At 42.2% G+C, this 57,671-nt stretch carries 43 protein-coding genes and 1 pseudogene (1 of these 44 running past the window's edge); 20 read left to right on the forward strand and 24 right to left on the reverse strand.

Going from position 1 to position 57,671, the window contains the following annotated elements; genetic code table 11:
- The 3 genes from PI95_RS02655 to PI95_RS02665 all read right to left on the reverse strand — a co-directional run.
- Positions 1-129 carry the 5' portion of a caspase family protein gene (locus PI95_RS02655; RefSeq protein WP_052324744.1) on the reverse strand. 1,215 nt of this gene lie to the left of the window's left edge, so 129 of the gene's 1,344 nt are visible here — the first part of the coding sequence; its start codon is at positions 127-129; its stop codon lies beyond the left edge, outside the window.
- A 245-nt stretch (positions 130-374) separates the two neighbouring features.
- A complete protein-coding gene (locus tag PI95_RS02660) occupies positions 375-1,115 on the reverse strand; it encodes a hypothetical protein (RefSeq protein WP_052324816.1) in 741 nt (246 codons plus the stop codon).
- A 211-nt stretch (positions 1,116-1,326) separates the two neighbouring features.
- Positions 1,327-2,793: a DUF1565 domain-containing protein gene (locus PI95_RS02665; RefSeq protein ID WP_039738897.1), complete on the reverse strand. Its 1,467-nt coding sequence runs from the start codon at positions 2,791-2,793 to the stop codon at positions 1,327-1,329.
- Between the two features lie 808 nt (positions 2,794-3,601).
- Between PI95_RS02665 and PI95_RS02670 the strand changes: the two genes are divergently transcribed.
- The 4 genes from PI95_RS02670 (at position 3,602) to PI95_RS02685 (ending at position 8,024) form a co-directional block, all read left to right on the forward strand.
- Positions 3,602-4,609 carry an ABC transporter ATP-binding protein gene (locus PI95_RS02670; protein ID WP_039740384.1) on the forward strand — a complete coding sequence of 336 codons (1,008 nt, stop codon included), beginning with the start codon at positions 3,602-3,604 and terminating at the stop codon, positions 4,607-4,609.
- Positions 4,610-5,422, forward strand: a complete 813-nt coding sequence (locus PI95_RS02675; protein WP_039738900.1) for an ABC transporter permease — start codon at positions 4,610-4,612, stop codon at positions 5,420-5,422.
- 195 nt (positions 5,423-5,617) lie between these two features.
- Positions 5,618-7,276 (forward strand): GldG family protein, encoded by a 1,659-nt coding sequence (locus PI95_RS02680; protein ID WP_039738901.1) that lies wholly within the window; start codon positions 5,618-5,620, stop codon positions 7,274-7,276.
- Between the two features lie 127 nt (positions 7,277-7,403).
- On the forward strand, positions 7,404-8,024 hold the full coding sequence (locus PI95_RS02685) for a DUF4340 domain-containing protein (RefSeq protein WP_039738903.1): 621 nt from the start codon (positions 7,404-7,406) through the stop codon (positions 8,022-8,024).
- Positions 8,025-8,168: 144 nt separating this feature from the next.
- Here the strand turns inward: PI95_RS02685 and PI95_RS02690 are convergent, their stop codons facing one another.
- Positions 8,169-8,441, reverse strand: a complete 273-nt coding sequence (locus PI95_RS02690) for a hypothetical protein (RefSeq protein WP_039740387.1) — start codon at positions 8,439-8,441, stop codon at positions 8,169-8,171.
- Between the two features lie 872 nt (positions 8,442-9,313).
- Here PI95_RS02690 and purU point away from each other — a divergent pair.
- Positions 9,314-10,168 (forward strand): formyltetrahydrofolate deformylase, encoded by an 855-nt coding sequence (gene purU / locus PI95_RS02695; protein ID WP_039738905.1) that lies wholly within the window; start codon positions 9,314-9,316, stop codon positions 10,166-10,168.
- 122 nt (positions 10,169-10,290) lie between these two features.
- Here the strand turns inward: purU and PI95_RS02700 are convergent, their stop codons facing one another.
- Both PI95_RS02700 and PI95_RS02705 read right to left on the reverse strand, forming a co-directional pair.
- Positions 10,291-10,848 (reverse strand): group I truncated hemoglobin, encoded by a 558-nt coding sequence (locus PI95_RS02700; RefSeq protein WP_039738907.1) that lies wholly within the window; start codon positions 10,846-10,848, stop codon positions 10,291-10,293.
- A 407-nt stretch (positions 10,849-11,255) separates the two neighbouring features.
- Complete coding sequence (locus tag PI95_RS02705) at positions 11,256-12,059, reverse strand: ABC transporter permease (protein WP_336507017.1); 804 nt, start codon at positions 12,057-12,059, stop codon at positions 11,256-11,258.
- A gap of 803 nt (positions 12,060-12,862) precedes the next feature.
- Here PI95_RS02705 and PI95_RS02710 point away from each other — a divergent pair.
- Both PI95_RS02710 and PI95_RS02715 read left to right on the forward strand, forming a co-directional pair.
- Positions 12,863-13,951 (forward strand): glycosyltransferase family 4 protein, encoded by a 1,089-nt coding sequence (locus PI95_RS02710; RefSeq protein ID WP_039738909.1) that lies wholly within the window; start codon positions 12,863-12,865, stop codon positions 13,949-13,951.
- Positions 13,952-14,209: 258 nt separating this feature from the next.
- Positions 14,210-14,851: a phosphoribosyltransferase gene (locus PI95_RS02715; RefSeq protein ID WP_039738910.1), complete on the forward strand. Its 642-nt coding sequence runs from the start codon at positions 14,210-14,212 to the stop codon at positions 14,849-14,851.
- 375 nt (positions 14,852-15,226) lie between these two features.
- On the opposite strand, the gene PI95_RS02720 is transcribed toward PI95_RS02715, so the two are convergent.
- The 3 genes from PI95_RS02720 to PI95_RS02730 form a co-directional block, all read right to left on the reverse strand.
- Positions 15,227-15,733 (reverse strand): pyridoxamine 5'-phosphate oxidase family protein, encoded by a 507-nt coding sequence (locus PI95_RS02720; RefSeq protein ID WP_039738911.1) that lies wholly within the window; start codon positions 15,731-15,733, stop codon positions 15,227-15,229.
- A gap of 316 nt (positions 15,734-16,049) precedes the next feature.
- The gene (locus PI95_RS02725; RefSeq protein ID WP_052324746.1) at positions 16,050-19,403 is read right to left on the reverse strand and encodes an ATP-binding protein; all 3,354 of its coding nucleotides are present in this window, start codon (positions 19,401-19,403) and stop codon (positions 16,050-16,052) included.
- Positions 19,400-19,603 (reverse strand): hypothetical protein, encoded by a 204-nt coding sequence (locus PI95_RS02730; protein WP_039738912.1) that lies wholly within the window; start codon positions 19,601-19,603, stop codon positions 19,400-19,402. Before PI95_RS02730 ends, PI95_RS02725 begins: the two co-directional genes overlap by 4 nt.
- A 63-nt stretch (positions 19,604-19,666) precedes the next feature.
- Between PI95_RS02730 and PI95_RS02735 the strand changes: the two genes are divergently transcribed.
- The 6 genes from PI95_RS02735 to PI95_RS02760 all read left to right on the forward strand — a co-directional run bounded on the left by PI95_RS02735 (position 19,667) and on the right by PI95_RS02760 (position 25,919).
- A complete protein-coding gene (locus PI95_RS02735; RefSeq protein ID WP_163518530.1) occupies positions 19,667-19,918 on the forward strand; it encodes a hypothetical protein in 252 nt (83 codons plus the stop codon).
- Positions 19,919-20,086: 168 nt separating this feature from the next.
- Positions 20,087-22,972 carry a PAS domain-containing protein gene (locus tag PI95_RS02740; protein WP_039738914.1) on the forward strand — a complete coding sequence of 962 codons (2,886 nt, stop codon included), beginning with the start codon at positions 20,087-20,089 and terminating at the stop codon, positions 22,970-22,972.
- 115 nt (positions 22,973-23,087) lie between these two features.
- On the forward strand, positions 23,088-23,723 hold the full coding sequence (gene tmk, locus PI95_RS02745; protein WP_039740396.1) for a dTMP kinase: 636 nt from the start codon (positions 23,088-23,090) through the stop codon (positions 23,721-23,723).
- A gap of 89 nt (positions 23,724-23,812) precedes the next feature.
- A complete protein-coding gene (gene pepE, locus PI95_RS02750) occupies positions 23,813-24,529 on the forward strand; it encodes a dipeptidase PepE (protein ID WP_039738915.1) in 717 nt (238 codons plus the stop codon).
- A 24-nt stretch (positions 24,530-24,553) separates the two neighbouring features.
- Positions 24,554-25,474, forward strand: a complete 921-nt coding sequence (locus PI95_RS02755; protein ID WP_039738917.1) for a DNA polymerase III subunit delta' — start codon at positions 24,554-24,556, stop codon at positions 25,472-25,474.
- Positions 25,475-25,508: 34 nt separating this feature from the next.
- Positions 25,509-25,919: an ester cyclase gene (locus tag PI95_RS02760; RefSeq protein WP_039738918.1), complete on the forward strand. Its 411-nt coding sequence runs from the start codon at positions 25,509-25,511 to the stop codon at positions 25,917-25,919.
- A gap of 229 nt (positions 25,920-26,148) precedes the next feature.
- Here the strand turns inward: PI95_RS02760 and PI95_RS02765 are convergent.
- The 4 genes and pseudogenes from PI95_RS02765 to PI95_RS02780 all read right to left on the reverse strand — a co-directional run.
- Positions 26,149-26,364, reverse strand: a pseudogene (locus PI95_RS02765) (KGG domain-containing protein); the annotation flags it as partial.
- 299 nt (positions 26,365-26,663) lie between these two features.
- Positions 26,664-29,690 (reverse strand): beta-phosphoglucomutase, encoded by a 3,027-nt coding sequence (gene pgmB / locus PI95_RS02770; RefSeq protein ID WP_039738921.1) that lies wholly within the window; start codon positions 29,688-29,690, stop codon positions 26,664-26,666.
- Between the two features lie 198 nt (positions 29,691-29,888).
- Entirely contained in the window at positions 29,889-32,297 is a 2,409-nt protein-coding gene (locus PI95_RS02775) for a sucrose synthase (protein ID WP_039738922.1), read from the reverse strand.
- A 564-nt stretch (positions 32,298-32,861) separates the two neighbouring features.
- Positions 32,862-33,173, reverse strand: a complete 312-nt coding sequence (locus PI95_RS02780; protein ID WP_039738923.1) for a hypothetical protein — start codon at positions 33,171-33,173, stop codon at positions 32,862-32,864.
- Between the two features lie 517 nt (positions 33,174-33,690).
- On the opposite strand from PI95_RS02780, the gene PI95_RS02785 reads away from it, so the two are divergent.
- Both PI95_RS02785 and PI95_RS02790 read left to right on the forward strand, forming a co-directional pair.
- Entirely contained in the window at positions 33,691-33,951 is a 261-nt protein-coding gene (locus PI95_RS02785; protein ID WP_163518532.1) for a GNAT family N-acetyltransferase, read from the forward strand.
- Between the two features lie 36 nt (positions 33,952-33,987).
- Positions 33,988-34,194 carry a hypothetical protein gene (locus PI95_RS02790; protein ID WP_163518533.1) on the forward strand — a complete coding sequence of 69 codons (207 nt, stop codon included), beginning with the start codon at positions 33,988-33,990 and terminating at the stop codon, positions 34,192-34,194.
- Positions 34,195-34,263: 69 nt separating this feature from the next.
- On the opposite strand, the gene PI95_RS02795 is transcribed toward PI95_RS02790, so the two are convergent.
- The 5 genes from PI95_RS02795 to psaA all read right to left on the reverse strand — a co-directional run bounded on the left by PI95_RS02795 (position 34,264) and on the right by psaA (position 42,782).
- The gene (locus PI95_RS02795) at positions 34,264-35,442 is read right to left on the reverse strand and encodes a GAF domain-containing protein (RefSeq protein ID WP_039738924.1); all 1,179 of its coding nucleotides are present in this window, start codon (positions 35,440-35,442) and stop codon (positions 34,264-34,266) included.
- A gap of 76 nt (positions 35,443-35,518) precedes the next feature.
- On the reverse strand, positions 35,519-35,722 hold the full coding sequence (locus tag PI95_RS02800) for a hypothetical protein (protein ID WP_163518535.1): 204 nt from the start codon (positions 35,720-35,722) through the stop codon (positions 35,519-35,521).
- A 280-nt stretch (positions 35,723-36,002) separates the two neighbouring features.
- On the reverse strand, positions 36,003-37,712 hold the full coding sequence (locus PI95_RS02805; RefSeq protein WP_039738925.1) for a GMC oxidoreductase: 1,710 nt from the start codon (positions 37,710-37,712) through the stop codon (positions 36,003-36,005).
- 426 nt (positions 37,713-38,138) lie between these two features.
- Positions 38,139-40,352: a photosystem I core protein PsaB gene (psaB, locus tag PI95_RS02810; protein WP_039738926.1), complete on the reverse strand. Its 2,214-nt coding sequence runs from the start codon at positions 40,350-40,352 to the stop codon at positions 38,139-38,141.
- A gap of 171 nt (positions 40,353-40,523) precedes the next feature.
- Positions 40,524-42,782 (reverse strand): photosystem I core protein PsaA, encoded by a 2,259-nt coding sequence (psaA, locus tag PI95_RS02815; RefSeq protein ID WP_039738927.1) that lies wholly within the window; start codon positions 42,780-42,782, stop codon positions 40,524-40,526.
- Between the two features lie 582 nt (positions 42,783-43,364).
- Here psaA and PI95_RS02820 point away from each other — a divergent pair.
- Positions 43,365-45,089 (forward strand): hypothetical protein, encoded by a 1,725-nt coding sequence (locus tag PI95_RS02820; protein WP_052324749.1) that lies wholly within the window; start codon positions 43,365-43,367, stop codon positions 45,087-45,089.
- A gap of 46 nt (positions 45,090-45,135) precedes the next feature.
- On the opposite strand, the gene glsA is transcribed toward PI95_RS02820, so the two are convergent.
- On the reverse strand, positions 45,136-46,044 hold the full coding sequence (gene glsA / locus PI95_RS02825) for a glutaminase A (protein ID WP_039738928.1): 909 nt from the start codon (positions 46,042-46,044) through the stop codon (positions 45,136-45,138).
- Between the two features lie 122 nt (positions 46,045-46,166).
- On the opposite strand from glsA, the gene PI95_RS02830 reads away from it, so the two are divergent.
- The 3 genes from PI95_RS02830 (at position 46,167) to PI95_RS02840 (ending at position 49,742) form a co-directional block, all read left to right on the forward strand.
- Positions 46,167-47,678, forward strand: coding sequence for a thioredoxin-like domain-containing protein (locus PI95_RS02830; protein ID WP_039738929.1), 1,512 nt, complete (start codon positions 46,167-46,169; stop codon positions 47,676-47,678).
- Positions 47,679-47,804: 126 nt separating this feature from the next.
- Positions 47,805-48,818, forward strand: coding sequence for an NAD(P)/FAD-dependent oxidoreductase (locus tag PI95_RS02835; protein ID WP_039738931.1), 1,014 nt, complete (start codon positions 47,805-47,807; stop codon positions 48,816-48,818).
- 549 nt (positions 48,819-49,367) lie between these two features.
- A complete protein-coding gene (locus PI95_RS02840; RefSeq protein ID WP_039738933.1) occupies positions 49,368-49,742 on the forward strand; it encodes a hypothetical protein in 375 nt (124 codons plus the stop codon).
- A gap of 44 nt (positions 49,743-49,786) precedes the next feature.
- Here the strand turns inward: PI95_RS02840 and PI95_RS02845 are convergent, their stop codons facing one another.
- Positions 49,787-50,125 (reverse strand): DUF3140 domain-containing protein, encoded by a 339-nt coding sequence (locus tag PI95_RS02845; RefSeq protein ID WP_039738935.1) that lies wholly within the window; start codon positions 50,123-50,125, stop codon positions 49,787-49,789.
- Between the two features lie 9 nt (positions 50,126-50,134).
- Positions 50,135-50,350 carry an HVA1 family protein gene (locus PI95_RS02850; RefSeq protein ID WP_039738937.1) on the reverse strand — a complete coding sequence of 72 codons (216 nt, stop codon included), beginning with the start codon at positions 50,348-50,350 and terminating at the stop codon, positions 50,135-50,137.
- Between the two features lie 427 nt (positions 50,351-50,777).
- Here PI95_RS02850 and dpdE point away from each other — a divergent pair, with 427 nt between their 5' ends.
- Positions 50,778-54,071, forward strand: a complete 3,294-nt coding sequence (gene dpdE / locus PI95_RS02855) for a protein DpdE (protein ID WP_039738939.1) — start codon at positions 50,778-50,780, stop codon at positions 54,069-54,071.
- Between the two features lie 252 nt (positions 54,072-54,323).
- Here the strand turns inward: dpdE and PI95_RS02860 are convergent, their stop codons facing one another.
- The 3 genes from PI95_RS02860 to PI95_RS02870 form a co-directional block, all read right to left on the reverse strand.
- Positions 54,324-54,659: a ribulose bisphosphate carboxylase small subunit gene (locus tag PI95_RS02860; RefSeq protein WP_039738942.1), complete on the reverse strand. Its 336-nt coding sequence runs from the start codon at positions 54,657-54,659 to the stop codon at positions 54,324-54,326.
- A gap of 72 nt (positions 54,660-54,731) precedes the next feature.
- Positions 54,732-55,136: a RuBisCO chaperone RbcX gene (rcbX, locus tag PI95_RS02865; RefSeq protein ID WP_039738943.1), complete on the reverse strand. Its 405-nt coding sequence runs from the start codon at positions 55,134-55,136 to the stop codon at positions 54,732-54,734.
- A 100-nt stretch (positions 55,137-55,236) separates the two neighbouring features.
- Entirely contained in the window at positions 55,237-56,667 is a 1,431-nt protein-coding gene (locus tag PI95_RS02870) for a form I ribulose bisphosphate carboxylase large subunit (RefSeq protein ID WP_039738946.1), read from the reverse strand.
- Positions 56,668-57,671 lie beyond the last annotated feature (1,004 nt).

Genomic DNA, 57,671 nt, shown 5'->3' on the forward strand with positions numbered 1-57,671 from the left:
AGCTAGTAATTTTTGAGCAGGAGGGAGAATTTGAGATTGCGCTTGGTTAGTTGGTACAAAGAATATATAAAAGGTTAATGGTGTTAGTATAATAGCGCCGATGGGTAAAAGCGATTTATAAGAAAACATAGAGTAACTGTGTATAAATCGTAAATTAATTTAAATGAGCTAGATAACAAGTATTTTAGTATGCTATCCGCTTGTTTAACTAATGAAACACCAGAATAGGGTCTCTGTCTGTTTCTACATAGACATGATACTTGAGGGCATCAAAAAACTAATCGACGCACTTCGGGGCAACCTTAAGAGGATTAAAGGCTATTCTAGAATTAGTTTTTTAATTGATAAGATATAAAGACTTTCTTTAAATATTTTCAACCCTCCGTTTCTTGTTGGTTGTAACGGTGTAGCGGCTTTTCACTCCTGATTGCTTTGAGTTTTGATGTGAACAACTCAGAGCGATCGCTTTTTTCTGGGGTGAATTGTCCAATTGGTGGATGATTGGCAGCAGGTAAACACAATGTCTGTTGGTTCAAAGAAGATGTTTGGCTTGAAGCATAAGATGCCTGATGCCCAAGCGAATATTTAGACACTCCTGTTGTGGAAGATGGCAAAAGGTTCTTATCTTTTGTACTTCCGAATGTTTGTTCTTGTAATAACTTTTCTTCACCGATCGCTTGTATAGACTTATTGTTGCGTTTATACCCATTATTGACGCTTGCAGCAGTCGCTGAATTGTCAGTTAGAGAATTTGCGGTTGGTGGTAATTTAGGAGTATTTTCTTTAGTCTCAGATATAAACGGTGAAGTTAGGGAAGTTAAGCTTTCCGGAAATTTGCTGCAAATCAAACGTTCAAATTCCATGTTGAAATGAAAAATCGCCTGCCCGCGTCGCTGCCAAAATGTTAAGATTTGCTGAACTGAAAACGCTTTATAACGACCTTGATACAGTGCTTCAATCACTGCTAAGTGTAGCCAATTAACTGGGTACTGACTTTGCCAACGGTTAACTAACTCACTGGCATTGTACCCACTGAGGTCAAAACTATAGTGAATTAATAAAGCGGCTGCCAAGTCGAGCCACTCGTGTGCTGGGGTTTGGGAGTCACCCTTCATATACTCCCCCTCAAAGGGTTGAGCGCTGTGCCGCCCGGTTGAGTGATGTGGTGTGGCAGAGGTGTCCAGGGTTGGTGTGAGCATCTGGCTATCAGCTTCTGGCAAGAGGTATAAAGTTTCAACCCATGCATATAGCCTCGAAGTGCTTTTAGCTACAGGGTAAGTTAACAAGTGCTTTTAAGTTTGTAGGAAGTGTTTTTTATTCTACTTGTCAACTGCTTTCATTTGAAACGATATACGGTGATTTTATCGGAGAATATTTTTTGATAGCGACTAATGCTTGGTAAACCATTGCTGCTACTTCGGCGCGTGTGGCAAAGCGAGAAGGCTCGATTTGCTTGGGGTTTGGGTAATTAACTACGATTTTTTGTTGTGTGGCAGTTGCAACTGCTGTACGGGCATAATCAAGAATGGTATTACGGTCACTGTAGCAGAGTAAGGCATCTTTATCAGCCGGTGGCAGCTTCAGTCCGTTAACTAGAGAGACAATCACTTGTAGTCGCTGGACATTTTGATGCGGACCGAAAGTGCGATCGCTTTTTCCACCAACAAAACCACCCATAGCCGCGATTTGAATCGCATTATAAGCCCAAAAATCCTTGGGTACGTCAATAAAATCCGGTGCTGGGCGTCTGGGTACGGGATTAAATGCTGCCGCTACTAAAGCTGCATAATCGGCGCGAGTCATCGGCTTATCTGGGGCAAAAGTCCCATCACTCAAGCTGTTAATCAAATTCTTGCTTGCCAATGCTTCGACAAAATCCGCTGCCCAATGTCCAGCCAAATCGGAAATAAGAGCGATAAACTCGACTGATCCCTTCACCTGTGCCGGATTCAACTGATTACCTACTAATACTAGTTTTTGTGAGGTGGCATTATTTAAATCAAATTGACCGTTATCGCGAAAAATATTTTCGCCATTGTCTTGTTTATTACCGAAATTTGGATTTGCATTACCGTTGACTAACACTCCACCTTGGGTATTATTGGCAATTAGATTCTGACGCAGCACCGGTTGCGCTTGTCGAGAAAGAGCGATCGCTGTCCGATTTTCTATGAGTTTGTTCTTTACAAGCATTGGGGCAGCAGAATCACTAATCGCGATGCCAATAACATTTTTCTGAAAAATATTCCGCAGCACTTCCCCTTTGCTATTACCAGCCATCACCAAGCCACTGACAGCGTTTTTCACAAACACATTATCTAGAATTGCTGGTTTGGCACTCCCCGTCACAAACAAAGCTTCCCGACCGCATTTGGCAAAAGTATTATTAACCAAAGAGGGTGCCGTCGATTCAATCCAAACACCAGTGCCTTTTGCGCTTAAATTCGCCACAGTCACACCCATGACAGTAGCCTCACCTAGCAATAGCAGCGTGATATTTTGCCATCCAAAGCTTTGGCTTTGATATGCACCACTCCCCTCAATTACAATTCCTCGACCTTTAGTGCCTTCGTTACCCACCACCAGCACCCCATCGGGGATCAATAGCGGAAACACCTCTCCAGTCAGAGAATTGTAGTTTCCCGGAGCCAGTTGAATAATTGTAGATTTTGTGCTTACTTTTAAAGCACGGCTAATGGTTTTAAACGGACTGAACTTGGAGTCACCTGGATTTTTATCATTCCCAGTTGCAGGATTAACGTAAAGTGTTTTAACAACAGTCGAGTTCACCATATAGTTATACCGTTTCGCTTTAAGGTTGATACAAATAGACCGCAGGGGGCAGGGGGCAGAAAGCAGGGGAAAAGAGAATGATTTGTATCATACTTGAGCGTGAAATGGTGTTAGTAGTCAAGGGTCAAAAGTCAACAGTCAACAGTTAAGCTTGAAGTTTCGTGTTCTGAACTCGGAGTTTCATGTTCTGAACTCGAAGTTTCGTGTTCAGAACTCGAAGTTTCGTGTTCGGAACTCGGAGTTTCATGTTCTGAACTCGAAGTTTCATGTTCTGAACTCGAAGTTTCATGTTCGGAACTCGGAGTTTCATGTTCTGAACTCGAAGTTTCGTGTTCTGAACTCGAAGTTTCATGTTCGGAACTCGGAGTTTCATGTTCTGAACTCGAAGTTTCGTGTTCAGAACTCGGAGTTTCATGTTCTGAACTCGAAGTTTCATGTTCAGAACTCGGAGTTTCATGTTCTGAACTCGAAGTTTCACGTTCTGAACTCGAAGTTTCATGTTCGGAACTCGAAGTTTGGTGCTACTCCCTTCCCGCTACAAAATTACCTATCTTCTTTTTCTTCCTCCTTCTCCTTCGGAGACGCTACGCGAACGCGTCCTTCGCGTCTTTGCGGTTCGTTAAATAGGTATTCTTCAAGCGGGAAGGGAGTAATAAAGCTCAAATTCTCCTTTCATCCCCCACTTCCCCACTCCCCACTCCCCACTCCCCCACTCCCCCACCTCCCAATCTCTGTAAATTCGTTGCATTTTGAAAATATTGAATTAATATCTTTTAATGTCCAATTCAGCAATCAGGCGATTTTAACGATGATTGAAGTTGATGGTCTGAGTAAAATATACGGCTCAACGACAGCAATAAGTAATGTTAGTTTTAACGTAGAACAAGGGGAGATTTTAGGGTTCTTGGGACCCAATGGTGCTGGTAAAACTACAACCATGCGAATTTTAGCTGGTTATTTACCCGCGACGAGTGGGACAGTGAGAATTGCTGGCTACGATGTCCATGAAAATTCTCTCTTAGTACGGCAACGAATTGGCTATTTACCGGAAACACCACCGTTATATCCAGAAATGACGGTTGAAGGCTTTTTGTATTTTGTGACGCGGATTAAAGGAGTACCGGCAGGCGATCGCACTACCAAGGTTAGAGCAGCAATCGAACGCTGTAACTTAGAAGATAAGCGTAATGTAATTATTCGCAAACTTTCTAAGGGATATCGTCAAAGAGTTGGCATTGCTCAGGCGATCGTTCACGATCCACCAGCTATCATTCTAGATGAACCTACTGTTGGTCTCGATCCCCGGCAAATCATTGATGTGCGGAATTTAATTAAAAGTCTCGCAGGTACTCACACCATTATTCTCTCTACGCACATTTTGCCAGAAGTGAGCATGACCTGTAACCGCGTAGCCATCATTAATCGCGGGAAAGTAGTAGCAACTAATACCCCAGAAAATCTGATGACGCAGTTGACAGGTGGTTCTGGATATGAATTGGAAATTGCTGGAGAACCTGCCTTAGCCAAACAGGTATTGCAAAACTTAGCTGGTGTAAGTTTGGTAGAATCAATGCCGAGCGGAATGCACGGTCATACCCCAATTGCGGATAATCGAGGTTATTTGCGGGTAATATCGCAACCAGGCAGCGAACCAGGACATGAAATTGTCATGGCACTGGTGCGTGCGGGATTCGGTTTATATGAAATGCGACGTGTTAGCGCTACTTTAGAAGATGTGTTCTTGCAACTGACTACAGAAGAAAGAAATTTGCCATCTGAGGTAGAGGATGAAGCCAAAGAAGGAGAAGCAGCGTAAATGGGTGTAGTGCTGAGTAATATTATTGCCATTTATCGCCGCGAGTTACAAAGTTATTTTGTATCGCCTTTAGCTTATGCGATCGCCAGTATTTTTTGGCTGTTGTCTGGATTGTTCTTAATCTTGATTTTGCTAGGACCCGAAGGTATCTTACCAACAGTTGCCGCCTTAGATTTACAAGGGCAACAAATCGGGGTGCCAGTACCACCAATTGATGTACCCTACGAATTTGTCAGGGCATTTTTAGATCGTATGGGGTGGCTGTTGCTGTTCGTGCTGCCAATTCTTTCAATGGGACTCTATGCCGAAGAACGCAAACGCGGCACTTTGGAACTTTTAGCGACATCACCAATAACTAATTGGGCAGTAGCTGTAGGTAAGTTATTGGGGGTGTTGACATTTTTTACAACAATGGTAGCACCACTACTGGTGTTTGAAGCGATCGCCTTAAGTGGATCGACTCCACCAATTTCGCCAACAATTCCATTATTAGGTCATCTAGCATTAATCTTACTAGCAGCGGCAATATTATCTATAGGGATGTTTATTTCCTCTTTAACAGACAGCACAATTCTATCTGCCGTCCTCACATTCGCAGTGATTTTATTGCTGTTGTTTGTAGATTTAATCGCCAAAAATATTGGCGGTTTCGCGGGAGAAGCTTTAAGTCATCTCTCCTTACTCAAACATTACAACACCCTAGTACAAGGAATCTTCGACACCAGCAGCTTGATATTATTTGCTAGTTACATTATCTTAGGCATCTTCCTCACAGCACAATCAATTGATGCATTGCGATTTCAGCGTCAATAGTCAATAGTCAAAAGTCCAGAGTCAAGAGTCAAAAGTCAAAAAGTCCATAGTCTAAAGTCCACAGTCAAAAAGTCCATAGTCCAAAGATACCTTGACCATTGACCATTGACCGTTAACCATTGACCATTGACCATTGACCATTGACCATTGACCATTGACCATTGACTTTTGACTTTTGACCCTTGACTAATAATTATGAAAAACATCGCAAAACGAAGACTTTGGAAATATCTATTTTGGTTCGGTCCATTTTTACTTGTTGCCGGCTTAACAGCGGGGTTAGTATCGCAAAAGTGGGGAGTGATTCCATTAGCATTTTTGATTCCGGGAATTGTCATCATCGGCTTTTGGTTAATCTGGCAAACTCAACGAACTAACTGGTGGGGACGTCGATCTACCCAAGCTGGTACAAATGCTTTAGTTGCGACTCTTGCAGTATTGGCGATTTTGGGTTTAATTAATTTCATAGGCACTCGCTACCACCTGCGGACAGATTTAACTGATACTCAGTTATTTACCCTTGCGCCACAATCACGAGAATTGGTACAGTCTTTACAAAAGCCTGCAAAAGTATGGGTGTTTGATGTGAATCGAAATCCCCAAGATTTGGAATTACTGGAAAATTATCGTAGGCTTAGTTCCAAATTTAAGTTTGAATTTGTCGATCCACAAGCAAGACCAGGATTAGCAGATAAATTTGGCGTCAAAGATTATGGAGAAGTTTATCTAGAATCTGAAAATAAACGACAGTTAGTGCAGATGGTGAATCAAAATGAACGTCTGTCAGAAATTCGCTTAACTAATCGCTTACAACAAATTACCAGCACCACCACAGCTAAAGTTTACTTGCTTCAAGGTCACGGAGAACGTCAACTTGCAGCCGGTGAAGGTGCAATTTCCCAAGCAGTTCAAGCATTAAGTGACAAAAATTTCACCACATCAGCGCTAAATTTAGCAGAAAAGTCAGCAGTTCCTGATGATGCAGCTGTCGTAATCGTCGCAGGTGCGAAAAAAGCTTTGTTTGACAATGAAGTAAAAGCTTTGCAAACCTATCTCAATCGAGGTGGTAACTTGCTATTGGCGATCGATCCAAATACTGACCCCAAACTTAATAGTTTACTACAACAGTGGGGTGTGCGCCTTGATAATCGTTTAGCAGTCGATGTTTCTAACAACGTGGGGATTGGTCCTGCGGTTGCTTTAGTGACAGAATACGGACAACATCCAATTACTAAAGATTTCGGTAATGGCATTTCGCTTTATCCGCTTGCCCGTCCTTTAGAAGTTACCCCAGTCCCAGGTGTCGAGTCTACCACATTGATAGTAACCAAACCTTACCCCAGCAGTTGGGCAGAAAGCGACTTGCAAAGCGAAAATTTGCAGTTTAATCAAGGAAGCGATCGCAAAGGTCCATTAACTTTAGGTGTAGCATTAAAACGCAAACTATCAGCCAAACCTCAACCTCAACCTACCCCCACTCCCAACCCTTCACCATTACCATCACCAACCACTCAAAGTAAAGCTTCCCCCTCTCCCACTCCCCCACTCCCCCCCTCCCCCACTACGGAACTCTCCCCAACTTCCACCGAATCACGCTTAGTAGTGTTAGGAAATTCCGATTTCGCTACCGATGGTTTGTTTCAACAACAGTTAAACGGAGACGTGTTCCTCAACTCAGTTACTTGGTTGAGTCAGCAAGATCAGCAACCTCTTTCAATTCGTCCCAAAGAAGTCAAAAACCGTCGCATTAACATTACAGGGACGCAGGCAAATCTTTTAGCATTATCATCTCTGGTAATATTACCCCTGATTGGGTTAGCAGGAGCAGCTGTTCTCTGGTGGAAGCGACGATAAGGAGATGGGGAGACAGGGGGACAAGGGGACAAGGGGACAAGGGGAAAGGGAAAAGGGGAAAAAACTATTACCCAATTACCAATTACCAATTACCAATTACCAATTACCAATTACCAATGACTATCACATGAAATTGCCACGAACAACTTTAATTTTGATATTGCTTGCGCTGGGTTTGGGTACTTTTGTTTATTTTTATGAAATTAAAGGTGCATCTGTGCGAGAGGAAGTAAAGGAGAAAAAACAGCAAATTTTCTCTTTTGCAGCAGATGATGTGCAGTCTTTGACGGTAAAGACGGAAAATGTGACTTTAAATCTGGAACGTAATAATAATGCTGGCGATACAAAATGGTTGATAAAATCTCCTACAGTTAGTCCAGCAAACGATCCGATTGTTTCTTATTTGATGGATTTGCTGGTGAAGGGTAAGAGCGATCGCATTTTATCAATTCCAGCTAACCAGCTTGCAGATTTTGGTTTAAATCCACCCCAAGCAACTATCAATATAAACCTGAAAAATCAGAAAACTCATCAATTAACTTTAGGTAAACCTGATTTTAACCGCCGTTTTTTGTATGCTCAAGCTGACCCCACTCCTCAACCAGATGGTAATATTAATGTGCTATTGGTATCCACTGATTTTGAAAATGCAGTCAAGCGGGAGCTTTCAGAGTGGCAACAACCTGGAGATAATAATATCAAAAATTTGCCTAGCCCCGTTCAACCCAATCCAGCAAAGACCAAATAAATGAAAAAGAGGGGGAAAGGGAAACCCCATAAATTGCAGGAGCTTTCTTTCAGTAACTGTCTATTAATCAAATAGACAAGAGTTAAATAAAAAATAAATGTTAAAATTCCGCCTTGCAGGAGTTAATAACTTTGATGTCAATCATCAATCATCATAAAGTTTGCTGTTTGACTGATTAATTAGTAAATCAATAACTTCTTTGTGTTTTTTATGAAACTTTAATAGTTCCAAATAAGCAAATGGCACTACTACTATCCATAAAATACTAGCTATTACCAAAATTACACCAGAAAATAAGCGCTGCTCTAAATTCATTTGTTCATCTTGTAAAAAAAAATGCAGCCATTCTGCAAAGAAACAGTAAGCCATCACCAGGTAAAGAATAATTGCCAAATAAATAAGAAGTGTTTGCAGCATATTGCTTCCATAAGTTACTAGTAAATGAACCATTTGTATCGGAGTTTCGTTTTTCTCAGGTGGCAGCAATTACCTAATTAGTGGGTAATAACCATTTTTTGTTTTATTTTATACTAAAAATTATAAATAAATTTGATTGTATGCCTAAACCCTTACTTGATTTGTGGAACAGAATTTAAGCATAAACCAGTTTTCTTTATATATTTAGAATGGGTGTAAACACCATCAAATTATGCAGTTTTGCAATATAAATGGAAAAAATTGCCAGTATTCTGGTCAGTTCAACCAAGAAGACTGAGTATAGTGTCGCTAATGCACGTAAGTGTCTATTTGTAAAGTGCGTAAGTCCTAAAATCACCACGATTTTTTGCTCGCAATATTAAATTATATTTTATACCAATTGAAATCATGTCGAATTTTTATCCTCTTTGTTCCTGTGTACACTGATGTATATAGGTGAAAAGTTTCTCAAAGAAAAAGTTAAATAATTGGTAACTAAAGATACCAATTATCATTGATGATGCCAATCTTCATACTGTACATTTTTACGGTTTCCGGCTTGCACGTTCAAGTGAAAAGGCACAGTACGAGGTAAAGAAAGCACACCATAATAGTATTTTTCTCTAGAATTTTCTCCGAAAAAAGAGTTATTATTTACCCACAGATTACCTTGGCTGAAGTTTATTTAAGTAATATTTTTTTAAACTCAAATAAAAATTAAATTAAATAAACATAATTTAATTGTTTTCCGACAATGCTTTAAATCAGATTAAAATGAATTCGCCCACGGAAAAGCTGTATAAAATTACTTTACTTATGGTAATTTTACTTAAAGGTTATCTGTGTTCCGAAGCTAGTCTCTCTATATTATTATGACAAGTCCGACAGCAACATTGTTAATTTCCTGCCCTGATCGACGGGGACTTGTAGCGAAAATTGCCAACTTCATCTATGCTAATGGTGGGAATATCATCCACGCAGACCAGCATACAGACTTTGCGGCTGGTTTATTTCTCACCCGGATTGAATGGCAGTTGGATGGATTTAATTTGCCGCGAGAATTTATTGCACCAGCATTTAAGGCGATCGCCCAACCTTTAAGCGCAAAGTGGGAACTGCATTTTTCTGATACTATCCCGCGCATTGCCATTTGGGTAAGCAAGCAAGACCATTGTCTATTTGACTTGATTTGGCGACAACGTGCCAAAGAGCTGACATCGGAAATTCCGCTAATTATCAGCAACCATCCCGATCTAAAGGTGGTGGCAGAAAAATTTAATATCGATTATCACCACATTCCCATTACTAAAGATAACAAATCAGAACAGGAAGCTAAACAACTAGAATTACTACACCAATATAAAATTGATTTGGTTGTATTGGCTAAATATATGCAAGTTGTCAGTGCAGATTTTCTTGCTAAATTTCCCCAAACTATTAATATTCACCACTCATTTTTACCAGCTTTTGTTGGCGCAAATCCGTATCATAGAGCTTTTGAACGTGGTGTAAAAATTATTGGTGCAACGGCTCATTATGCTACTCCTGATTTAGATGCTGGTCCAATTATTGAGCAGGATGTGGTCCGAGTAAGTCACCGCGATGAAGTTGAAGATTTAATTAGAAAAGGTAAGGATTTGGAGCGAGTTGTATTAGCAAGGGCAGTGCGTTTACACTTACAAAATCGCGTTTTGGTGTATGGAAATCGGACTGTAGTTTTTGAGTGATTTGCCAGACAATGCCCACCCGACAATTTAGAGTTTTCAGGCATCATATCATGTCCGGTTAATCACACACATTGTAGAGACGTTCAGTCCGGAACGTCTCTACGAACGTCATGCTTTATTTATCACCTTTCGACAATCTCGCCTCTCAGACTCTCGGCAAATGCCAGCACTTCGTTTTTCGCTTTTGTTTTCACCCCGTTTTTATCAAGGGCTTGCGCTATATCATTGACAAAAGCATTAAATTCTTCGTTTGTCAGACCTCCACCAATTCCACTATGGGAAAGCTTCATAGGGCGTCCTGTATAAACACAGGGACCACCTGCCGCTTGGCAGAATTGAGCTTTCAGCAACTCACCTAGCCGCTGTTTTGAGTTGGTGCTCAAGCCAATAAAGTATTTACCAATCAGAGGGTCATTGAATACGTATTGTGCGGTATCGTCAATGACGGCTGAGATCCCGTCGTATTCTCCCAGCCTTTTATAGAGAGACCTTCCTCCTGAACGTCCTGAATCTAAATCATATTGGGCAATAATTACTGGAGTTGCTGATAGTTGTGCTGTTGGCGTTGTGGTCGTGGAAACAGCCAAACTAGGGGTTAATCTGAAAATAGTCAGTACCATGACACTGATACAAACCAATGTCAACGCGAAAGCCTTTGTAAACAGGCTTTGTATTTTCATCGTGAAAATTCCTCTTTTAAGTTTCGTCCGGCATAAGTATTGTTACCTTTACGCATGTAATACTGACAGTGTAATTATTTAAACTTTAATGAGTTTAAATTAAACCATTAATTCAGTGCAATTACTAGACTTAATAAATAGATTCCTACAAACCAAAATTCCCCACTCCTCACACATCAAAAGCGCCTGGAATAGCGTATGACGGGACGATGGAGGTGTGGTTCAAGCAAAAAATTCAGTGATTTTACTCGCTATAATTTGAAATAAATTTATGAAAACTTTACTGATTCACTTATAGTCTTGTTGAAAAATTTATAATTTCTTCTTCCTTAGACGATGCAGGTGAAAGTATTATATGAAACTTCAAAACCCTTAGTAACAAGGTGAATTCCTAAAATTTGATATTATCAGCCTTTATTCTCTCCGAAGGCGCGAATCAATTCAGCGATAAAAGCAACGATCGCAGATATTAAAATTAAGATGACGCTCAAAGCATTAATGTCTGGCTTGACTCCAGTTCTGATGCGGCTGAAAATTTCCATTGGCAGTGTGTTGGAACCACTACCGGCGGTGAAGCTGGCGATGAGAAAGTCATCTAAGCTGAGTACAAAGGCAAGCAAACAACCTGCTATAATTCCAGGCATTAGCTGAGGTAGCAATACTTGGATGAAGGCTTGTATCGGTGTGGCTCCTAAATCAAGTGCAGCTTCTTCTAGGTGGGGATCTATGTTGGTAAGTCGCGATGAAACTACAAGTGCAACGTAAGCTAGACAAAAGACGACATGAGCGGCAACAATTGTCCACAAACTTAAGGGGATGGCAAAGGCTGCTAAAAAAACTAGGGTAGCTACGGCGATCGCAATATCGGGAATAATCAATGGTAGATAAGAAACACCGCGATACAATGTCTTTCCCGGAAACTGATAACGCGCTATCCCTACCGCCATTAAGGTTCCCAGCACTGCTGATATACTCACCGCACTAAAAGCAACTATTAAGCTGTTTTTTAAGGCTAATAATATACGTTCATCACTGAATAGTTGGTTATACCAATTAAGGGTGAATCCTTGCCAAGTTGCACTGTAAGGCGACGAGTTGAAGCTATAAAAGGCAAGTACCAAAATCGGCAGATACATCACCGCAAACATCAGTAGTGAGAAAACCGCTTGCCATGCGACACGCGGTTTTTTCTGAGATGAAGATATATTCACGTTTCTTTTAAGCTAGTTCTTCCTTATCAAAATTTAGTTTATCATTTTTCAGAGCAATAGTCAATATTATCTCTTCTTTATTTCCCACGATGTCTTGCGACAAGCCGCTAAGAGCGTCTACGCTTCAGAGCAATCAGTGCAAATGTGTAGTTGATATTTTAATTTTCTATGATTTCCATCAAAAAATCTGGGTTTTCCATGTGAGAAAACCCAGTATATTGTTTTTGTGTTGGTTACATGAGTAGGTTAACTCCAACCCAGTAGAGAATAAGAACTGAAACAACGCCTAACCACAAAATTCCTGTGTTCATATGCCAATTATTGAAAGTCGATTTTTACTAGTTGAACGGTCATAGCATTGTAAAAATTAGGGAATAAGCTATTGCTTGGCATTTTCCCTAGCTTCTATTGGCTATTCCCAATTTACTTATCAAATTTGGTTCAATTTGCGCTTTCCAGACGCTAATTGAGCAACCATTATGTATTTAGTTGTTAATACTATTTTAGCGATCGCCACAACATTTTGACCAGCATAAAATTTGTTAATTGGTATATATCTTAAGACAGAGAATAATCGTATTGAATGAGTTTTGACAAACTTTCCTCTCTCAAGAGATAGTGATTTCCTTCCTTCCGGTAGACAGGAATTATTGAGATATATACATATAATTTAAATTAAGTTCTTGTCTTGCAACAGTTTGTTTTCAAACTTAATTCTTATACAGGGTGCATCAACTAGAAACACTTTTGAGTAAGAAAGCAAGCGTTTTAAATACAAGTCTTATTAATTGGGAGGTTTGTAAATGCGGATTGCTCAGGTAGCCCCACTATGGGAAAGAGTACCACCCCCCGCTTACGGCGGTATCGAGTTAGTAGTAGGGTTACTGACTGATGAATTAGTGCGACGGGGACATGAAGTAACGCTGTTTGCATCGGGTGATTCTATCACTTTGGCAAAGCTAGAATCAGTTCATCCGCGTGCTTTACGACTCGATCCGACTATTAAGGAGTACGGTGTCTACGAGCTGATGCATTTAAGTTCGGTATATGAGCGAGCAGAAGATTTTGATATCATTCACTCGCACATGGGCTTTGTGACATTGCCTTACGCCAAGTTAGTCAAAACTCCTACGGTTCATACGTTGCATGGTATTTTTACGCCTGACAACGAAAAAATGTTTAAACACGCTAAACAACAACCATACATCAGTATTTCTGAGGCACAACGAGAACCGAGATTAGACCTCAACTGTGTAGCGACTGTTTACAACGGAATTGATGTTAGCAGTTATAAGTTTCACGCTCAACCTGACAATGAGCCTTACTTAGCGTTTTTGGGTAGAATATCGCCAGAAAAAGGAACGCACTTGGCAATAGAAATCGCGAAAAAAGCTGGCTGGCGTTTGAAAATGGCTGGTAAGGTGGATGTTGTTGATGTGGAATACTATGAAAAGGAAATCAAACCGCACATCGACGGTAAGCAAATTGAATATTTGGGCGAAGCAAATCATGAGCAGAAAAATGCTTTAATGGGTAATGCTGTAGCAACGTTGTTCCCCATTACTTGGCGAGAACCATTTGGGTTGGTGATGGTAGAATCAATGGCAGCAGGTACGCCAGTTATCGCGATGAAACTAGGGTCTACAAAAGAAGTAATAGACCACGGAAAAACCGGTTTCTTGTGCGACAACATCGAAGAATTCGTGAGTGCGATTGATAAAGTGGGAGAATTAGACCGGCGTGCTTGTCGGGAACATGTCTCGAAGCGTTTTAGCTTGCAAGCAATGACCGATGGCTATGAAGCTGTTTATCGACAACTTCTGGCAGATAAATTTTCTCAGCGCAATGGTCATTTCCGCAATGCAGTAACTTTAGCCAAAAGCGGGATTTAGCCTTTTATCGGCTTTTTAAGTAGTCGGATGCGATCGCCATATCTTCATCTAGGCATCAGGTGATATTTTAGGCGATCGCTATATCTTCATCTATATATTTAGCTCAATCTGGAAAGCGATCGCGTCATTTCATTCTTTAGGTAGATTGCTATATCGGCAATGTCGCCCCAAAAGTCAGAGGTAAGGGATTTTTTCGCTTTCTATAATCGATAAGTCTAAAAACTTGTTTTTGGCAAGACTATCAGCACATGTTTAGTTATGTTATTTAAAGACCGAACAGCAGCGGGTAAATTGTTGGCTGGGAAGCTAGTAGCTTATGCTAATCGTGCCGATGTTTTGGTGTTGGCACTACCAAGAGGAGGTGTACCCGTCGCTTTTGAAGTTGCGAAAGCGCTAAATGCTGCTTTGGATGTTTTTGTAGTTCGCAAATTGGGTGTCCCCGGTCAAAAAGAATTGGCGATGGGAGCGATCGCTTCTGGTAATGTGAGAATACTCTTAGAAGATATTATCCGTCAGGAAAAAATAGACACCGAAGCAATTGAGAAAGTAACACAGAAAGAACAACAGGAACTAAATCGTCGCCAAACTGTTTACCGAGGCGATCGCCCCAAGCTTGCGATCGCTGGACGTACTATCATATTAATTGATGATGGTTTAGCGACCGGTGCAACTATGCGGGCAGCGATCGCCGCATTGCACAAACAACAACCTGCAAAAATCGTTGTTGCCGTGCCGGTTTCATCACCGCAAACCTACCAAGAGATTAAATCTCTCGTAGACGAAATCATCTGCGCCGACACACCCACCCCTTTCTACTGTGTTGGTCTTTGGTATGAAAAATTTCCGCAAACAACCGATCAAGAAGTCCGCTATCTGCTGAATAAAGCAGCAAATCCTTAACCCATTTTAGATTTTTGATTTGCGATTATGCCTTGCCCGAAGTACGAGTGTAGGGACAATTCATGAATTGTCCCTACGACTTTTATGTCTATTAGTTAATTGCAAATGGCAATTAATAACTAAACAATTCTGTTTTATATCATATCCTAAGTAGAGACGTTCCGCCGGAACGTCTCTACGATAGTTCCGGCGGAACGTCTCTACGACAGTCTAACGGACACCATATTATTCCCAAGCTTTTGTCTGGGAATATGCACAATATTCAATTAATAAGCAGCGTGAAAGTCAATAGCCGGTTGGAGAAACAACATAATTCCTCCTACCACGACAAAAGATAAAGTTACCCAAAAGAAAATTTTCATTTTGTTTCTACCTTTACCCCAAACTGATTTTCTCGTTTTCGCCGCTACTAGCTTTTTCACCCGTAGCAATTGCTTTTACCAAACCAATTGTGTGCGCCACAAAGCTGGATGGTGCATCCCAATATTCAGCTTTTACTACATTCACTTTGATCAAACCAATATCCGGTTCGTCTAATCCTTTGGGAAACCAAGCTTTGAGTTCCGGCTTCCACAATTCTTCAATTTTGTTGCGGTCTTTGACTAATTGTGCTGTGCCGGACATAGAGACGTAACACTGTTTATTAGGTGCGGCAAAACTAACATTAACCTGTTCATGTTGTTCGATTTCATCTACTTTATGAGAAGGAGCTGCGGTGAAAAACCAAAGAGTACCATCAGATTCAATTTCGCCATTCGTAGACATAGGGCGACTGTGCAAACTTCCGTCGTCATCGATGGTGGTTAACATGCCAAAGTCAATATCTTTGACTAGTTCACGCAGCTTTTCAATTTTTTGATTTTGGTCTGTATCAGTTGTCATTGATTATTACTTTTCTCTCTACTTCAAAGTTTAAAGTTTAAGGGTAATCCGTTGTGAATTTTCAAACTCTTTTTCTGTGTTAGCGTTTATCCTGTTCTCCTGCGTGAGCCTTGAGGAGGATTTCTACAAAAATCATTCTCTTAGCTATATCCATAGAGGTAGAAAAATAATTCGTAGTGAGCGGTTCACCGCTCATTTAAGGGCTGAAGCCCTTACTACATTAAAGCGCGTTTATTTATACCCAAAAATGAGCGCAACGCTTGTTTGCTCAAGTTCGGTTGCTACAAGCTGTTACTGCTTGAGCCTGAGTATAATTTTATTTTTCAGCCAGCGGAAGCACAACAGTAAAAGTAGCTCCTTGTTCCTCTCCTGGGCTTGTTGCTTGTATAGTTCCTTTATGAAGCTCAACGAGGTGCTTGACGATTGAAAGCCCTAATCCCAAACCACCAAACTTGCGAGTAGTAGAGGAGTCTGCTTGCCGAAAACGGTCGAAGACATGCGGCAGAAATTCTGGCTTGATGCCGTGACCTGTATCGCTTACTGTTAAGACAACATGAGAATTTACTTTCTCAACTGACACCTGCACTGTTCCACCTGTTGGAGTAAACTTAATAGCATTAGAAACAAGATTCCACACTACTTGTTGTAGTCTGTTCGGGTCGCCAATTATCGCATTGGGTACGTCATCTAAAACTGTTTGAAGTCGAATGTCCTTGGCTGCAACAGCGGGAACAAAAGATTCGATCGCTTCTTCTATCACCAAGTTCAGATTGACGTTTTTAACGTTGAGTCGAATTTTACCAGAAATTATCCGGCTCATGTCGAGCAAATCTTCAAGAATCTGCGCTTGCGCTCTAGAGTTTCTCTCAATAGTATCAAGCCCCTTCTCGAATTGTACCGTACTAAGTTTTCCCTTACGCAAAAGCTGGCTCCAGCCGAGGATGGCGTTAAGCGGTGTGCGAATTTCGTGAGAAAGAACTGCCAAAAATTCATCTTTGAGGCGTCCGACTCGTTCTGCTTCTGTACGAGCTGCGCGTTCGCTTTCTAAAAGTGCCTCGCGTCGCTGTTCGAGTTCTTTGCGATCGCTAATATATCGAAAATTAACTGACAGTCCGTCCGCAGAGGGATAAGCGTGTACTTCTACCCACTGCTCGGAGAAAGGAGACAGTACTTCAAAGTGTACCGCAACTTGCTCGCCGACGGCTTTATAATATTGCTCTTCAATAACGCTGCCCCTAAGCATTGGGTATTCCTCCCAGAGGACTTTTCCCAGCAGTTCAGAGCGGGTTTTGCCGATGTATTCTTCACATCGCTGATTTACGTAAGTAAATCGCCATTGCCGATCTAAACCATAAAAAGCATCTGTTACCCGTTCGAGAATAATTGCCCGTTCTTGAGCTGCTTGAACCTCCAAGCGAGAGCGGGCAGTTTCTTGCCGCAATCGAGCGGTTTCCAATGTTGCCTTGACACGAGCCAATATTTCTCTAGCGCTAAAGGGCTTTACTAAATAGTCGTCTGCTCCTGCCTCAAGTCCCTCAACACGCGATTCTTCACCCGCACGAGCCGAAAGGAGAATAAGCGGTACAGAGCGGGTACGCTGGTCTTGGCGCAGCCGAGTTAGAAGACCGAAGCCGTCAAGTTTCGGCATCATTACATCACTCAGCACTAAGTCTGGCACTTGCTCTTGTACTGCGGCTAAAGCTGCTTCGCCATCTGCCACGGCGATAACTTCATACTGTGTACTCAGAAGCTTTCGCAGATATTCGCGCATATCAGCGTTGTCGTCTGCCAGAAGTATGCGCGATCGCCCTCCCCCCATTGACAGATTTGCATCATGCACTTCATCCGGCAACCACCGCAGCGCTTCTTCCACAAATGCATCCGCACGAATGCTGGTTGGGGTAAGTGTGCGATCGCTTGCGATTTGGTCTACAGGAAGGTGCTGCTTGCCACGAGGAATCGAAACGATGAAGGTACTTCCAGCTCCACAGACGCTTTCCACGCGGACACTGCCACCGTGGAGTTTGGCGAGTTCTTGCACGAGCGCTAGACCAATTCCGCTGCCTTCGTGGGTTCTAGCTTGGGTTCCTTCAATGCGGTGAAATCGCTTAAACACGTTCTTCAGTTCAGATTGAGGAATTCCGCTGCCTGTATCTTCAATACGAAGCTCGATGTTTGAGGCGTTCCGCAAGGTTGCCGCAGGCATCGCTCGTTGCTCAACTTTGATGTAACCGCGTTGCGTAAATTTCAAAGCGTTTGAAAGTAAGTTCAGGACTATCTTTTCCCACATATCCCGGTCTACATAAACCGGTTCGGATAAAGGTTGACAATCAACGATAAATTCTAAACCTGCCTTTTCAATTGCCGAGCGAAACACACTAGCCAAGTCTGCGGTGAGTGTCGCCAAATCTGTAGGTTCGTAGATGGCTTGCGTTCTACCCGCTTCAAGTCGCGAGAAATCCAAAAGCGTATTGACTAATTTTAGCAGTCTTAAACTGTTGCGGTGAGCTATGGTAATTTGTTCCCGCCCAGTTGTAGAAAGGTGCGGATCGCGTAGCGCATCTTCCAATGGACCGAGCATTAAAGTCAGCGGGGTGCGGAACTCGTGACTGACATTGGAGAAAAAGGCGGTTTTTGCGCGGTCTAGTTCGGCTAGCATTTCCGCTCGTCGCCGTTCTTCTTCGTATGCTTGGGCGTTACGCAGGGCGATGGATACTTGATTGACAAGGAGTTCGTAGAACGATTTGTATCCTTCGTCAAGAAAGCGGTTGGGGCTGATACCGGCTACTAAAACGCCAAGCGGTTCTGTTTGAGTTGATGAAGCGATCGGCATGACGAGTGCAGCACGGGTAGGTTCGTTCCAGGGACCACCCGGTAGCAAAAATAAGCTATCTACACCTTCAATTAAAACTGTTTCACCCGCAGCAGCTTGCGCCAGCGACCAGATATCACTTTTTGGTTCGGTAATATTAACAGAGACTGGACTAAGAAGCGCTTTTTCCGGCATTTTTACTTTACCACAAAGCCGGAGAGTTTTTCCATCTGGGTCGCGCAGATAAATTAGTGCAAACGGCACATCAAGTGGGTGTTCGGCGATCGATGCAGCCACATCGCGGCATGTTGTTTCTACACTGCGCGTCTCTCCTGCTCTGGATGCCAAATCTCGAAGAAGTCGTAACCTGCGATCGCCTAATATCTGCTGAGTGACTTCGCTACACACGCAAAACATCCCGACAATTTCTCCGGAATCGTCCTCGGCGGGTGCGTGAGAAAGGCTAAAATAAGATTCTTCACGATAGCCTGAACGCTCTAAAACAAGCATCTGTGCCGGAACCCAGTTCGCTACGCCTGTTACCATCACTTCTTCAATCATCGGACCTAGCGTATCCCACGCTTCGGCGAGGGTAATTCTAATATCCGTACCCAGTGCGGCGGGATGCTTGTCACCGATAATCTGGGAATAGGCATCGTTATAAAACTGAATCAGATTTGGTCCCCATATAAGAATCATTGGATACCGTGATGCTAGTAAAATCCTCACGGTGCTTTTCAGGCTTTGCGACCATGTATCTATCGAACCGACAGGTGTGTTTGCCCAATCGAAAGTACGCATCCGCGCTTTCATCTCACCGAGTCCGGGGAAGGGGTCTGTTTTATGCCCGTCCTTCATAGGTATTCTTTTTCCTTCCCTTCACTCATTTGATAGTTTTTACTTAAAAAAGTGACGCTTGATACATGCTGCTGAACTTGGTGCAGTTTTTTGCGGATGACTTCGCTTGCCCAATTGCAGTTACCTGATACAACCGAGGCGATAAATTTATTAAATTCCGGAGTTAATGATTCGTTGAATTTTGTAGGTTGAATAATCACACTATATTAAGCTTTTTGGAGAAATTCCCAATAATCTCCCAATCTGATTATGACACAAATCAAATGCTTACTACAAGCTACATTCACGGAAGAATGCATCTAAATAAATTCGGACAGTCGTTGATTGAATTCGGACAGTCGTTGATTGAATTCGGGCAGTCGTTGATTGAATTCGGGCAGTCGTTGATTGAATTCGGGCAGTCGTTTACTGAATTCGGGCAGTCGTTGATTGAATTCGGGCAGTCGTTGATTGAATTCGGGCAGTCGTTGATTGAATTCGGGCAGTCGTTGATTGAATTCGGGGAACCACCCTAAATTTCAGGTTTTGCATTTTATTTGAGCGAGGTTTCTTAGCGATGATAGAAGTAAGCCGATCAAACTTACTACATTAGTTTTAATTTCTTTTCTACCCAAGGGAGGAAGAAATAAGATTTGCAGTTGTGTGATAAAAAATAGGCGGTAGACAGTCAGCCTTTTTTGATAATGCCAGACGCGGAAAAGTCCCAAAACCAGTTGGCTGAGAATTTGTTATCGTTGCACCAGCAGATAAATAAACAAGCGAATTACTCGATGGTCGCCACTGATGAAGAAGGAATGGTGCTGCAACTTGCGGATGGTACTATCCAAGCTGGCAATACGGCTTGTGAGCGCATACTTGGACTGACTGCCGAGCAGCTGATAGGGCGTACTTCGGTGGATCATCCTTGGCAATCGATTCATGAAGATGGCTCTCCTTTCCCAGGTGAGACTCACCCAGCGATGGTAGCATTGCAAACAGGAAAGCCATGTTTGAATGTGGTGATGGGTTTGTATAAGCCAAATGGTCAGCTAGTCTGGCTATTGCTGAACTCACAACCTTTATTTTTGGCTGGAGGGACAACAGCCTACGCTGTTGTGACAACTTTTTCTGAGATAAAAAAATCCGCTTCCAGACACCAGACAGAATACCAGGCAGCAAGTATATCTGAACAAGATAGAGAAATTGCCTTGCGACATAACGAACAATTTGAGCTAGCAGCGGTTAATTGCCTATTTTACGATTGGGAGATTTCGCGGGGTACTGTAGAAAGAACTCAAGGTCTGACTACGCTTTTGGGATACACTCAACAAGAAGCCTCACCGACGCAAAAATGGTGGCAGCAGCTTGTGCATCCGGATGAGTTGCAACGAGTTGATGAGGAATTTAAAATCAGTTTGGCAAAAGGCGATCGCTATAAAATTGAGTACCGGGTGCGTCATAAAGATGGTCGTTATGTGTGGCTGCAAGATCGAGGATTTGTTGAGCGGGATGCAGATAATCGCACTGTGAGGATAGTTGGCATTATAATTGACATTAGCGACCGCAAAAAAACCGAGGCAGATTTACAACAAAGTGAAGAACGCATTCGGCTTGCAACCACAGCGGCTAATCTGGGTATGTGGTTTTGGGATCTAACCACCGATGAGTTAATTTGGACTTCTAAGTGTAAAGAACTGTTTGGATTTCCACTTGACACCACAATTACTTACGAGCTTTTTCTGAATACTTTGCATCCAGAAGACCGGCAACGCACCGATGAAGCTGTTAGTAGCGCTCTCGCCCGAAAGCTAGATTATGATATACAATATCGTGCTGTTTGGGCTGATAAAAGCGTGCATTGGCTTGCCGCTAAAGGTCGAGGCTTTTATGATGTTTTTGACAAGCCAATACGCATGATGGGAACAGTTCAAGATATTAGCGAACGCAAGCAAGCTGAAGAAACTCTGCGTCAAAGTGAAGAACGCTACCGTTTCTTAGCTGATACTATTCCAGAAATGGTCTGGACAACTAATGCTGAAGGTCTGGCAACTTACGTAAATCAGCGCTGGCAAGAATACACCGGGTTAAATTTAGAAGAAACTGTTGGCTACGGCTGGAGAAAGGTACTGCATCCGGATGATTTAGAAAAATCTGTACAACTGTGGACGGAAGCACTCTCAAACGGTACACCTTACGAAATTGAACATCGTTATCTGAGAGTTGCTGATGGCACATATCGTTGGCATTTGGTACGAGGTTTACCGATAAAAGACGACCAAGGACGCATCATCAAATGGTTTGGCACTTGTACAGATATTCATCAGCAAAAACAAATCGATGAAGAACGTGCCCAAATTTTAGAGCGAGAAAAAGCTGCCCGTTTGGAAGCAGAAGCAGCTAACCGCATCAAAGATGAGTTTCTTGCTGTACTTTCTCACGAATTGCGATCGCCTCTCAATCCGATTTTAGGATGGGCAAAGTTACTTAAAAGCCGCAAGTTTGATGAAGCTGCGACATTTCGGGCTTTGGATACCATCGAACGCAATGCGAAATTGCAGATTCAACTAATTGACGACTTGCTGGATGTCTCCCGCATACTGCGAGGTAAACTAAGTTTGACTTTTGCTGCCTTTGATTTAGCAGTTGTAATTAATGCCGCCATCGAAACAGTGAAATTGGCAGCACAAGACAAATCAATCGAAATGCATCTGCAATTTGAGCCGAATGTAGGTAAAGTTTTGTGTGATTTCAATCGCTTGCAGCAAGTCGTCGGCAATTTGCTGAATAATGCCGTTAAATTTACCCCAGCAGGGGGACGAATTGATATTAGGCTGTCGGTGGGCAGGGGGCAGGCAGCAGGGGGCAGGGGGCACTTTGCAGGGGGAGTTTGTCTCCCCTCTCCCCATCTCCCCACTACCTCCTACGCCGAAATCACCGTTACCGACACGGGTAAGGGGATTTCCAGTGAATTTCTGCCCCACGTTTTTGAATATTTTCGACAAGCAGATAGCAGCACTACCCGGAATCATGGAGGACTGGGGCTGGGTTTGTCGATTGTTCGCCATCTGGTAGAGTTACATGGCGGCACCGTGACGGCTGAAAGTCCTGGAGAAGGAAAAGGAGCGACTTTTATTGTCAGATTGCCTTTAATTGAGGAAAGCAGCAAACAAGAAAAGGAAAATAAGATAGAAGCTGAGAATGTTAACTCCTTACCTCTGGCAGGAATACGAATATTGTTAGTTGATGATGAGATAGATACACGCGATTTTATGAGCTTTTTGCTACAACAGCAAGGAGCCATCGTAAGTGAAGCATCATCGGCAAGTGAGGCGCTAAAAGCGTTTGCCCAATCGCCGCCAGATATATTACTGAGTGATTTAGGAATGCCGTTGGTGGATGGCTACAGTTTAATTAGTCAAATCAGATTGATGTCTCCCGAACAAGGCGGAGAAATTCCGGCGATCGCTCTTAGCGCTTATGCTGGAGAAAGCGATCGCGATCGGGCATTTGCCGCAGGTTTCCAAAAGCACCTCGCAAAGCCAGTAGAACCGACGGAATTACTAGCTTTGATTGTAGATTTGCTTGGGTAATGGAGAATGGGGAGTGGGGAGTGGGGAATGGGGAGTGGTTTTTTCGCGTTCTGTGATTATCGCGTTCTGTGATTACCAATTACCCAATGCCCAATTACCAATATATAAAAAAAGCATGAATGGTAGATTAATCGTATTTGAAGGGGTAGAAGGTTGTGGTAAAACTAGCCAAATACAACTTTGTCAAGAGTGGTTGCAATATTTAGGTATTTCAGTTGTGGTTACTAGGGAACCTGGGGGAACTGCTTTAGGTTTGGATTTGCGACGCTTGTTGTTAAAAGCAGAAAATAAAACAATATTCAACACTACAGAATTATTATTGTATGCTGCTGATAGGGCGCAACACGTTGAAGAAGAATTAAAACCGAATCTCGAAAAAGGTAATATTATCTTGTGCGATCGCTATACTGATTCGACTATCGCTTATCAAGGTTATGGTCGCGGTTTGGATATAAATTTAATAAATGTGCTTAATTTAATTGCAACCAGTGGGTTAGAAAGCGATATTACCTTATGGCTTGATGTCGATATTGAAGTGGGACTAAGCCGCAAACGCAGCAGTGGCGATATTGCTGATAGAATTGAACTTGAAGCGATCGCTTTTCATCGTCGCGTCCAACAAGGATACGCTCAACTGCAAGCATCCCAAGATAAAATTGTCCGCATAGATGCTAGCTTGAATAAAGAAGCTGTGCAAAGAATGATTCAGACAACTTTAAGCGATCGCTTGAAAGCTTGGGGTTATGTATAATATAGTATAGTAAACTTTGGGTAAATACAGTCACAAATTGTTTTTCAGTATACATCAAATGTGATTTGAACATACTTAAATTTATTGCTATGACAAAAAAATTATTATTACTCAGTAATTCAACTAATTTTGGTGAAGAATATTTGTTTTATGCCCGTCAGCAAATTCAAAATTTTTTAGGTAGTTCAGTTAAAAGAGTCTTGTTTATTCCTTTTGCTGGTGTGACTTCAAATTATGATGAATATACTGCAAAAGTTGGAAAAGTATTTCAAGATATAGGTTATGCCATAGATGCTATTCATGTAGGAGAAAATTATCGCGAATCGGTAAAAAAAGCAGAAGCCATAGTAGTTGGAGGTGGAAACACTTTTCATCTGGTTCATTGGTTACATAAAACCGGAATAATCGAAACCATCAGAGAAAAGGTAAACAATGGAACACCTTATATTGGATGGAGTGCAGGCTCAAATGTTGCTTCTCCAACATTAAAAACAACCAACGATATGCCAATCATTGAACCTGTAAGTTTTAATGCCTTAAATCTGGTTCCTTTTCAGATAAATCCTCACTACACAGATGCTGTTATTCTCAATCACAATGGAGAAACAAGAGAACAAAGAATCAGAGAATTTTTAGTTGTCAATTCAGATGTTTATGTAGTTGGTTTACAAGAGGGAACTATGTTAAATATTGAAGGTGAATCTATGAAATTGATTGGCGATAAACCAATGCGGTTATTGAAGTTTGGCGAACCCCTCGTTGAATATGATTCCAATGCCAACCTCGATTTTATTCTAAAATCTTAAAAATAAATCTACAGTCACTGACTAATGACCGCATTCGCGAAACTTATAGGACAACAGCAAGCGGTAGAATTACTGACTCAAGCTGTCAAACAAAATAGAGTTGCACCGGCTTATTTATTTGTCGGTTCTGAGGGTGTGGGACGCAGTTTAGCAGCACGGTGCTTTGCAAATTTGCTGTTTTCTCATTCTGTAGAAACGAATCGTTTGCGTCAAGAAAACCATCCAGATTTATTTTGGGTACAACCAACTTACCAGTATCAAGGACAACGGTTAACCCCACAAGAAGCGGCAGAAAAAAAACTGAAGCGGAAAGCACCGCCTATAATTAGGTTAGAGCAAATTCGGGAAGTTACGCAATTTCTCAGCCGTCCGCCGATACTTGCGCCAAGAAATGTGGTAGTTTTAGAGCAAGCAGAAACAATGGCGGAAGCTGCGGCAAACGCTTTGCTGAAGACTTTGGAAGAACCAGGACAAGCGACGCTGATTTTAATTGCACCTTCAGTTGAGTCTGTGTTACCAACTTTAGTTTCACGCTGTCAACGCATTCCTTTTTATCGTTTGGATGCAGTGTCTTTGGCTCAGGTTCTCAGGCAAACAGGGCATGAGGAAATTTTACAGCATGAGGCGGTGTTAAGTATAGCATCTGGCAGTCCGGGGGAAGCGATCGCCTCTTTTGAGCAATTGCAAGTTATTCCTAATAAGTTACTTCAAGCTGTGACAACAGCTCCAAAAACTTACCTAGATGCTTTAAAATTGGCGAAAGAAATTGATGATTTAGATACAGAAGCTCAACTGTGGTTAATCGATTATTTGCAGCAGTCATATTGGCAGCGATCGCATCAACCAAGTATTATTAACTGCTTAGAGCAAGCGCGTAAATATCTACTTTGTTACGCTCAACCGCGCTTAGTTTGGGAATGTACTTTGATAGCGATGAAAAATTAAGATAAGTATACTTTCAATATTCTCAGAATATTATATGAGAACACCAAAAGAAGTCCTGACAATTTGGGTTGATGCATTGAATGCGCGGAATGCTGATGAAGCAGCAGCATTATATCATGACGATGCAATTAATATTCAGGTAGCGGCTGATGCTCCGTTACATGGAAAGCAAGCAATCTTAGAAAATTTCATTGAGTTCTTCCAGGCTTTTCCTGACAATTATACCCATGTTGAAAATTTATTTGCAGATGGAGAGTGGGCAATTATCGAGTGGAGGGGTGGAGGAACATTTCTAGGAGAATTTGCGGGAATACCTCCCACTGGCAAAAAATATACCCTACATGGTTGTGGTTTCTTTCACATTACAAATGGAAAAATACGTTTTCAACGTGGTTACTGGGATAAATTAACTTGGTTTGAGCAAATAGGTATTACTGTAAATTAGCATGAGTTGGATATTAAATAAAACATGCGATCGACGAAAAGCGATCGCATGTTTAAATCAACAGCACATATTTTCTAACAGGTAGTGAGCAGTTTACTGCTCAATTAAGCGTTGAAACGCTTACTACGAATGCTTAAGTTCTATTCTGATTGCTTTATGCTCAGTAAAAATTTATCCAAACCGCGAACTTACCGTTGCTTCATTATGAGTCTTTTTTGCCACCGCCGCTGTGGGAATTTTTGCCACCCTCGCGACCGATTTCAGACATATGCTCTCTATCTTGACTGGTAGTTTCACCACCTTTGCGTCCAGCTTCACGAGCTTCTTCAGATGTAAACTCGTGAGCAGTGCCTTTCTCATGGGCAGCCTGTCCACCCTTGCTGGCAATTTCACGTTGCTTATCTTCATCCATCGAAGCAAAACCACGATTGCTTGTATCTGACATGATATACTACTCCTTGAAACTGATTAAAGTTTTTAGTTTTTTCAGCCGAGAAAAAGTTTTACCGGCTTTTTTTCTTGGCTGATTTCCTGTATTAAGTTAGCTCTCATAGTCAGCTGTATTCATGTGTCTTTTGGGAGAAAGATTTAAGTCTGAGTTTCATCTTCAGATATAACCTAAGTTATAGTTACAAAACATGAAATATTCCCCCAAAACTGCGAAACCAAGTTAATAGTTTACTGCCTTTCTGAAGCATTAAAACTCGTAGTGAGCAGTTTACTGCTCAATTAAGCGTTAAAACCCTAACTACGAGTAGCAACATTATTTAATTTGGCGCGGATATCTGACCAAGTGGCATCTGCTAAACTTGGTAAAACTATGTGAGCTGCACCAACTCGCTCAACTGGTCCGAGTCCGATCGCCCACATACCACCTTTCTTAGCAGCTTCAATTCCTGCTGCTGCATCTTCGACAACTACACATTGCGCTGGTTGAAGTCCTAATTGATGTGCCGCGAACAGAAATAAATCCGGTGCTGGTTTAGGTTTTTCTACACTGTAACCGTCAGCGATCGCATCTATTTTACTGGCAATTCCTAATCTATCTATAACCGATCGAGCATTCTTACTCGCAGAACCCAAAGCTATTTTAATTCCCGCTTGTCGCAGTTCATCCAAAAAAGACACCGCTCCCGGCAATAAATCCGCTGGGGAGATGTTTTCAATCGATTCTACATAATAGCGGTTCTTACGCTCCATCATCTCTTGAATTTGTGCTTCTGAATACTTTTTATTATTTCCGATTATCAGCAGCAAAGATTCGCGACGCGACACACCCCGCAAAGCTTCGTTAGCTTGCCGGGTAAAAGGTAAACCTTCTTCATCTGCCAATTTCTGCCAAGCTAAATAGTGAAACTCTGCCGTATCCGTCAGCACACCATCTAAGTCAAAGATGAACCCCCGGATGTCGAGGGAGGATGGGGAGGTGGGGGGAGAGGGGGAGGGGGAGGGGGAGGGGGAAGACAAGGAAGAGGGGGGAGACAAGGGAGAAATTTTTTCTTGTCCTCCTTGTCCTCCTTGTCCCCCTTGTCCTCCTTGTCCTCCTTGTCCTCCTTGTCCCCCTTGTCCCCTTACCTGCTGTAAGTCAAATTCATGCGATTTCCCGCGCCATTGCAGCTTGAATTTTAGACGTGTCCAACCTGGGGGTAAGTGGGGATTGGCTACGGGTTGATTATCTCGCAGTTGGATACCACCAAAGCCGAAAACTACGGCTTGCCAAACGCCACCAGCGCTGGCACCGTGAATTCCATCGGCTGCGTTGCCACGTACATCTTCTAAATCTACCATTGCTGCTTGCATAAATCTTTCGTAAGCTTCGGCTGTTTTGCCTAAGTCTGAGGCTAAGATAGCGTGAATCGCAGGACCTAGGGAGGAACCATAAGTAATGTCTGTGCGAGGTGCGTAGTAGTCCCAGTTTTTCTCTAAATTTTCTTGGTTGTAGGGAAATTCCTGTGATTGCCGCATTAAATAAAGTAGCATTAAGACATCTGGCTGTTTGAGGACTTGCCGTTTATTGGCGCCGTCGATGCTTAAAATAGCTTGCATGGAACGAGTGCGCGGTTCGTATTCAAGCAAGTTAATATCTTCTAATTGAAAAAATCCTTCGTATTGCTCGATTAACTTGCTTGATGCGTCGTAGGGTATCCAGATATTTGTAATGATATCTTGCCAGCGCGATCGCCTGCCTGGAGTTAGTCCTAATTTCTGCTCTATTTCACTAGCGCGATCGCTGTTATTTTGACGCAGCCAATCTTGAACTATAATCGCTTTTTCCAAATGCCATTGTACCATCCGATTGGTAAATGTGTTGTTATGGACGAATTCGTGATATTCATCCGCACCAATTACGCCGCGAATTTCGTATCTTTCATATTTGGTGTTGTACTCAACTCGACTTGCCCAAAATATGGCGGTGTCTAAAATAATTTCCGCACCGTACTTTTCCATCCACTCGTCGTCACCTGTGGCTTGCCAATAATACCACACGGCGTAGGCGATATCTGCACTGATGTGAATTTCGCGATCGCGGCACCATATCCGCACGTCTTCACCGTAAGGATCGTTAGGTAACGCCCAACGCGGGGTAACTTCGTCACCAGTATCGGCACTTTCCCAAGCATACATCGCTCCTTTATAGCCGTCATGAGATGCTTTGCGTCTGGCTCCATTTAAGGTGTGGTAGCGGTATGATAGCAAGTTCCGGGCGATGTTTGGCTGGGTATAAGTGAAGAAAGGTAACAAAAATATTTCTGTATCCCAGAATACATGACCGCGATAACCAAATCCCGAAAGTGTTTTTGCCGGAATACTCACTTTCTCGTCGTATCGAGGAGCAGCAATCAGCATTTGAAAAATATTGTAGCGGACTGCTAGTTGCGCTCTGCTATCTCCTTCAATTACAATATCGTTTTGTTGCCAAAGTTCATCCCAAGCTTTTTCGTGAGCATCGAGCAACTTGGAGTAAGAAGGCAATTGAGCGAGTTTTTCTTGAGCTGCTGCGATCGGATGCGTTACTTCCCGCGAGGTAAAAACTGTGACTATCTTTTCTAAGGTGACTGTCTGTTGTGCTGTTGCCTGGAATTTGGTATTTAAGGTAGGATAACCCGGTGCGCTGGTAACAAGCATAGGTGCATCTGCCCCAGATAGTGTCATCCGCGCTGCAAGACTGATTTCGATGCGGGAGTTGCGGGTGCGACGATACAACCAAATTCCGTTGTCAATGTTTCCTTGATCGAGTGCTTCCCAATGGTTGAAGCCTTGATTTTCCGGATAGCCGTTAATACTAGCTTGAATTTCAATTAATCCATCGAAATCGACTGGGGTAATTTGGCAACGCTGCCCTAAGACATGTTGATCGGAATAACTAGCAAAGCGTTGAAAACTCAAGTCTATCGTTTTTCCTGTTGGAGTGCGCCAACGCACTGTACGGCTAATAAGTCCCCGCAGCAAGTCAAGTTGGCGATCGTAACTTAATATTTCTCCTTGATCGAGACGAAAGCGATCGCCATCAACAATTACTATCAGTGGTAGCCAGTCAGGACAATTCACAAGTTCTGTGTAAACTACTGGTACACTGTCGTAAACACCGTGAATGAATGTAGCTGGTGATGCTTGCGTATAGCCTTCTTCAAAGCTGCCGCGTGTTCCTAAATAACCGTTGCCGATGGTGAAAACTGTTTCTCTGTGGGGAAACTTGTTAAAATCAACTTTGCTTTCGATTAATGTCCAGTCTGTATAAATAAAATCTTGAGAATGACCTGTTGTATCCATTACAACTGCCTTGGTTGAAGGACTATTCAAAATTGAAAAAATTATTTTCTTTACCAAGAAGGGGACTCATGGGTGCATGGGAAGGGGTAAAGGAATTTTTAAGAGGGGGAAAGGGGGATGGAGTCATTTAAAATCAGTCGAATTATTTTAAAATATTTCAACATTTCCCCTTTCCCCTTTCCCCTTTCCCCCTCTTTTTCATCGATGCATATGCTCGTCTAAGATTGTTTCGGCTCTTGGCTTATAAACTAAATGAAATAGAGTTTCCATGTAGCGAAGCAGAGCTTCACGATTTTCACGGGATACAAAGTTCCAAAATGTGTATATTTTAGCTAACAATAACAACTGATTGCTATTGTTATTCCAGTTGTAGTTGTTACGAACTCGTTGAATGACCCACTCAGAGATTTTATGCCAATATTCGGGATTAGTTTCGCATTGGTCAATAAAGTTCAAGATTCGCGTTGCTGTCCCTTCTAAGTCGGTAGGATTGAGATGAAATTCATTGTCGCGATCGCCGAGAATTTCTGATGCTCCGCCAAATTGAGTGGCGAATGTTGGTAAGCCAGAAATCATCGCTTCCAGAATTGTCAGTCCGAAGGCTTCAAAGTGAGCAAAGTGGACAAAAATTCCTTGCCGATCGGCGATCGCTCTATAAGCTTCGGCGAGGTCAACGCTTTTAAGGCGCATTCCCAACCAGCGGATCTTCCCATTTAAATTATACTGGTTAATGATTTCGTGGAGTTTTTTTATTTCTGCGGCTTCTGCCGGATTGCTTTGATCGTTTGCATGTAGTTTGCTGGTAAGGATAATCAAGTTACAACGCGCTTGCAATTCCTGGCTTTTGCCAAAACATTCTGCCAAACCGGTGAGATTCTTTACAGAGGTAATCGGAGCGACAGCAAGAATTGTTCGCTTGTTTGGGTCATCTAAATTACCAAATATCTGCGGGTCTTCCCGATGAAATAATAGCTCGTTAACTCGCGTAATAACGCTTTTATCTCGGTCTTCAACTTGGCGAAATGGAAAGAATATGTTCTCGTTTACTCCGGGTGCAACCATGTTGAATTTGGGACTAAACAAATCAATTCCATTCACCACATGATACAATTCGGGCATGGTAAAGCACTTATAGGACTCATACTGTCCTATACTGTCGGGTGTGCCGACAATTTCTTGGTAGGACGAGGTGACGATAAAATCGGCAGCATTCATGCTAATAATATCGGCGGTATATTGCGCGGAAAAATGATATTGTTTTTCTAAGTCTTGCCAATAAAGGTTGCTGAATAAATGTTTGGGTTTTTCTAAAGAGTGGGCAATGTGACAATGAGCGGCTTTAAGACGACGAGCGAGAAGAAAGGCTACTAAGTTGCCGTCGCTGTAGTTGCCAATAATTAGATTAGGGGTTCCCTGAAATTTAGTTAACAGTTCTTTTTCGGCATCATTGGCAAATGTTTCTAAATAAGGCCAAATTTCATATTTAGAAATCCAGTTTTGAGTAACTTCGGGATTAAATTCACCGAAAGGAACGCGCAAAATCCAGCCGTTTTCTGTTCCTAAAAGTTTTTCTATGCGTAAGTCGCACTGAGTTCCTTGACAGTTGGGAATAAGCCGGGTAAGAATAATAACTTGGGGTTTAATGTTTAGCAGGTCGAGTCCGGCAAGTTTAATTTCGGCTTGCAGTTTATTTTCTAAGCTGCGAGCTTGTTCTAAGACGTAGACGACTTGACCCATTGTCTCTGGTCTTCCTAAAACGTCTTCTTGACCAACCCATCCGTGTATAGAAACGAGGACGACGCGAAAAATTGCGGGAATGCGAGAAACAAAGGCTTCGAGGATGGGTGGTTCTGGGTTTTCAAAGAGTCGTTGGAGGAGTTCGAGGGTTTCTTTCACGCGGGAAGCGGTGTTTCCCCAACCTGGTTCAAAGCCGATTTGTTGAAAGTCTAGGTGAAATTTTTCGTATGATTCGTTCGCTTGGCGTAAGCTAACTAATTTGATTGCTGATGATAGTTGTTGAGATAATTCCGAACCGGAATGAATGCGATCGTTAATTAGTAACGGGATGCCGTCGTATTCGCGTCTTAATAAAACGTCATACAATACATCTAACCAGTACTGGCGATCGGTTAATACTTGACTGCATAAATAACGGTTGAGGAATGTTAGACCTTGACCAATGTTTCTCGGATCGCTGATATTTGGGGAACCTTCATAAAAGGGATGGGTGTCTATTTCTAGAATGTTTGGTTGGTAACGGTTAACGAAGCGATCGCGCACATCTAACAATGCTTTTGGCTCTTGAAGCTCGAAAGTCATGTTTGCCTCAAGTCGCCAAATTTCTTGGCTAGCAATTCTCGGTCGGACAACAAACCAAGTATTTTCTTCTTCGATAATTATTTCATGGGTGTAGTGAATTAACTTGCCTAAAGAAGAAGAATGGTAAAAATACGCAGGTTTTTGTGATTCTTGACAGTAGTCTGCAAAAGCTGAAAGAATTTCATTTCTCAAGAAGTATCGCTTCGCTGAGACATTTAATGCAAAGACCAACTGACGTAAAGCAGTTTTCTCATCACTGTTTAAAACAGCTTGAAATAGTTCATGCATGGCGAATTCCTGACAAGAGCGGTTGTCAACTGAAGCATAAAGTGTGTTCGCGTAGCGTAGGAATGAACGAGAAGGATTTTGGATGAAGTTAAGACCTTACACACGATTTATCTTTCATATTGATATAATTTATTGTTTTGCTGATATCCTTTATGATTTATACTTGATACTTCATTGGTACGGTTCTGAGAGTGTTTGTTTGATTATTACATCATAAATAAAAGTGAAAGTTCACCGCTTCTAGCTGAGGGATGAAACGGCAACAATGTATATTTTGATTGCAATTATTGATGATTTATTTATATTTCTTTACACAAGGGTGAAGTGAGACGAGTCTTTTTGACTTTTAGGCTAGGCGATCGCTTTTTTCTTTTTAGGAATGAGCGCAAAAATAATTGTAAGGCACATTATACAGTAGCGGTAATTCATGAATTACCGCTACTTAGTATTTTGAGTAAGTCCTGCTTTTAATAAAAATAGCAGCCAACAAGTTGCTTTGGCTGCTTGATTTTGTGAATTGGTAATATGGCAATAACGAGTCTAATAATCCAACCTAATAATTATCTATTGAATTATTAGCTGGTGCATTTTATTAAGATGCGAATACGTATCTGAATGCAAGTAGCCAGTAACCACTTCTCTTAGCTTCAATGGTCTATTAGCTTTACACCAGAAAAAGTCATCTGTTGTTTCTTCTCCGGCTCGGATGATGAAGTAGCTTTTATCACCATCATCTTTTGCGACAACAAGAAAACTTTCCTGTGCTTTCCTAAAATCAACTTTCAAGTGTTTAATCATAAGTAAAACCAGTTGTAGCCTACACCCATCAAAAGAAATATTCGCTTTTAATTCAACAACAAAATAAGCTATATTCAAAACGAGGAAAACACGTAATCTTTACTGATTAAAAAACTTATAAATTAGTAATAATACTGGTGCTTGTTCCAAAGAGCTTGAAAAATCTTTGTTTCCCATTCTCTAGTCCCCATTCCCCAAATGAACACCTCTATCCGTCTGCTGCTTTGAGAGTGAATTAGAAGAAGCTGACCACCTGAGTTCGACTTGCTTTTGGTACTTTTGTCGGTTTACCTGAACCTACTGAGTTTGCTGGTGATGCCAGTTACATTCCCCACCGTTGGAAAGCTAACCCAAATGGGGCTTTTGCGGCATTTGTTGATGGAAAACTTGTGGGGGACGCATAAAGTTAAGAAAAACGAGCAACCGTAAACATTACCGAGCGGGATAAAAGTATCGTACTATACCAAAATATCTCACGAATTTGGCGTAAAAAAATGGGGCAGCCAAGTGAGCGTAGATCCGCAATTCCCCACGACTAAATGGAAGCGAAGGCTGCCCCATTTTTTCAACCTTGCCTCCGACCTCCCGCTCGGTTTTGTTCCGAGATCCACAAGTTGTAGCTAGAACAACGCAAAAAGGTTGCTCGTTTTTCTCTCTTTTTTTCCACGGGTCAAATTTAGCAACTCAGTGGGGTAGCTTCGGTTCGTTTGGTCTGTTGAGCGTTTACCCAGACTTTTGGAATCAAAAAATTGCTCAACGTCTAATTGAAGCGGTTATGGAACACTTCACGCAGTCAGGTATCCAACAGGCAGCTTTGTTTACCTTCTCCAACAGTCCCAAGCATCATGCGCTCTAACAAAAGTTTGGTTTCTGGCAGCGTTTTCTTACCTCTATGATGTCTAAGTCGATTTCTGGTGTTGAGCAAAAAGTTCCAGAAGCAAGTTACTCTCTAATTACCCAAGAGCAACGCTGCCAATGCATAAATGCCAGTATAGAGTTAACTAATGTCATCTATCCAGGGTTAGATGTATCTGGCGAGATTTCGACGGTATATGAAGAAAAACTCGGCGATAAAGTCATTTTCAAGCTTTGCAAGTAAAGTACTTGGCAAATATTTATAAGTGCAAGCGATCGCCTGACTGCATCAGAATATCGTTTGACCACAAAATTATACTCTGCGCCAGAAAATATGTCGTTGCGTGAAATTTATATAAATTAAGCTTTTTAGTGATTTTGTTACTTTTATTAATATTGTCTTCTCTTTCACACGTATCTTAACAGGCTGTTCTCTTCTAACTCCAAGGTGTTTGGTGCAAACATAACCAATTTGAGATTCATCTGAGCTTGTAATTTTCCAATATTTTAATAGGGGTTCAATCGCCAACCCAATACGGTTAGCGACAAGTTGTAGTTGCTGTACATCGTCTTTGGTGAATTGGCGCTCCCGAAAAGTGCCAAGATGAAAGACACCGTTCACTTGGTCTTTAAGCAGCAGCGGAACACCAAGCATTGATCGGATTCCTTTGTTACGCAGAATCGGACTCACTACTTGTATTTTTGATAAGTCGTCTACAATCATCTGCTTGCCACTAGCAGCGATCTGACCTGCAAAACCACAATTAAGCGGAATTCTGATACCTTCTAAAATTTCTTCTTCTAGCCCTATGGTGGCACACACAGCTAATTGCTGCCCATTTTCTGTTGGCAAGAGAACTGTAACAGTATCTACGGTCATTAATTGGCGGATACTTTCAAGGACTGTACGCAGCAGGTTTCCAAGAACCAAATCAATGGGCACAGTGTCGTTGGCACTTTGGAGACGCTGACTGTTAATCTGGGCAGTCTTCTGAACCTCGGTAAGGGCTGCATTAAGGCGAATAGAAAGATGATCGTATGAGTAGATGTATTCGCGATCTAGTTCCTTGCTATCGTGACTTTTGACTATCACATTAAATAAACGCAGACCATGATGACCAATAATCCTCAGTTTTTTTGCTTGAGTCTGGTTATTGTCTGACTGAACTATAGCGCGGAACTGGCAGGTAGTGTTTTCTCCTAGGTAGTTGGTAAACTTCTGGAGTTCTTCTTCACTCATTTCAAGTACAATGCAATCTGAGGCGATGGGAGAGGTTTTATCCGGATTGCGCTCTTCCAAGATTGTTGTTAAATGAGCGTTTAGACTCTTAGATTCATTTTCATTCAAGCTAATGCAGTTAAGCCTATGAAGAAAGCGGCTTTCTTCAGAAAGCGGAGTTTGTGAGTCGTAATACTTATCTTGGCGCTGATTCCCCTTTTGAAAGTGGGCTAGCAAACCGCGCAAGCTCAAAATAAATTTATAAATAATCATTTCAAAACCATTTGAATTTGCTTCAAATCCCTATGATCTTCACTATTGAAAAATTTAGAGGCGTTATAATTTACCATTAATCAATCTCATCGTATGATGACATTAAGCTTTTAGCCATACATCTATCTATAGCTGGATTGATTTTATCCATCATCCGCCTGAAGTATTTTTCTGCGATCGCGTTTGAATTTAAATTCGGACACGGGGAGAGCGCAAAGGCTATTAGCAGCGCTTGCGCTCTTAATAAGAAAGCATAAATCAAAATGACTCCGTGGGACATAGCCGCTCAATATTCTTCGTGGTCAATCCAAATAATCGAGCGCTTGATTGTTCAAGCTGAAGCCACTTGAGCCATCTTGCCGCTGCCGTAAAAAATAATACCATGTCCGGTTAAAGACTTATCATTAAGGTCGCAGGGGGCAAAGAGTGCACTCTTGAAAGAGAGTTTTAAGGTTTTTACAGCGATGCCCGGAATTCTAACTAATAAGCGCGGACTTGATATAAGTCACTGATAAAGAAGAACAGTATTTGGGCGATCGCACAGCAACATGATTATGCAACTACCTTTGACTTGTTGTCACTGCGTCGGTTGTAACATTCTCTGACTGAGCAGCAAACTGGGTTTTCACACGATCTGCCAGCCGGATTGCCAAAGCGATAATAGTTAGCGTGGGATTAGCATAGCCTCCTGTTGGGAAAACAGAGCTACCCGCGATGAATAAATTCGATATGCCGTGAACTTGACAATTTGCATCGACAACGCCCTGTTTGGGATCAATATGCATCCGCGTTGTTCCCATATTATGGTGGGTACTAAAAGACATAGTATCGGGAAGCTCTCCATCGCGTTCAATGTGCAATTGACCTAATCCGGCACGAGCAATTTCTTCTGCCAAGATTGCTTGCGATCGCTTGATGCTGGAAATGTCTATTTCGCTCCACCGGTAAGTTAACTGTGCTTGAGGACAACCAAGCTTATCAAGTTTAGTACTAAGCGTCACCCGATTATCAGGATTTGGGACTTGTTCGGTTTGGCTCAAGACTTCAAACTTTACATATTTGTGCTCATTACCTTCTTGATCGGACCATCCGCCATGACTCAAATCAGGAAATAAATATTGCCGTTTTATATGATAATCATACCAATCGACCAGAAGATCATCAATATTCATCATCACATTACCCAAATGTTGAAAAACATTTTTGGGAACCTGTCCACCCCGAATTGAAGAGAGCAAAGTTTTCTTAGAAGCTTTTACAGAAGGCTTTGCGGGCGCTCTATACTTATCATCTCTGGGAAACAGTATAAAACTCATATTGAGTAATTGCTGATGGCGCATTACTTCCTCACTTAGGTGAAGTTTTCCCATAACTGGTACATTATTCACCCGACGTAAGTCATATAAAGCTGTCGAATTGAAGATTTTTCGACTCTCAGGATAAAGCATACCGCTGCGGATAAACGGATGGTCCATAAAGAACCTGCCGACAACATCGTTTTGATTGGCTAATCCTGTCTTTTGAGTTTGGTTGGATAGCAATAATAAACGTGCGTTTTCTATGCCACCCGTGGCTAAGATAAATATTTTGGCGACTACGGAAAATTTATTACCTTGCAGACAAGCTAAACGCACACTCTTTACATTCTTAGCTGTTTCGTCAGTCTCAATGTCTACGACGTTCGCATTCAGATAAGTGGTGATATTCGGAGATTGGTTGATTTCTTTTCGATATTCCTTGGTGAAAATATCGCGAGGTCCAAACTGAAACATATCGGTAGTTACGCGATCGCCGATGAAGGGTAGCTGAGGAGATTTCGCATCTTCCCAAGCTTCAGCCTCATAAGCAAAAGAACCGAGTTTGCAAACTGCGTGAGCGCGATCGTAGAAAGGATTCAGGTGAGATTTACTAAAAGCCCAGCCACTGTATGGTATACAATCGCGTTTTTCAAAGTCTATCTCGTCCAACGGCATATGCCTCAGACCAAGTTGCTGGTTATTAATTTTAATATTCCAGACGTTAGCGTGTCCACCAAACTGACGATGACGCATATCTTGTAAGTTTGGAAAAGGATCGCCAACAGTTTCACCCTCACTTAGAGATTGCGTCTCTTGATTAAATTCTAAATCGCCACTTTCTAGTAAGCATACTCGAAAGTCTTGCCCAATCAATTCTCGCGCCAGCGTAATCCCCGCAGGTCCTGCACCAACAATACAAACTTCTGTTTGAATAACTTCATCTGCTGGTAAGTTACGGCTATCAATCAACATCGATTTAATTTCCTTTGGTATTTTCTAGCGACAAGAAGCAATATCCCTAGGCATTGGGATACTTTTTGTCAGTTTGTTGGTATTTAATAATACAAACTGTTTATGACTAGAAGTCATAGCTCTCAAGATGCATTTCTATTTAGAAATACTTTCAAAAATATACATATCTCCAGAAAAAACTTAGATATTTAGGTGGATGCTCTACTGTATAAATGCTGATGTTTCTCAAGTTTATAAGTTAATTTCATCAATCTATATATAGAAATAAAAAAAATAGCCTCACTATTGTGAAGATATCTCAAAGTTTCATCTCTCCCCAGTATGAATTTGTATCGAATGCGGATCGGTCAAGATGAGACAAAAAAATCCCCCACCAAATGGTGGGGGATTTTAATTATCTACCTACAACACTAGAGGAAAGGTGAATTAACCAAACTTACCAGCAGTAGAGGCAATGAGGAAGGCTGCATAAGTTAAGACGTAGCCAACAGTGAAGTGAGCTAGACCAACTAAACGACCTTGAACGATGGACATAGCAACGGGCTTGTCTTTCCAGCGAACTAGGTTCGCTAAAGGAGTGCGCTCGTGTGCCCAAACCAAAGTTTCAATCAACTCTTGCCAGTAACCTCTCCAAGAGATGAGGAACATGAAACCGGTAGCCCAAACTAAGTGTCCGAAGAGGAACATCCAAGCCCAGACAGACAGGTTATTCATGCCGTAGGGGTTGTATCCGTTAATCAACTGAGCGGAGTTAGCCCACAGATAATCACGGAACCAGCCCATCAGGTACGTCGAAGACTCATTAAACTGAGCGACGTTGCCTTGCCAGATACCTAGATGTTTCCAGTGCCAGTAGAACGTTACCCAACCAACGGTGTTCAATGACCAGAACAGAGCGAGGTAGAACGAATCCCAACCAGAGATATCGCAAGTACCGCCACGACCTGGACCGTCGCAAGGGAAGGCATAGCCGAAGTCCTTTTTATCGGGCATCAGCTTAGAACCACGGGCATCCAAAGCACCTTTGACCAAAATCAAAACAGTGGTGTGGATAGCCAGCGCAAAGGCGTGGTGTACTAAGAAGTCACCAGGACCGATTGTTAAGAACAGAGAGTTGGTGCTGTTGTTGATAGCATCCAACCAGTTAGGCAACCAAGCAGCACCTGCTGTGGAAGCAACGCTATCAGGGTTAGACAGCAAGGTGTTTAAACCGTACAGCACTTTACCGTGAGAAGCCTGGATGAACTGGGCAAATACCGGTTCAATCAAGATTTGTTTCTCCGGAGTTCCAAAAGCTACTACTACGTCGTTGTGTACGTACAAGCTTAAGGTGTGGAAGCCTAGGAAGAGAGACACCCAGCTTAGGTGGGAAATAATCGCTTCTTTGTGCTTCAGTACGCGGTCAAGTACGTTGCCCTTGTTTTGTTCGGGGTCGTAGTCACGTACCCAGAAGATGGCGGCATGGGCAAAAGCCCCAGTCATCAAGAATACAGCAATATACTGGTGGTGCGTGTACAGCGCTGCCTGTGTTGTGTAGTCCTTACCGATAAAAGCGTAAGGAGGCATAGCGTACATGTGCTGCGCTACCAAGGAGGTGATGGTTCCTAATGCAGCCAGGTGTATAGACAACTGGAAGTGCAAAGAGTTGTTATAGGTGTCGTACAGTCCTTGGTGAGGCAGGTTGAACTGACCTTCAGTTTCGACACCAAAGAAGTTCTTGGCGTTCAGCATTTCTTTGATGCTGTGACCAATACCGAAGTTAGTGCGGTACTGGTGACCGGCGATGATGAAGATCACAGCGATCGCCAAGTGGTGGTGAGCCATATCGGTCAACCACAGCGATTCTGTTTGAGGATGGAAACCACCCAAGAAAGTCAGAATCGCAGTTCCTGCGCCTTGAGATGTACCAAACACATGGTTGGCAGTATCGGGGTCAGCAGCATAAGCACCCCAGTTACCTGTAAAGAAAGGTGTTAAACCTTGCGGGTGCGGCAGGGTGGATAGGAAGTTATCCCAACCGACGTGCTGTCCGCGAGATTCGGGGATAGCAACGTGAACCAAGTGACCTGTCCAAGCCAAGGAACTAACACCAAACAAACCAGCTAAGTGGTGGTTTAGGCGAGGTTCAGCACTCTTGAACCAAGAGAGGCTGGGACGGAACTTGGGCTGCAAGTGCAACCAACCTGCAAACAGAAATACTGCTGCTAATAGGAGGAGGAACACTGAACCCATATATAGGTCATTGTTCGTCCGCATCCCGATGGTGTACCACCAGTGGTAAACACCGGAATAAGCTATGTTTACTGGATTGCTAGCTCCACCTTGGGTGAAAGCTTCAATTGCTGGTTTACCGAAGTGAGGGTCCCAAATCGCATGAGCGATCGGGCGGATATGAATGGGATCTTTGATCCACTCTTGGAAGTTACCTTGCCAGGCTACGTGAAATAAAAGGCTCGAAGCCCATAGGAAAATGATTGCCACATGACCGAAGTGTGTAGCGAAAATCCTTTGGTAAAGATTTTCTTCTGTCATGCCATCGTGGCTTTCAAAATCATTTCCCATAGCCATCGCATACCAGATCCGACGTGTAGTCGGGTCTTGTGCGAGATCCTGGCTAAATTTTGGAAATTTTGTTGCCATAGGTGTGATAAATCCTCTGACCTTTAGCCATCAGCTATTGGAGTTGAGAGTAGTAGTTAGGAGGAGCCAGTTGCGTGCGGGGGTTCCCCCCCGTTGAGCAACCTGGCGTTTAAAAGTTAGAAGTTATGAATTAAAACTTACTCTTAACTCTTAACTCTTAACTCTCCCTTGCTAGCCTAGTGTAAGTATGTGTGCGTGGAAGAATGCCCAGGTGGTAACAATTCCTCCTAAGAGATAGTGAGCCACCCCAACAGCACGACCTTGAATGATGCTCAAAGCGCGAGGCTGAATTGATGGTGCTACCTTCAATTTATTATGCGCCCAAACGATCGACTCAATCAGTTCTTGCCAGTAGCCGCGACCGCTGAACAAGAACATCAAGCTGAATGCCCAAACAAAGTGACCGCCTAAGAAAAGTAGACCATAAGCTGACAGCGCACTGCCGTAAGAGTTGATCACTTGTACAGCTTGTGCCCACAAGAAATCACGCAACCAGCCATTGATTGTGATGGCACTTTCGGCGAAGTTACCACCAGTGAGGTGAGACACAACTCCATCGCTGTCTACCGTACCCCAGACATCTGATTGCATTTTCCAACTAAAGTGGAAAATTGCAATCGAAATGGTGTTGTACATCCAGAATAAACCGAGGAATACGTGATCCCAACCGGATACCTGACAGGTACCACCACGACCAGGACCATCGCAAGGAAAGCGGAAGCCGAGGTTTGCTTTGTCTGGAATCAGACGAGAACCGCGAGCAAACAAAAATCCTTTTAACAGAATCAGGACTGTGACATGAATTTGGAATGCGTGAATGTGGTGGATCATGAAGTCCGCCGTACCCAACGCGATCGGCATCATTGCCACTTTACCGCCTACAGCCAAAATTCCGCCACCGAAAGCATAGCTTACAGGTTCTAGAGCATTGGGAGCGGTACCGCCAGGTGCTAATGTGTGTATGTTTTGTACCCACTGAGCAAATACTGGCTGTAATTGAATTGCTGTATCTGAGAACATGTCTTGGGGACGACCCAAGGCACGCATCGTGTCGTTGTGGACGTACAATCCAAAGCTGTGGAAGCCGAGGAACATACAAACCCAGTTGAGGTGAGAGATGATTGCATCTCGGTGACGAATCACCCGATCCAAAACGTTGTTTCGGTTCACTACAGGATCGTAATCCCGCACCATAAATATAGTAGCGTGAGCCGCACCGCCAACGATACAGAAGGCTCCAATCCACATGTGGTGGGTGAAGATACACAACTGTGTAGCGTAGTCGGTTGCCAAGTACGGATACGGAGGCATCGCGTACATGTGGTGTGCCACGATGATTGTTAGGGAACCTAGCATTGCCAGGTTAGTTCCTAACTGAGCGTGCCACGATGTGGTCATGTTTTCGTAGAGACCTCTGTGACCATCGCCTGTGAAGGGACCTTTGTGGTTTTCGAGGATCTCTCTCATGCTGTGACCGATACCCCAGTTGGTGCGGTATTGGTGACCGGCAATGAGGAAGACGACGGCGATCGCTAAATGGTGATGAGCAATATCAGTCATCCACAAGCCGCCAGTTACTGGGTTCAGACCGCCTTTGAAGGTCAAGAAGTCCGCATACTGACCCCAATTCAATGTCCAAAATGGCATCAAACCATTCGCAAAGCTGGGGAACAACTCGATCAATAAGTCTTTGTTCAGGATGAACTCGTGGGGCAAAGGTACGTCTTTAATCGAGACGCCTGCATCCAAAAGCTTATTAATCGGCGAAGATACGTGGATGATGTGACCTGCCCATCCCAAAGAACCGCAACCCAGCAATACTGCTAAGTGGTGATTCAGCATCGACTCGACATTCTGGAACCATTCCAGTTTGGGAGCGCGCTTGTGGTAGTGGAACCAGCCAGCAAACAGCATTAACGCTGCCATCACTAAGCCGCCAATGGCAGTGCAGTATAGCTGGAAGGAGTTTGTAATACCCCAGCCACGCCAAATTTGAAACAAGCCTGAGGTGATTTGGATACCGTGGAAGCCACCACCGACATCACCATTCAAAATATCTTGTCCCACAATGGGCCAAACGACCTGGGCACTTGGCTTAATGCTCAACGGATCGCTTAACCAGGCTTCGTAGTTGGAAAACTTCGCGCCGTGGAATATCATCCCGCTCAACCAGATGAACACTACGGCTAGGTGCCCGAAGTGTGCTGCAAATATTTTGCGGGATATGTCTTCTAAATCGCTGGTATGTGTATCAAAGTCGTGGGCGAGCGCGTGTAGGTTCCAAATCCAGGTGGTGGTTTTTGGACCTCTAGCAAGGTTTCTGTCGAAATGACCTGGGGTCGCCCACCTTTCAAATGAGGTGGGAACTGGGTCTTTATCGACTATTACTCTTGCTTTTTTCTCCTCTCGCTCTGGAGGACTTATCGTCATTCAGACCCTCCTCTCTTAACAAGGATGTGAGGAATCATTTAAACCACTTGTTGTCTTTTTGGCTAAGTTGTGCTTAGTCCGATGCTCCAGAAATATCTGAGGCAGCGGTGAAGACCTCATGTGGAGATTGCTTTCTGTTGAATTATAAAGTCTTATCTCCCCCTTTGTTGAACACAAGTTAACAATAATTAAAAATCCCTGGAGTAATTGTAGAATCTGCTTTTTCCCGGAAAACAACTTGTCCAAAAGTCAATAGCTTCTTCATATAATTTACAAACGATAACAATTTGTAAAATTTCTCCACTAACCAGACGTAGTAAGCATTTTCGCTCTGTTGGGCTTTTATTTGTATATGTTGGTCTTTTAAATCGCGGCTATTACCATATTCTGTGAAAATTGCTATTAATAAATATTTGTGATAAATATGGCTAATTCAGAGAAATAACTGATAAAGAACCGAGTAAAATTAGACTTTTTTGCCAAAAACATCAGATTTGCAGAAAATTTCACCTTTTGGGCTATGGTTCCGAATCATGGTTTGCGCCAAAATCAGTTGTTGAAGACTAAAACTAGGTGGAACTCATGAAGTGGTGGACAACAGCAATAGCGAAAATTCAACCTAGAATCGCTATCCTCAGGCGACTAATCATATTATTACTGGTGTTGAGTATTACTAGTTGTGGCGAGAAAGCCGTAAGTCAAGAAGTGTCTGTTGGATACAAAGAAAAGCCGCAACCGATTTCTCGGCAATTCTCTGAAGTTTCCCCACCAGCGGTAATTCAAGAACTGCGATCGCTTGACGATATTTATCAACCGCAAGTAACAATACTTACTCCCCAAGCTGATGAAGTTCTGCAAGACGACAAAGTTACAGTCCGCTTGCAAGTTAAGGATTTACCAATATTTAAAGACCCAAAATTTGATCTAGGACCGCATTTACACGTAATTCTTGATAATCAACCATACATACCTGTTTACGACCTAAATCAACCGCTGGTTTTACCAGACTTGTCCCCAGGTACGCATACTCTGCGCGTCTTTGCTTCTCGTCCTTGGGATGAAAGCTTTAAAAATGAAGGTGCTTACGCCCAAACAACATTTCACATTTTCACGAAAAGCGACGATAACAATCCGGATGCGGCACTACCCCTGATAACCTACAACCGTCCTCAAGGCATCTACGGGGCAGAACCAATTCTACTAGACTTTTATTTAACTAACGCGCCTTTGCACCTGGTCGCTAAAGATAATCCCAACAATCAAATTGCTGATTGGCGCATTCGTTGCACAATTAATGGTGAAAGCTTTGTTCTCGATCGCTGGCAGGCTATTTATCTCAAAGGCTTTAAACCTGGTAAAAACTGGGTAAAGCTGGAATTTCTCGATGATAAGGGAAATGTTGTGAAAAATGTCTTCAACAGCACAATCAGGCTGATTACCTACGAACCGAAGGGTAAAGACACTCTTTCTCAAATCGTTAGAGGCGAACTTTCAGCAGAGCAAGTTCGCTCAATTGTAGACCCCAATTATACTGCTAAACCGACAACGGCTGAACCAAGAAGCGCACCAACAGTTGAACCAACACCGGATAAGGTAGAGGAACCTGTTACTAAATCTGAATCTCCAAAATCAAGCCAGCCAAAACAAGTTGAACCTCAACCAAAAGAAACAGAAACCCCTGAACCAACGATACCCGAACAATCTCCGCAAACTGATAAACCAAAATCAGGCGGATTTTTCAATCGTCGCGGATCTAAGCTTCCCACTCCCCAACCACCTGTGACACCATCTCCAAGTGTACCGCCGACACTACCTGAGATTATCGATCCAAAACCAGAACCGCAATTAGAAGAAACGCCAACACCACAATTAATTGAACCTCAACTGGAGGAAACGCCAAAATCAACGATACCCGAACAATCCGCGCAAACTGATAAACCGAGATTTGGCGGATTTTTCAATCGTCGTAAGTTTTCCAATGCTTCAGGGGAACCTCAATTAGAGGAAACAGAAACCGAACAATCCCCGCAACCTGCAAAACCTCGGTTTGGCGGCTTTTTCAATCGTCGTAAGCTTCCTAATGCTTCGCCATCTGAGAATGTGTCTCCTACACTACCAGAGATTATCGATCCAAAACCAGAACCTCAATTAGAGGAAACGCCAACACCAGAATCAACGACTTTACCGGAAAAAATCGCTCCCAATCCGGAAGAACCGGAATTAAAGCGATATTTTAATCCGCGTCAGTTTCCGGATGCTTCTCCTTCTCCAAATTTGCCGCTAAATCAGCCGGAAGATAGGGGGTAAAAATTTTATTAGCTTTGTAGTAAGCGCTTAAGCCCTGAAGCGCTTACTACAGTAGACTTAAGTGTAAATTTTCAGATAATGCCTCGACAAAGGCAAGTCCGGCTACAGAATTACCGACGCTATCTAAGGCGGGACTGTATGTGGCGATCGCTCCGTGTTTTGGTACTATCGTTAAAAGCGCACCGCTAATTCCTGATTTCATCGGTAATCCTATCCGGATGCTATATTTGCTAGATGCTTCATACAATCCACAAGTTAACATCAAGGCATTGACACAGCGACGATTTTGTGGTAAGATAATCTCGCTAAAAGATAATATTTTTCCCAGACAGGCTAAGTCTTCAACTGTGCCAGAAAGACAGCAAATTTGCTCGTAAGTGTCTATGGCTGTTTGAACATCGTCTATATATCCAGCTTCGGCAAGATGTAGAGCGATCGCTTGATTGGTTTGAGAATTAACCGAACGTACTGAAGCTAACATCGCCTCATCCAGCTTGAAGTTACATTCGGCTAATTGATTCAGCCATTGACAGAATTTTTGCGTGCGATCGCTTGGATTTTTTCCTGATAATTTATCAGCAAGAGTAATTGCACCACTATTAATCATCGGGTTGCGTGGGAAGGAGCGATCGCTAACCAGTTGCGTGAGAGAATTAAATGGAGCATCTGATGGCTGAACCCCAACCCACTGAAAAACCGTTTCCAATCCCAGATGTTCTAGCAGATATAACAGCGAAAACGGCTTAATCGCACTCATCAGCGGAAAAACACAGTTTGTATCTCCTGTACTGTAAGCTTGTCCTGATTTACAACAAATGTGAACCGCAAAGCAATGAGGATCGACAACAGCCAATTTAGGAATGCGGTTAGCAATTTGTCCTTGATAAGCTTGGCTTTTGGCTTGTTGTACCCACACAGATAAATCAGCCGTAGTTAGTGTTTCGAGTTTTTTCAAGAATTATATCAGATGGGGAGTGAGGAGTGGGGAGTGGGGAGTGGGGGATTGGTAATGGGTAATAATTTTATTCAATTACCGATTACCGATTACCAATTACCAATTACCAATAGATATATTTTATGAACGTCCGTGTAAGAGCGCCAGAATTTCCGCAAAATTTTCCTTGGCTGAATACTGACAAACCGTTATCTATTAAACAGCTTAAAGGCAGAGTTGTAATTTTAGACTTTTGGACATATTGTTGCATCAATTGTCTGCACATCTTACCAGACTTGAAATATCTCGAACAGAAATATCAAGATAGTCTTACCATTATCGGCGTACATTCAGCTAAATTTGACAACGAAAAAGAAACCGAAAACATTCGTCAAGCCATTTTACGTTACGACATCGAACATCCAGTTATAGTTGACAGCGGCTTTCGGATTTGGTCAGAATATACAGTGCGTGCTTGGCCCACCTTGATTGTAATCGATCCAGAAGGTTACGCGATCGCCTCTATATCTGGTGAAGGTAAGCGCGATATTTTAGACGAGTTGATTGCAAAACTGATTGACGAACACCGCGACAAAAAAACGATTAATTTTCAAGAACTTAGCTTGACTTTAGAAAAACAGCGCCAACCTTTAATTACACCACTAGCTTTTCCCGGTAAAGTCTTAGCGACAAACGCGGGTTTGTTTATCGCTGATTCTGGACATCATCGAATTGTCACGAGTAGCGAAGATGGAGAAATCCTGCATTTAATCGGTACAGGAAAACCTGGTTTAACTGATGGTTCATTTCAGCAAGCGCAGTTTTTTGCACCTCAAGGAATGGCATTTGATGCCGAAAATCAACTTCTTTACGTTGCCGATACAGAAAATCATAGCTTGCGGCGGGTTGATTTCCAGCGTCAAATAGTAGAAACTATAGCCGGAACAGGTAAACAAAGCCGGAATATTCGTCCTCACGGTGGTGTTGCAAAACAAACAGCCTTGAATTCACCTTGGGACTTGGTGAAAGTCGGGAATATCATATATATAGCGATCGCAGGTTCTCACCAAATTTGGGAAATGAATCTGCAAACCGACATTATTAAGACTTATGCAGGCATTGGTGCAGAAGCTTGTATAGATGGTAAACTCAGCGAATCAGCATTTGCTCAACCCAGCGGCATCACTACCGATGGACAAGAATTATATATTGCCGACAGCGAAGTTAGCACAATTCGCGGCATCGGACTAATAGAACCGCAACAAGTGCGAACAATTTGCGGAAGTGGAGATTTATTCGGTTTTGGCGATGTTGATGGACAAAGCTATGATGTTCGGTTGCAGCATTGCTTAGGAATAGAATATGCCGATAATTATCTTTGGGTAGCCGACACTTACAACCACAAAATTAAATTAGTTAGTCCTAGCACCGGAAATTGTCAAACTATATTAGGTGATACCGCTGGTTTCCAAAATGGACAAGGTAAACACAGCCGTTTTTCCGAACCTTCAGGTTTGAGCCTTCTAAATTCTCGCTTATATATAGCCGATACAAATAATCATGCCATTCGCTGCGTCGATTTAAACACCTTTGAAGTAACAACAATCCAATTTATCGGATTATGTGCCCCAGATGTGTGTATTCCCTCTCATTAAAACTCTCTTAAACCCTCTTTCCTTTGTGTCCTTGGCATCTTCTCCTGTCGGAGACGCTGCGCGAAGGCGGTTCGTTTTCATATACAATCATCTCACGCCAAGGCGCAAAGACGCAAAGAAAGAATTATGACTGATGTTGCCGTAATTGGTGCTGGGATGGCAGGTTTAGTATGCGCCCAGCAATTAAGTCAAGCTGGATACTCAGTATTAGTGCTGGAAAAGTCCCGTGGTTTGGGGGGACGAGTTGCGACACGTCGTTTACATAATACTTGTGCAGATCATGGAGTGTGTTATTTAAAGCCAAAAGGTGAATTGTTGAAGCGTTTTGTTGAGTTGTTGAGCCGCCATCATATTCTAGAAGTATGGACAAACGAGCCAGAGCCAAATTATATTGCACCTCAGGGAATGAGTGCGATCGCTAAGTTTCTCGCTCAAAATTTAGAAATTTCCCTCAATCAACGTGTCGAAACTATTACCCCAATCGATAATAAATGGCGTCTCACCTTTGAATCCAGCGATGAAGAATTAACCGCTGCATCAGTAGTTGTCGCTATTCCCGCACCTCAAGCTTTCACGCTACTAGCACCTTTGGGCGATTTCGTCAATAAAGCTTTTTTAGATAACTTGCGTTCTATAGAATTTTACCCCAGCCTTGCTGTTATGGCTGGGTATCCCGCCGACTCGCAGCCACTTCCAAAGTGGAAAGCCTTAACTTTTGTTGACAATCCTGATTTAGCGTGGATTGGTTTAGATAGCAGCAAGCGTCACAATTCGCAGCAACCGCTTTTTGTTATCCAAAGTAGCGCTGATTTCGCCCAACGTTATTTAGAATCTCTCGATTTAGACCCAGCGGCACAGCAAATGTTGCAAAGCGCAAGTCAGATTGTGCAACTTTCTTGGCTGGCTACTCCCGAATGGATGCAAGTACATCGCTGGCGTTATGCTTTTCCTCGCAATCCTTGGGACAAAGCTTTTTTATCTGCGGAAAGTTTTTTACCTTTAGTGTGCTGTGGTGATTGGTGTGGTGGCAACCTTGTTGAAGGTGCGATGCTTTCAGGATTAGCCGCAGCGGAGGAAATTAACAATCAGATGAGAAATGTACCTTTAAGCGGCTTAAATTTTTTAGAATTTCTTAATTAATCATTTAATCTCTGGCTCAATTAATTTGCAATGATAGTAAGTTGCTAGGCTTGTAGCTTACATAATTCATTCGCAATAAATTTGCAGTGCTTCTGGTTGCATCATCCACAGAAGCGCAGATTTTGGGTTTGCAATTGAAAAATGCTAAGGAATGTAAATTAAAAAAAAGTGGAAACTATTTCAATCTTTTTTTATAATTAATATTTTTACCGAAACGCTGGAATTGATCCCTATTGGTTTATGATGCGTTTTGTGTAGTTTTGAGCCAAATATTCATAAATTTGAAATAATTGGCATTATCGGTATAAAAGACTTACACTTAATAAGTGTAGTGAGCATTGTTTTCAGGTTGATACTGTGAAGTACAAACTTGAACTTAGATAAACGCAGTAAGTTTTCTGTTGACTGTAACTGAAGAAAAAATTAGTTTTAGGGTTTTAGCATCTAACACTCAAATTTCTTCTGACTTCATTGTTACGGTGACATTTGCATTGAGAAATTTTCTCTGATTGACAAATTATTAGCTGGATAAAAAGGAACTAAAACGTTATGCAAACAGTAGTGAAGTTAACACCGCAATCAGTTTTAGGAGAGATTGAAAGCGTTTTGGATACTTATCCATACAATCCTTATCAACAGGCTTTTGCTATTGCTGATTTGCGCCAAGAGTTAATTTGCTTTGTTTTAAGTCGCATTCCTTGTCTTTACAGTGCAACTGATGATAAATCGCTTCCTGACTACCAGCTAGACCAAGAGTGCTTGTTAAACTTTAAGTTACCTCGCAGTCCTTTAGAACAAACACTGTATTTGCAAAATATAATTCACCAAGGCATTTCTTCAATCATGAAAGAAAAATCAGATTGGATTAGCGATCGCCTTGAAACAGTCCAAGTAGATTCTCAACCATCATACTGGTTTGGTTGAATCAAATTAATAGTAAAGACGTTCCGGTGGAACGTCTCTACCTTTTATTTTTTACCCTTTAACGGGTCGTGTCCCCAATTCATTAAAGAATAACGCCAGTGTGTATCCTCAACATCACCTTCAGGCTGCTGTGCTGAGTGACGATGTACATAACTGACGACTTTTTTCATGTGCGATAAATCATCGTCTGTGTAGTCATCTTTTTTCTTGTGCAATAATTGAACGATGCGTTTACCGGATTTATGTCCGATTGACTCATCATCATCTTTTTTTTGTCCTACAGATTGAGATTCTTCTGTTTTCAGCCAAGATTCAAGTTCCTTTGCTGTCATATTCACAGAAGCATGAAACTCGTCGATCGCTGATTTGACATCTTTACTCATAACGCTGCATTACTCCTCAATTTTGTCAAGAGAACCAGGTTTGTGTGCTGCTTCTTTGCCGGTTTTATCGCTTTTAACCAAATACTCAGGATTATCTTTTGAAGCTGCAACGTGATGTCCTTTAATCTCTGTGGATGAGGTGAGTTTCTTTTCCACCTCGCCGATGGTTTCACCTTGGGAAGTTTTCCACTTAACCTTGTCACCTTTTTTCAATTCGTCACTCACGGGTTTTTCCTTTGAACGTTTTATACCCGTTAATTATGTTCAGGCTATCAGAAAAATTAATCAGTCGCTTGACAGAAGTTGCATTCGCAAATCTGACCTCTCTCCAAACCTCTCTCCTACGAGGAGAGAGGCTTTGATTTTCTCCCCTTCCCTACCAGGGAAGGGGTTGGGGGTTAAGTCTGTATTGATATATCCACAAATTTCAACCTGTCGGCGCGTGATGCTAGATGTAAGTTGTGGTAAGCTAGGCGTTCGCACTTGCCTATCGATTAAAGAGGAACCTGAAAAGCCGTATTCAAACGTATAACTTAGATGTTGCGCTATTAGATATACGAACTATTATTAAGTTTGGCGAAAAGTGTGAATTTGCTGCTTTGAGTAAATTTCTCAAAGCGGTTGACCGTGACGAAATTATGAGAGAGTGGATATGATTCAAGTTGGTTCATTAGTGCGATCGCGCAATAACAATCTGGGAATAGGCAAAGTTACTCAAATATCCGAGCAATCGGTAGTTGTAGAATATTTTTGCTCATTAGGAAAGCAAATTCAAAACACGTTACCTTTAATTTCGCTGTCTCAAGTCAGAATTCAGCGTCAAACTCGCTGTTATATCAAATTAGAAAATGAAGACAGATGGGGAATCGGTAGAATTTTCACTTGGGATGAAGACAACGATTTATATCAAGTTGATTTACCAGATAAAAAGACGGTATTAGTAACTGAGCAAGAAGTTTACGTGCGTTGCGATTTACCGATTGAAGACCCAATTGATATTTTAGCAATGAAGGGTCAAGAAACGCCGTACTTCCACGAAAGACGACTTGCTTTAGTTAATTGTTTGATGTCACAACGCGCTGTTAGTCGCGGCATGACAGGCTTACTTTCTGCTAACATTAAACTTTATCCCCACCAAGTTGAAGTTATCCGCAGAGTACTAGAAGACCCAATTCAACGCTACTTACTAGCAGATGATGAAGGATTGGGAAAAACGATTGAAGCCGGTGCTATTCTGCGCCAATATTTGTTAGATGAATCGCAGGGAACAGCTTTAGTAGTAGTACCAAAATATTTACTTGAACAATGGCATCAAGAGTTAGAAAATAAATTTTATATCTCGCATTTTCCTGATAGAGTGAAAGTGGTAGCGGTGGAAGATGTGCAGAAAATTAACCGCAACGCAGATATAAATTTCGTAATTTTCGATGAAGCTGATAAAATCGCGGCAATGGCGTATTCATTTGACGCATCACAACGCCAGCGTTTTGCGGTATACAAACACATAGCTCATAAATGCGATCGCCTACTTTTACTTACTGCTACTCCCTTATTAAACCACGAGCGCGATTATCTGGCTATGTTACATCTGTTAGAGCCTGATATCTATCGGATGGATGATTTAGCTTTATTTCGTGCTAAAGTGCAAAACCGTGCCGCAATTGGTAAAATTTTACTTTCCTTGGAAGATGCAGATTCTGTTGTTTTGAAAGACAACCTAAATCAACTCCGCACGCTTTTTCCGAAAGATGCTTATTTACTTGATTTAGCAGACAAATTAGAAACAAAAACAGCCACCGACCAAGATAAAATTATCAGGGAAATTCGCACCCACATCAGCGACACCCATCGACTTCATAGACGAATTCTCCGCAATCGTCCTGCTTCTGTAGAAGATGTAATTTGGGAAAGAAATATTTCACCCAAAGCCGAGTATGATTTAGATGAGCGTTCAATAGACATTCACGAATCAATTGAAAAATGGCGTAGTCTTGCTCCCAACGAAAAAGAGTATCAGCGGATATTTCTGCTTTTATTTCTCGCTTCTGGTACTTGGTTGGGTCTTTTAGAACAGGTTATCACGGCACGGTTAAAGAACGTAGCTCGCAAAGAGTTAATTCAAGACTTTGATGAAGAAAGCATAAACACGCTTACCGATACCCCAAAATTTGCTGGGGAAGAAGAGATTTTAGAGTCTTTGTTGAAAATTGTTCGACAACCGTCAGAAGATGGCGATCGCATCGAATTACTCAAAACAGTATTACTCTACCACCTCAGCGAACGCTTTAACCTACAATCTTATCGTTCAAATCTCAGCAAATTACTCGAACAAGTACAGCGACGAATTACAAGACCAATACCGGGTGATACACTCCCAAAAATTGTTGTATTTACCAGCTTTCCCCAAGTTGGTGCAGAAATCGTCCGTTGTTTGAGAAACAGTTTTGGGAAAGCGATCGCTACTCATCAACTCGGACAAACTAGCGCTGAAGTTGAAAAGAATCTTAAACAATTCAAAAACGATTCAAAGTGTTTTATTCTTGTTTGTGATTCTGCTGGTGAAGAAGGTCGTAGTTTACAATTTGCCGACTGGATAATTCATTTTGACATTCCTTGGTCGCCAAATCGTCTGGAGAAAAGAATTAGTCGGATAGACAGCATTTACAATACACAGAAAATTGAGTTAACAGTATTTGCAGGTGCAGATTTAGAAGATAGTCCCCACGATGCTTGGTATCGCTTGTTAAAAGAAGGTTTAGCAGTCTTTCACCGTTCAATTACCAGTCTTGAGTTTTATGTAGATAAAAAATTGCCGCAACTTGAAGCAAAGCTGTTTGAAACGGGAGCAAATGGACTAATAGAAATTTTACAACAAATCCAAGATGAAATCGCCGCAGAAAAAATCAAACTGAGCCAGCAAAACGTTTTAGATGAAATTGATATTTTTGATGAAGATGCTATTCAGTATTTTACAGCATTAGATAATTATGATGCTCAATATCAAGAAATACAGCGAAGTGTAGAACAATGGATTTGTGACGCTTTAGAATTTAAGCAAGTTTATAAAACCGATTTCACTGGAATACAGCGCTACCAACCAACAATGCGTACCTTGGTTCCAGTAGATGAATTGAGAACTTACTTCAACACTTTTGCGGAGACATTTGGTACTTTTAACCGGAAATTAGCAAATCAAAATTCTGATATCAATCTCTATAGAATTGGTGAAGAATTTATTGAGTCATTAGCGTCATACATTCACTGGGATGACAGAGGTCAAGCTTTTGCACTCTGGAGATTTGATAAATCTTGGGATAATAGTGAAGGTAAGGAATGGTTTGGTTTTAGATTCAATTATATAATTGAAGCCAATTTAACTTACTTAAAAGACGACACCAAATATCAGATTCTCAAGCGTCGCGCTGATGGCTTATTTCCGCCACTAATCGAGTCTATTTTCGTTGATGTTGAGCGTATGTCTGTAGTACAAGATGAGGAATTATTAACTATTTTGCAGCGTCCTTATAAAGGTAAAGGTGGCACTCAATACCGTGATTATAACTTAGCCAAAAGTCGATTATCAATAATTGATAGCTTTGTTGAAGCTAATAAATGGCAATACTTTTGTTATCAAGCACGTCAAACTTCTTTGGAATTACTTGAGCAGCGTCCTGATTTTGTTAAATTGTGCGAAAAACAGGCGACAATTGCTGAACAGAAACTAAATAAGCGCGTTGAACAATTAGAGTTGCGGCTTAATCAACTTGTTGAAAACAAAGAAAGGTCTGATTCGGAACTAGCAGAAGAAATTGAGACAGAAACTGACTTAATACAACTAATTACAGAAGGAATTCGCCATCCTTCTATTCGCCTTGATTCTGTTGGTTTTATTGTCGTTTCTGGGCATCCTCCTACTCAATCTGAAGAAGAAGGCGATAATTCGTAAATTTGTAGTGAGGACTTTAGTCCTCTTCTAAGAAGATAAGCAGTAGGGTGCGTTATGCCTCAGGCTAACGCACCGTGAAAAATTAGATCAAGATGGTGCGTTAACGAACTAACGCACCCTACAACTACAGATTTATTTTTTGGTAGTCCCTAAGATAACGACTTCAGTCGTTACTACGAAAATAAGAGAGGTAGATAATTCTACCTCTCTATCTCAAGTCAATTTAAAAGGTAAAAGTAAGAATTACCTTTTTTAGTATCGGCTGCTGCCGGGTTTATGAACAATAAAGCTGAGAACTTGACACTGCTTAACGTTGTCAAAACCAACAACGCGAATGAAGCAGTTGCCAAACTGAGAACGACAGCCTTGCACTTCGCTCAACACTTCTTGAGTAGATTTAGCGTTAAATAAAGGCAACTTCCACAGAGTCCAAAAGAATGTTGTTGGTTCAGAAGTTTCGTTAAACTCAACTGCGGGAATGTAACCTTGATCTAAGATGTACTGCACTTGCTTGGCGATTTGAGCGTCAGACAGAGGAGGCAGATAAGAAAGGGTTTCGTAACGACGCTCTTTTGGTAAGGTCTGCATAGTTGGTAATAAAGGAGGGCTTTGACTACAAAGGTGTTGGTTGGTAGAGACGCGATGTTCTTCGCGCCTCTACTAACTTGATGAATTATCCAAATTTGGATCTGAAGCTGCTTGTTCTGATTCTGGGCTGGGTATCGACATATTTAATTGCGTAATTCGCTCTAAATGCTGGCGACGGTGTTCTGTATTTGCTTGGCTAATACCGATACGAATCATTTCGGGTAAGAAGTCGGTGACTTCGTTGGCGATATGTTCCCTGACAGTCATGATCCTTAAAGCCAAATCTGGCTTTTCTCGAAACAGACTTTGAATGTATGCTTCTCCATCCTGAATTTTGTCGGCGGAAAAGTTGTGCAGCCAAAGCGCCAAGGGAGGATTCGTTTCGCCAAGTTGAGTTAGCACCGTCCGCACTGCTTGATAAGTTAGGTAGCTAGAGAGCGTCTTAACTGTATCCTTTGCAATTTGTTTTAAATCCATGCTTGACCCAGACCAAAAGAGTTATGAGTTATGAGTTATGAGTTATGAGTTATGAATTAATTTAACTCCTCACTCCTAACTTCTAACTCTTAACTTAAAATCAGACGGTATCCATTGCCTCGAACTCGAACTTGATTTCTTTCCACAGTTCGCAAGCAACAGCCAATTCTGGCGACCACTTACAAGCTTCGCGGATAACATCGTTACCTTCGCGAGCCAAGTTGCGTCCTTCGTTACGTGCTTGGATACAAGCTTCTAAAGCTACGCGGTTAGCGGTAGCGCCAGGAGCGTTACCCCAAGGGTGTCCGAGGGTACCACCACCAAATTGTAGTACGGAGTCGTCACCGAAGATTTCTACTAGTGCGGGCATGTGCCATACGTGGATACCACCAGAAGCAACTGCCATTACACCAGGCATGGAAGCCCAATCTTGAGTGAAGTAGATACCGCGTGACTTGTCTTGCTCAACGTAGTTTTCACGTAGCAAGTCAACGAAGCCCATTGTAATACCGCGTTCACCTTCTAACTTACCTACAACGGTTCCGGTGTGGATGTGGTCGCCACCAGACATCCGCAAGCACTTAGCCAATACGCGGAAGTGGATACCGTGGTTCTTTTGACGGTCGATAACGGCGTGCATTGCGCGGTGGATGTGCAGCAACAGACCGTTCTTGCGACACCAGTGAGCCAAGGTGGTGTTAGCGGTGAAACCTGCGGTCAGGTAGTCATGCATGATGATGGGCATTTTGAGTTCTTTGGCGAACTCAGCCCGTTCCAACATTTGTTCGCAGGTGGGAGCGGTAACGTTGAGGTAGTGACCTTTGATTTCACCGGTTTCAGCTTGTGATTTGTGGATGGCTTCTGCTACAAACAGAAAGCGATCGCGCCATCTTTGGAATGGTGCTGAGTTGATGTTTTCGTCGTCTTTGGTGAAGTCCAAACCACCGCGCAAGCATTCATAAACGGCACGTCCGTAGTTCTTCGCGGACAAACCGAGCTTCGGCTTAATGGTACAACCCAACAACGGACGACCATATTTGTTTATTTTGTCACGTTCAACTTGAATTCCGTGAGGAGGACCTTGGAAGGTCTTCAAATAAGCAACTGGAATCCGCAAATCTTCCAAACGCAGCGCACGCAATGCTTTGAAACCAAATACGTTACCTACAATCGAGGTCAACATGTTGGTTACAGAGCCTTCCTCAAACAAGTCTAGAGGATAAGCAACGTAGCAAATGTACTGATTGTCTTCGCCGGGAACTGGTTCGATGTCGTAGCAACGACCTTTGTAGCGGTCTAGGTCGGTTAACAAGTCAGTCCATACTGTTGTCCAAGTACCAGTGGAAGACTCAGCAGCTACTGCTGCACCAGCTTCTTCGGGAGGAACTCCAGGTTGTGGAGTCATCCGGAATGCTGCTAAAAGGTCTGTATCTTTAGGTGTGTAGTCTGGGGTGTAATAAGTTAATCTGTAATCTTTTACCCCAGCCTGATAACCTGATTTCGACTGAGTCTTCGTTTGCGCGTAAGACATACTTTATCCTTCCAACAAGTCAATCTTTTTTACAAGCAAATTACGTTCTGTGCAACTTCCCCTCACCCCGCTTTTTCCCCCCAACAAGCAGGAGGAGGAATCGGGAAAATTTTTCTTAAGGGTTGCTTTTAACAATGGGTAGCGGTTTTTTGATTCACACTTAGTTGAGTTAGTCATCTTTCTCACCAGTGCTTATCGTGAATATAAACGCAAGATGCGCCTATATTCCATCGTCCCACGATTGTAAATTCTTTATCTCTTCTTCGCACTCTACTAAACATAGCTTAACTAAGCGATCGCCTTTTTCTTTGTAAATTCAAAAGATAAGCAAGGCTTGTATACATTACCGCCTTTCTTACCCCATACATCTTTACCCCTTTCCAGGCAACAGACAAGGAGAAACTTTTTTTAGAGCTGATTTAGCAGAGTCCTTAACGAAAGACAAAAATTGCACACCACGTAATTTGTATCTTGTTCCACAATATATCAAGAATTCGATAAGTTATTCTTCTAATCTTCTTAACTCTTTTATTTAAATTTGTTATTTAATGTCAGAACTTAACATTTTATTAAGATGTATTTACAAACTATAAGTGATAATAGTACCGCCTTATCAAAAAAACCTGCTTTAGAAGCATCTGGGCTAATACCCAGGCAAACTTACTCGGTTTCTAGGAAAATAACCTTGTTTAGCAACCAAATACTGACATAGAAACCAAGTTTCTAGGAAAGACGCGCGTAAGTCCTCTGAGCTAAGATTGTAAAGTTTTCTTGAGTGCTGAGAAGCGAGAGTGTTAATTCCTCAACTTCAAACTGAGCGTTTAATTTGACGCGCATTTATCGAATCAGACCTTGACGCTTACGCCAAAATGTGCAACGACAAAAGAAAACTTTATCAGTAAAATACGTTTTAATTTGTAGTGAGCGGTTTACCGCTCATATCCTCAGTTTTAAGGGCTGAAGCCCTTACTACATTATTTATACGCTTCACCGGAACAAAACTG

Origin of the sequence: Hassallia byssoidea VB512170 (genome assembly GCF_000817785.2) — a bacterium.
Taxonomy (GTDB): domain Bacteria; phylum Cyanobacteriota; class Cyanobacteriia; order Cyanobacteriales; family Nostocaceae; genus Hassallia; species Hassallia carrinoi.

Coding starts and splice junctions, on each gene's coding strand:
- PI95_RS02755 (WP_039738917.1), top strand. CDS start 24,554: ATGACCGCATTCGCGAAACTTATAGGACAACAGCAAGCGGTAGAATTA.
- PI95_RS02725 (WP_052324746.1), bottom strand. CDS start 19,403: ATGAAGGACGGGCATAAAACAGACCCCTTCCCCGGACTCGGTGAGATG.
- PI95_RS02835 (WP_039738931.1), top strand. CDS start 47,805: ATGACTGATGTTGCCGTAATTGGTGCTGGGATGGCAGGTTTAGTATGC.
- PI95_RS02870 (WP_039738946.1), bottom strand. CDS start 56,667: ATGTCTTACGCGCAAACGAAGACTCAGTCGAAATCAGGTTATCAGGCT.
- PI95_RS02690 (WP_039740387.1), bottom strand. CDS start 8,441: ATGCTGCAAACACTTCTTATTTATTTGGCAATTATTCTTTACCTGGTG.
- PI95_RS02775 (WP_039738922.1), bottom strand. CDS start 32,297: ATGCATGAACTATTTCAAGCTGTTTTAAACAGTGATGAGAAAACTGCT.
- PI95_RS02675 (WP_039738900.1), top strand. CDS start 4,610: ATGGGTGTAGTGCTGAGTAATATTATTGCCATTTATCGCCGCGAGTTA.
- psaB (WP_039738926.1), bottom strand. CDS start 40,352: ATGGCAACAAAATTTCCAAAATTTAGCCAGGATCTCGCACAAGACCCG.
- PI95_RS02680 (WP_039738901.1), top strand. CDS start 5,618: ATGAAAAACATCGCAAAACGAAGACTTTGGAAATATCTATTTTGGTTC.
- PI95_RS02715 (WP_039738910.1), top strand. CDS start 14,210: ATGTTATTTAAAGACCGAACAGCAGCGGGTAAATTGTTGGCTGGGAAG.
- purU (WP_039738905.1), top strand. CDS start 9,314: ATGACAAGTCCGACAGCAACATTGTTAATTTCCTGCCCTGATCGACGG.
- dpdE (WP_039738939.1), top strand. CDS start 50,778: ATGATTCAAGTTGGTTCATTAGTGCGATCGCGCAATAACAATCTGGGA.
- PI95_RS02860 (WP_039738942.1), bottom strand. CDS start 54,659: ATGCAGACCTTACCAAAAGAGCGTCGTTACGAAACCCTTTCTTATCTG.
- PI95_RS02800 (WP_163518535.1), bottom strand. CDS start 35,722: ATGTCCCACGGAGTCATTTTGATTTATGCTTTCTTATTAAGAGCGCAA.
- PI95_RS02700 (WP_039738907.1), bottom strand. CDS start 10,848: ATGAAAATACAAAGCCTGTTTACAAAGGCTTTCGCGTTGACATTGGTT.
- PI95_RS02710 (WP_039738909.1), top strand. CDS start 12,863: ATGCGGATTGCTCAGGTAGCCCCACTATGGGAAAGAGTACCACCCCCC.
- PI95_RS02790 (WP_163518533.1), top strand. CDS start 33,988: ATGATGTCTAAGTCGATTTCTGGTGTTGAGCAAAAAGTTCCAGAAGCA.
- PI95_RS02840 (WP_039738933.1), top strand. CDS start 49,368: ATGCAAACAGTAGTGAAGTTAACACCGCAATCAGTTTTAGGAGAGATT.
- PI95_RS02740 (WP_039738914.1), top strand. CDS start 20,087: ATGCCAGACGCGGAAAAGTCCCAAAACCAGTTGGCTGAGAATTTGTTA.
- PI95_RS02670 (WP_039740384.1), top strand. CDS start 3,602: ATGATTGAAGTTGATGGTCTGAGTAAAATATACGGCTCAACGACAGCA.
- PI95_RS02735 (WP_163518530.1), top strand. CDS start 19,667: ATGCTTACTACAAGCTACATTCACGGAAGAATGCATCTAAATAAATTC.
- pepE (WP_039738915.1), top strand. CDS start 23,813: ATGACAAAAAAATTATTATTACTCAGTAATTCAACTAATTTTGGTGAA.
- PI95_RS02660 (WP_052324816.1), bottom strand. CDS start 1,115: ATGAAGGGTGACTCCCAAACCCCAGCACACGAGTGGCTCGACTTGGCA.
- pgmB (WP_039738921.1), bottom strand. CDS start 29,690: ATGGATACAACAGGTCATTCTCAAGATTTTATTTATACAGACTGGACA.
- PI95_RS02830 (WP_039738929.1), top strand. CDS start 46,167: ATGAACGTCCGTGTAAGAGCGCCAGAATTTCCGCAAAATTTTCCTTGG.
- PI95_RS02720 (WP_039738911.1), bottom strand. CDS start 15,733: ATGACAACTGATACAGACCAAAATCAAAAAATTGAAAAGCTGCGTGAA.
- PI95_RS02795 (WP_039738924.1), bottom strand. CDS start 35,442: ATGATTATTTATAAATTTATTTTGAGCTTGCGCGGTTTGCTAGCCCAC.
- PI95_RS02820 (WP_052324749.1), top strand. CDS start 43,365: ATGAAGTGGTGGACAACAGCAATAGCGAAAATTCAACCTAGAATCGCT.
- PI95_RS02805 (WP_039738925.1), bottom strand. CDS start 37,712: ATGTTGATTGATAGCCGTAACTTACCAGCAGATGAAGTTATTCAAACA.
- psaA (WP_039738927.1), bottom strand. CDS start 42,782: ATGACGATAAGTCCTCCAGAGCGAGAGGAGAAAAAAGCAAGAGTAATA.
- PI95_RS02845 (WP_039738935.1), bottom strand. CDS start 50,125: ATGAGTAAAGATGTCAAATCAGCGATCGACGAGTTTCATGCTTCTGTG.
- tmk (WP_039740396.1), top strand. CDS start 23,088: ATGAATGGTAGATTAATCGTATTTGAAGGGGTAGAAGGTTGTGGTAAA.
- PI95_RS02665 (WP_039738897.1), bottom strand. CDS start 2,793: ATGGTGAACTCGACTGTTGTTAAAACACTTTACGTTAATCCTGCAACT.
- PI95_RS02685 (WP_039738903.1), top strand. CDS start 7,404: ATGAAATTGCCACGAACAACTTTAATTTTGATATTGCTTGCGCTGGGT.
- PI95_RS02760 (WP_039738918.1), top strand. CDS start 25,509: ATGAGAACACCAAAAGAAGTCCTGACAATTTGGGTTGATGCATTGAAT.
- rcbX (WP_039738943.1), bottom strand. CDS start 55,136: ATGGATTTAAAACAAATTGCAAAGGATACAGTTAAGACGCTCTCTAGC.